Origin of the sequence: Aestuariivirga sp., from assembly GCF_041738905.1 — a bacterium.
Classification (GTDB): Bacteria; Pseudomonadota; Alphaproteobacteria; order Rhizobiales; family Aestuariivirgaceae; genus Aestuariivirga.
Window position 1 is genome coordinate 1 of the sequence record NZ_JBGSOZ010000079.1, and the last position, 51,476, is coordinate 51,476.

Annotated in this window: 46 protein-coding genes and 2 pseudogenes; 17 read left to right on the top strand and 31 right to left on the bottom strand. The window is 63.1% G+C overall.

Translation table 11 applies throughout. The features are described from left to right. Both ACEW8Q_RS06550 and ACEW8Q_RS06555 read right to left on the bottom strand, forming a co-directional pair. Nucleotides 1-275 (bottom strand): hypothetical protein (locus tag ACEW8Q_RS06550; RefSeq protein WP_373503249.1); only part of this gene is annotated, 275 nt, incomplete at its 3' end. A gap of 6 nt (nucleotides 276-281) precedes the next feature. Then, nucleotides 282-1,493 (bottom strand): glycosyltransferase family 2 protein, encoded by a 1,212-nt coding sequence (locus tag ACEW8Q_RS06555; protein WP_373503250.1) that lies wholly within the window; start codon nucleotides 1,491-1,493, stop codon nucleotides 282-284. Between the two features lie 265 nt (nucleotides 1,494-1,758). Here ACEW8Q_RS06555 and ACEW8Q_RS06560 point away from each other — a divergent pair, with 265 nt between their 5' ends. Next, nucleotides 1,759-3,144 carry a nucleotide sugar dehydrogenase gene (locus ACEW8Q_RS06560; RefSeq protein WP_373503251.1) on the top strand — a complete coding sequence of 462 codons (1,386 nt, stop codon included), beginning with the start codon at nucleotides 1,759-1,761 and terminating at the stop codon, nucleotides 3,142-3,144. A gap of 1 nt (nucleotide 3,145) precedes the next feature. Here the strand turns inward: ACEW8Q_RS06560 and ACEW8Q_RS06565 are convergent, their stop codons facing one another. From ACEW8Q_RS06565 to ACEW8Q_RS06590, 6 genes are all read right to left on the bottom strand, one after another. Further along, nucleotides 3,146-4,870, bottom strand: coding sequence for a SulP family inorganic anion transporter (locus tag ACEW8Q_RS06565; RefSeq protein ID WP_373503252.1), 1,725 nt, complete (start codon nucleotides 4,868-4,870; stop codon nucleotides 3,146-3,148). A 17-nt stretch (nucleotides 4,871-4,887) separates the two neighbouring features. Further along, nucleotides 4,888-5,154 (bottom strand): helix-turn-helix domain-containing protein, encoded by a 267-nt coding sequence (locus tag ACEW8Q_RS06570; protein WP_373503253.1) that lies wholly within the window; start codon nucleotides 5,152-5,154, stop codon nucleotides 4,888-4,890. A gap of 93 nt (nucleotides 5,155-5,247) precedes the next feature. Continuing rightward, entirely contained in the window at nucleotides 5,248-6,084 is an 837-nt protein-coding gene (locus ACEW8Q_RS06575) for a bifunctional allantoicase/(S)-ureidoglycine aminohydrolase (protein WP_373503254.1), read from the bottom strand. 106 nt (nucleotides 6,085-6,190) lie between these two features. Next, nucleotides 6,191-7,477 (bottom strand): L,D-transpeptidase family protein, encoded by a 1,287-nt coding sequence (locus ACEW8Q_RS06580; RefSeq protein ID WP_373503255.1) that lies wholly within the window; start codon nucleotides 7,475-7,477, stop codon nucleotides 6,191-6,193. Between the two features lie 121 nt (nucleotides 7,478-7,598). Next, complete coding sequence (locus tag ACEW8Q_RS06585; protein WP_373503256.1) at nucleotides 7,599-10,106, bottom strand: calcium-binding protein; 2,508 nt, start codon at nucleotides 10,104-10,106, stop codon at nucleotides 7,599-7,601. A gap of 106 nt (nucleotides 10,107-10,212) precedes the next feature. Further along, the gene (locus ACEW8Q_RS06590; RefSeq protein ID WP_373503293.1) at nucleotides 10,213-12,264 is read right to left on the bottom strand and encodes an NAD(P)-binding protein; all 2,052 of its coding nucleotides are present in this window, start codon (nucleotides 12,262-12,264) and stop codon (nucleotides 10,213-10,215) included. 91 nt (nucleotides 12,265-12,355) lie between these two features. Between ACEW8Q_RS06590 and ACEW8Q_RS06595 the strand changes: the two genes are divergently transcribed. Both ACEW8Q_RS06595 and ACEW8Q_RS06600 read left to right on the top strand, forming a co-directional pair. Then, complete coding sequence (locus ACEW8Q_RS06595) at nucleotides 12,356-13,333, top strand: threonine/serine dehydratase (RefSeq protein WP_373503257.1); 978 nt, start codon at nucleotides 12,356-12,358, stop codon at nucleotides 13,331-13,333. Nucleotides 13,334-13,363: 30 nt separating this feature from the next. Further along, the gene (locus tag ACEW8Q_RS06600) at nucleotides 13,364-13,756 is read left to right on the top strand and encodes a DoxX family protein (protein ID WP_373503258.1); all 393 of its coding nucleotides are present in this window, start codon (nucleotides 13,364-13,366) and stop codon (nucleotides 13,754-13,756) included. A 21-nt stretch (nucleotides 13,757-13,777) separates the two neighbouring features. Here the strand turns inward: ACEW8Q_RS06600 and ACEW8Q_RS06605 are convergent, their stop codons facing one another. Further along, nucleotides 13,778-14,431: a hypothetical protein gene (locus ACEW8Q_RS06605; RefSeq protein WP_373503259.1), complete on the bottom strand. Its 654-nt coding sequence runs from the start codon at nucleotides 14,429-14,431 to the stop codon at nucleotides 13,778-13,780. Nucleotides 14,432-14,560: 129 nt separating this feature from the next. On the opposite strand from ACEW8Q_RS06605, the gene ACEW8Q_RS06610 reads away from it, so the two are divergent. Next, a complete protein-coding gene (locus tag ACEW8Q_RS06610; protein WP_373503260.1) occupies nucleotides 14,561-15,718 on the top strand; it encodes an MFS transporter in 1,158 nt (385 codons plus the stop codon). Here ACEW8Q_RS06610 and dgcA read toward each other — a convergent pair. The 3 genes from dgcA to ACEW8Q_RS06625 are packed head-to-tail and all read right to left on the bottom strand — an operon-like array spanning nucleotide 15,702 to nucleotide 24,341. Further along, nucleotides 15,702-16,682 carry an N-acetyl-D-Glu racemase DgcA gene (dgcA, locus tag ACEW8Q_RS06615; RefSeq protein ID WP_373503261.1) on the bottom strand — a complete coding sequence of 327 codons (981 nt, stop codon included), beginning with the start codon at nucleotides 16,680-16,682 and terminating at the stop codon, nucleotides 15,702-15,704. The genes ACEW8Q_RS06610 and dgcA overlap by 17 nt on opposite strands. Before the next feature lies 1 nt (nucleotide 16,683). Then, the gene (dgcN, locus tag ACEW8Q_RS06620; RefSeq protein ID WP_373503262.1) at nucleotides 16,684-17,694 is read right to left on the bottom strand and encodes an N-acetyltransferase DgcN; all 1,011 of its coding nucleotides are present in this window, start codon (nucleotides 17,692-17,694) and stop codon (nucleotides 16,684-16,686) included. Between the two features lie 11 nt (nucleotides 17,695-17,705). Beyond that, nucleotides 17,706-24,341, bottom strand: coding sequence for a hypothetical protein (locus ACEW8Q_RS06625; protein WP_373503263.1), 6,636 nt, complete (start codon nucleotides 24,339-24,341; stop codon nucleotides 17,706-17,708). Nucleotides 24,342-24,670: 329 nt separating this feature from the next. Between ACEW8Q_RS06625 and ACEW8Q_RS06630 the strand changes: the two genes are divergently transcribed. The 4 genes from ACEW8Q_RS06630 to ACEW8Q_RS06645 all read left to right on the top strand — a co-directional run bounded on the left by ACEW8Q_RS06630 (nucleotide 24,671) and on the right by ACEW8Q_RS06645 (nucleotide 27,009). Further along, nucleotides 24,671-25,048, top strand: coding sequence for an Hpt domain-containing protein (locus ACEW8Q_RS06630; protein ID WP_373503264.1), 378 nt, complete (start codon nucleotides 24,671-24,673; stop codon nucleotides 25,046-25,048). Nucleotides 25,049-25,149: 101 nt separating this feature from the next. After that, the gene (locus tag ACEW8Q_RS06635; RefSeq protein WP_373503265.1) at nucleotides 25,150-25,470 is read left to right on the top strand and encodes a 2Fe-2S iron-sulfur cluster-binding protein; all 321 of its coding nucleotides are present in this window, start codon (nucleotides 25,150-25,152) and stop codon (nucleotides 25,468-25,470) included. 16 nt (nucleotides 25,471-25,486) lie between these two features. Further along, entirely contained in the window at nucleotides 25,487-26,515 is a 1,029-nt protein-coding gene (locus ACEW8Q_RS06640) for an NAD(P)/FAD-dependent oxidoreductase (RefSeq protein WP_373503266.1), read from the top strand. A gap of 5 nt (nucleotides 26,516-26,520) precedes the next feature. Continuing rightward, nucleotides 26,521-27,009, top strand: coding sequence for a GNAT family N-acetyltransferase (locus ACEW8Q_RS06645; protein ID WP_373503267.1), 489 nt, complete (start codon nucleotides 26,521-26,523; stop codon nucleotides 27,007-27,009). Here the strand turns inward: ACEW8Q_RS06645 and ACEW8Q_RS06650 are convergent. Together ACEW8Q_RS06650 and ACEW8Q_RS06655 are read right to left on the bottom strand one after the other, a co-directional pair. After that, nucleotides 27,002-28,795 (bottom strand): cation:proton antiporter, encoded by a 1,794-nt coding sequence (locus ACEW8Q_RS06650; RefSeq protein WP_373503268.1) that lies wholly within the window; start codon nucleotides 28,793-28,795, stop codon nucleotides 27,002-27,004. The genes ACEW8Q_RS06645 and ACEW8Q_RS06650 overlap by 8 nt on opposite strands. A 91-nt stretch (nucleotides 28,796-28,886) precedes the next feature. Further along, a complete protein-coding gene (locus tag ACEW8Q_RS06655) occupies nucleotides 28,887-29,996 on the bottom strand; it encodes a calcium:proton antiporter (RefSeq protein WP_373503269.1) in 1,110 nt (369 codons plus the stop codon). A 91-nt stretch (nucleotides 29,997-30,087) separates the two neighbouring features. Here ACEW8Q_RS06655 and ACEW8Q_RS06660 point away from each other — a divergent pair, with 91 nt between their 5' ends. From ACEW8Q_RS06660 to ACEW8Q_RS06670, 3 genes are all read left to right on the top strand, one after another. Continuing rightward, entirely contained in the window at nucleotides 30,088-31,176 is a 1,089-nt protein-coding gene (locus tag ACEW8Q_RS06660; protein WP_373503270.1) for a P1 family peptidase, read from the top strand. Further along, entirely contained in the window at nucleotides 31,176-31,811 is a 636-nt protein-coding gene (locus ACEW8Q_RS06665) for a Crp/Fnr family transcriptional regulator (protein ID WP_373503271.1), read from the top strand. The genes ACEW8Q_RS06660 and ACEW8Q_RS06665 overlap by 1 nt, the downstream gene beginning before the upstream one ends. Nucleotides 31,812-31,883: 72 nt before the next feature. After that, nucleotides 31,884-32,087 (top strand): DUF2892 domain-containing protein, encoded by a 204-nt coding sequence (locus ACEW8Q_RS06670; RefSeq protein WP_373503272.1) that lies wholly within the window; start codon nucleotides 31,884-31,886, stop codon nucleotides 32,085-32,087. Here ACEW8Q_RS06670 and ACEW8Q_RS06675 read toward each other — a convergent pair. The 11 genes from ACEW8Q_RS06675 to ACEW8Q_RS06725 form a co-directional block, all read right to left on the bottom strand. Further along, entirely contained in the window at nucleotides 32,084-32,530 is a 447-nt protein-coding gene (locus ACEW8Q_RS06675; RefSeq protein ID WP_373503273.1) for a DUF6691 family protein, read from the bottom strand. The genes ACEW8Q_RS06670 and ACEW8Q_RS06675 overlap by 4 nt on opposite strands. Nucleotides 32,531-32,533: 3 nt before the next feature. Further along, complete coding sequence (locus tag ACEW8Q_RS06680; protein WP_373503274.1) at nucleotides 32,534-32,965, bottom strand: YeeE/YedE family protein; 432 nt, start codon at nucleotides 32,963-32,965, stop codon at nucleotides 32,534-32,536. A 3-nt stretch (nucleotides 32,966-32,968) separates the two neighbouring features. Continuing rightward, nucleotides 32,969-35,023, bottom strand: a complete 2,055-nt coding sequence (locus tag ACEW8Q_RS06685) for an FAD-dependent oxidoreductase (RefSeq protein ID WP_373503275.1) — start codon at nucleotides 35,021-35,023, stop codon at nucleotides 32,969-32,971. Between the two features lie 92 nt (nucleotides 35,024-35,115). Next, nucleotides 35,116-36,345 carry a GNAT family N-acetyltransferase gene (locus tag ACEW8Q_RS06690; RefSeq protein WP_373503276.1) on the bottom strand — a complete coding sequence of 410 codons (1,230 nt, stop codon included), beginning with the start codon at nucleotides 36,343-36,345 and terminating at the stop codon, nucleotides 35,116-35,118. A 52-nt stretch (nucleotides 36,346-36,397) separates the two neighbouring features. Next, nucleotides 36,398-36,994, bottom strand: coding sequence for a hypothetical protein (locus ACEW8Q_RS06695; protein ID WP_373503277.1), 597 nt, complete (start codon nucleotides 36,992-36,994; stop codon nucleotides 36,398-36,400). Between the two features lie 71 nt (nucleotides 36,995-37,065). Continuing rightward, nucleotides 37,066-37,656: an EF-hand domain-containing protein gene (locus ACEW8Q_RS06700; protein WP_373503278.1), complete on the bottom strand. Its 591-nt coding sequence runs from the start codon at nucleotides 37,654-37,656 to the stop codon at nucleotides 37,066-37,068. 85 nt (nucleotides 37,657-37,741) lie between these two features. Next, nucleotides 37,742-38,917 (bottom strand): VWA domain-containing protein, encoded by a 1,176-nt coding sequence (locus ACEW8Q_RS06705; RefSeq protein WP_373503279.1) that lies wholly within the window; start codon nucleotides 38,915-38,917, stop codon nucleotides 37,742-37,744. Further along, the gene (locus ACEW8Q_RS06710; protein WP_373503280.1) at nucleotides 38,917-39,264 is read right to left on the bottom strand and encodes a hypothetical protein; all 348 of its coding nucleotides are present in this window, start codon (nucleotides 39,262-39,264) and stop codon (nucleotides 38,917-38,919) included. Before ACEW8Q_RS06710 ends, ACEW8Q_RS06705 begins: the two co-directional genes overlap by 1 nt. After that, nucleotides 39,261-40,292, bottom strand: a complete 1,032-nt coding sequence (locus ACEW8Q_RS06715) for a YcjF family protein (RefSeq protein ID WP_373503281.1) — start codon at nucleotides 40,290-40,292, stop codon at nucleotides 39,261-39,263. The genes ACEW8Q_RS06710 and ACEW8Q_RS06715 overlap by 4 nt, the downstream gene beginning before the upstream one ends. Beyond that, a complete protein-coding gene (locus tag ACEW8Q_RS06720; protein WP_373503294.1) occupies nucleotides 40,289-41,749 on the bottom strand; it encodes a YcjX family protein in 1,461 nt (486 codons plus the stop codon). Before ACEW8Q_RS06720 ends, ACEW8Q_RS06715 begins: the two co-directional genes overlap by 4 nt. 37 nt (nucleotides 41,750-41,786) lie before the next feature. Then, nucleotides 41,787-42,365: a histidine phosphatase family protein gene (locus tag ACEW8Q_RS06725; protein WP_373503282.1), complete on the bottom strand. Its 579-nt coding sequence runs from the start codon at nucleotides 42,363-42,365 to the stop codon at nucleotides 41,787-41,789. Between the two features lie 97 nt (nucleotides 42,366-42,462). Between ACEW8Q_RS06725 and ACEW8Q_RS06730 the strand changes: the two genes are divergently transcribed. After that, nucleotides 42,463-43,701 (top strand): pilus assembly protein TadG-related protein, encoded by a 1,239-nt coding sequence (locus ACEW8Q_RS06730; protein WP_373503283.1) that lies wholly within the window; start codon nucleotides 42,463-42,465, stop codon nucleotides 43,699-43,701. Here the strand turns inward: ACEW8Q_RS06730 and metA are convergent, their stop codons facing one another. Together metA and ACEW8Q_RS06740 are read right to left on the bottom strand one after the other, a co-directional pair. After that, on the bottom strand, nucleotides 43,702-44,619 hold the full coding sequence (gene metA / locus ACEW8Q_RS06735; RefSeq protein WP_373503284.1) for a homoserine O-succinyltransferase: 918 nt from the start codon (nucleotides 44,617-44,619) through the stop codon (nucleotides 43,702-43,704). A 5-nt stretch (nucleotides 44,620-44,624) separates the two neighbouring features. After that, nucleotides 44,625-45,488 carry an ATPase gene (locus ACEW8Q_RS06740; RefSeq protein ID WP_373503285.1) on the bottom strand — a complete coding sequence of 288 codons (864 nt, stop codon included), beginning with the start codon at nucleotides 45,486-45,488 and terminating at the stop codon, nucleotides 44,625-44,627. Nucleotides 45,489-45,587: 99 nt separating this feature from the next. Here ACEW8Q_RS06740 and ACEW8Q_RS06745 point away from each other — a divergent pair, with 99 nt between their 5' ends. Together ACEW8Q_RS06745 and ACEW8Q_RS06750 are read left to right on the top strand one after the other, a co-directional pair. Next, nucleotides 45,588-46,874, top strand: coding sequence for an NAD(P)/FAD-dependent oxidoreductase (locus tag ACEW8Q_RS06745; protein ID WP_373503286.1), 1,287 nt, complete (start codon nucleotides 45,588-45,590; stop codon nucleotides 46,872-46,874). A gap of 1 nt (nucleotide 46,875) precedes the next feature. Further along, nucleotides 46,876-48,171, top strand: a complete 1,296-nt coding sequence (locus ACEW8Q_RS06750; RefSeq protein WP_373503287.1) for an NAD(P)/FAD-dependent oxidoreductase — start codon at nucleotides 46,876-46,878, stop codon at nucleotides 48,169-48,171. A 130-nt stretch (nucleotides 48,172-48,301) separates the two neighbouring features. Here the strand turns inward: ACEW8Q_RS06750 and ACEW8Q_RS06755 are convergent, their stop codons facing one another. The 3 genes from ACEW8Q_RS06755 to ACEW8Q_RS06765 all read right to left on the bottom strand — a co-directional run bounded on the left by ACEW8Q_RS06755 (nucleotide 48,302) and on the right by ACEW8Q_RS06765 (nucleotide 49,995). After that, nucleotides 48,302-48,895, bottom strand: coding sequence for an ankyrin repeat domain-containing protein (locus ACEW8Q_RS06755; protein WP_373503288.1), 594 nt, complete (start codon nucleotides 48,893-48,895; stop codon nucleotides 48,302-48,304). A gap of 88 nt (nucleotides 48,896-48,983) precedes the next feature. Further along, nucleotides 48,984-49,136 carry a hypothetical protein gene (locus ACEW8Q_RS06760; RefSeq protein WP_373503289.1) on the bottom strand — a complete coding sequence of 51 codons (153 nt, stop codon included), beginning with the start codon at nucleotides 49,134-49,136 and terminating at the stop codon, nucleotides 48,984-48,986. 10 nt (nucleotides 49,137-49,146) lie between these two features. Then, a complete protein-coding gene (locus ACEW8Q_RS06765) occupies nucleotides 49,147-49,995 on the bottom strand; it encodes an AAA family ATPase (protein ID WP_373503290.1) in 849 nt (282 codons plus the stop codon). A gap of 208 nt (nucleotides 49,996-50,203) precedes the next feature. On the opposite strand from ACEW8Q_RS06765, the gene dksA reads away from it, so the two are divergent. Together dksA and ACEW8Q_RS06775 are read left to right on the top strand one after the other, a co-directional pair. Further along, entirely contained in the window at nucleotides 50,204-50,620 is a 417-nt protein-coding gene (gene dksA, locus ACEW8Q_RS06770; protein WP_373503291.1) for an RNA polymerase-binding protein DksA, read from the top strand. A 70-nt stretch (nucleotides 50,621-50,690) separates the two neighbouring features. Next, nucleotides 50,691-50,960: a hypothetical protein gene (locus ACEW8Q_RS06775; protein WP_373503292.1), complete on the top strand. Its 270-nt coding sequence runs from the start codon at nucleotides 50,691-50,693 to the stop codon at nucleotides 50,958-50,960. 12 nt (nucleotides 50,961-50,972) lie between these two features. Here the strand turns inward: ACEW8Q_RS06775 and ACEW8Q_RS06780 are convergent. After that, nucleotides 50,973-51,098: pseudogene (locus ACEW8Q_RS06780) on the bottom strand (adenine deaminase C-terminal domain-containing protein); the annotation flags it as partial. Nucleotides 51,099-51,164: 66 nt separating this feature from the next. On the opposite strand from ACEW8Q_RS06780, the pseudogene ACEW8Q_RS06785 reads away from it, so the two are divergent. Next, nucleotides 51,165-51,466 (top strand): annotated as a pseudogene (locus ACEW8Q_RS06785) (transposase); the annotation flags it as partial. Nucleotides 51,467-51,476: the final 10 nt, after the last annotated feature.

The following is a 51,476-nucleotide window of genomic DNA, read 5'->3' on the forward strand; positions in this document are numbered from 1 at the left end:
ATGATGCGCGGCGGATGTTTCGCGCCAGCCAGTGCCGCGACCAGCAGCGAGCGGGCCTCGTCGGGTTTCGTCAGGTCGATGATGACGCAATGCGCCTTGTGCTGTGCGGCCGCCATGAGGGCGCCTGCGACCTTGGGTTCCGCGCTCAGCGAAATGGCGGTGCCGAGAGGGGCGAGAGCCGCTGCGATCAGGGGCAACTCGTCGCCGACATAGATCACCGTTCGCGGCGCAGGAGCCGCGGACGAAGTGCCCGTGTTGGCGACGTGGGTGTTCATGCCGGATCAGCCCGCCTTGGCCGCGGGCTTGGCGCCCCGCGTTTCCCAGGAGGTGGTACCGAGCGTCGCGATCGCGAGGGGCGTCAGCGTGATGTACATGACCGGGAACACGAAGGCCATGGAGAGAAACCATATGCCGGAGGTCCGCGCGAATTCAGGCAGCTTGTGCTTGTTGAGTTCATAGGGAAGCGCGAAGGCGGTGACGAGGAGGGCATGTTCCAGCATCGGGACGACAAAGCCCAGCCGTACGATCTGGCTCACCAGGAAGAGCGGGTAGAAGAACAGCAGGAAGGCGATCGAGATGTAATGAACGAGAACAACCGGGTTGAACCGGTTCATGTGCGGGATCGCGGTGATGAAGTCGATGGTATTCGACCTGCGCCATCGCAATTGCTGGCTGAGGTAGTTGCGGATCGTCGCCGGCGCCTTGGTGAAGCAGCGCGATGTGAAGCACAGCCGTGTGCGGTAGCCACGCTCCACGAGCTTTCTCGTGAGGAAGCGGTCCTCGCCGTACTTGACCTCGTCGCCCAGAAACGTGCGCTGCTCGAGATCGGCATCGACGGAGAGCAGTGCGGCGCGCTTGTAAAGGGTGAGGCAGCCCGACAAGCACATGACGTGATCGAAGGCGTTTTCGAGATTCTTCAGGAACTGGTAGCCGATCCAGTACTTCACCGCCTGCATGCGGGTGAGCCAGTTCTCGTCGGCGTTCGAGACGAAGACGCAGCCGCCGACGGCGTCGGCGCCCGAGGCATACATGTGCCGCACGAGATTCTTGAGGGAGCTGTCTTCGACGATGACATCGGAATCGACCGAAAGTACCAGCTCGCTGTCGATCCTCAACACCGCATTCTTGATGCCCAGGCGCTTGCCCATGTTGCGCGGGTTCTTCTGCACATCCATCCACGGGAAGTCGGCCTGCGCGGCCTTCAGGTGATCGTAGGTGCCATCCGTCGAGCAGTCGTCGACAAAGACGACGCGGAGACGGTCACGCGGATAGTCGAGGGCGGCAAACGACGCGGCGGTCTTGCGCACGCTCGGGCCTTCGTTGAAGACCGGCACCACGATGGCAACGCGCGGCCAGACCATGGGGTCCTTGCCGAAGCCGGGCGTGGTCCGGCCGTCGGACAGCCTCAGCAGCGAGCCGAATATATAACGATTGGTGAACACGATCAGCACGAGGATCGCGAACAGCCACTCGATGACCACTAACGAAAGCATACACACTCACTCACAGGGCATTACGCACCCTTGGAGAGCCAATTACATCAGCTCCCTGAATCGACAGTAAGTGCCAAAGCATTGAGTTGCAGTTAATGCTGGGTAATTCAACAGTTAGACGTTGAGTTGAAGTAGCCGGAAAAAGTTCAGGCTACACGAACCACGTTCAATCCTTCAGTAAGGTTGAGGCCCGTTAACCAGGTTGGTTTACTCGCGTTACACGAGAGTGGAGTTGTCTGTGTCCAACAAACGGGGACGCAGAAACATGCTTGTGAATACTCTTCTGGTTGCGGATCGTGGGGATGAACCGCACCTCAAGGACCATCTTCGCCTCATCACCGAGCCGCCGCCGCCGCTGCCGGACGCAGCGACGTGCCGCGTAGCCGTGATCGGGCTGGGCTATGTCGGGTTGCCCTTGGTACTTGGGTTCGCCAAGGCCTCGCGCGCCATCGGGCTCGACATTTCGAAGTCCAAGATCGAGGAATTGCGCCGCGGCATCGACTTCACTGGAGAAGTGAACGGCGAGGAGCTGCGTGTCGCCGATGCAGATTTCACCACGGACACCTATGCCCTGCGCGAGGCCGACGTCGTCATCGTCTGCGTGCCGACCCCCGTGAACAGCCACAACCGGCCGGATTACGGACCGCTCCTCGCGGCATCGCGCACCATCGGCCAGCATTTGAAGCGCGGATGTGTCGTTGTGTTCGAAAGCACCGTCGATCCGGGCACCACGGAAGAGCGCTGCCTCCCCGTGATCGAGCAGGTCTCGGGCCTCAAGGAAGGCGTCGACTTCTATCTCGGCTATTCGCCGGAGCGCATCAATCCGGGCGACCCGACCCGCAAGCTCGCCGACATCAAGAAGATCGTGGCAGGCTCGACGCCTGCGGTCACGGACTTCCTCGAAGGGCTCTACTCGCGCGTGGTGAATGCAGGCCTGTTCAAGGCAACCTCGATCCGCGTGGCAGAGGCAGCCAAGATTCTCGAGAACACGCAGCGCGACGTGAACATCGCGCTGATGAACCAGATGATGGCGCTGTTCGACAAGATGGGCATCCGCTCCACCGACGTGATCGCGGCGGCGGGCTCCAAGTGGAACTTCCACCACTATCGTCCTGGCCTCGTCGGTGGCCACTGCATCGCGGTCGATCCGTATTTCCTCGTCGATGCCGGGCGCCGTCATGGCCTCGCCATGGAACTCGTGGCCGCTGCGCGCGCGGTGAACGAGCAGACGCCGCATTACCTCGTCGAAAAGCTCGAGGAGCAGTTCGGCGCGCGGCGAAATGGCCTGCAGGGCGCGCGCATTCTCGTGCTCGGACGGAGCTTCAAGGAAGACTGTCCCGACACCCGCAATTCCAAATGCTTTCCCATGATGGATGCGATGTGGAACCGGGGCGCGGAAGTGTTCAACTTCGATCCCGTGGCCTTCGACGATCATTTCGAGGGCGGGCGTGGCACCAAGATCATCGACGATCCCTTCGCGCATGGTCCCTATGACGCCGTGATCGTCACTCTCACGCACACGGTGTTCCGCCATCAGTTCGATGCGGCAACGCTCGTCTCGCTCGCGGGCAAGCATGCGCCGCTGATCGACATGCGCGGCAGTTTCGATTCACCGGAAGTGCGCGACTGGTTCCGCTACTGGCGGCCCTGATCTATCCTGCGGTGCCCGCCGTCTCGCGATAGAGGCTGAGGGCATCATCGACATTCGCAGCGAAATCGACGGCGGGCGGCTTCACCCCATGGGTGAGGAGCGCCCGCCGGATATCGATGTTGGCACCCGCCACGAAGAGCCGGACATTGCGCCGGTGCGCCTTGTGGGAGAGACCCTCCATCACGTTTGCCCCGGTCGAGTCGAGAAACGGCACGCCCGAGAAATCGACGATGAGTGCCCTGTGCGTATCCTGGATGCGGTCCAGCACAGACGCGATCGAGGCTGCGGCACCAAAGAAGAATGCGCCCGTGATGCGGTAGATCACGATTTCCGGATTGGCCGCGCGTGCCTCGTCATAACCGCCGCGCGGTTGCTCGCTGTCGGCCATGTCTTCGCCCACGAAGGGCGTGTGGGTCTCGACTTCCGTAGCCTTCGACATGCGATGGATGAACAGGACTGAGCCTAGGGCAAAGCCCACGACGATGGCTTCGGTAAGGTCGCGGAAGATCGTCAGGAAAAACGTCGCACCCAGTACCGCGGCATCGCCCCAGCCGGACCGTACCAGGACCGCGATCGCGGGCTTCTCGATCATGTTCCAGGACACGATGGCGAGAACGCCTGCGAGGGCAGCCAGCGGGATATAAGCTGCTAGCGGTGCCGCGATGATCATGAAGGCGAGGATGAACACGGCATGGAGCATGCCGGAGACTGGCCCATGCGCGCCCGCACGCACGTTGGTGGCGGTGCGCGCGATGGTGCCGGTCACGCAGAAGCCGCCGAAGAGGGCAGAGCCGATGTTGGCCGCGCCTTGCGCCACGAGTTCGCAATTGGAGCGGTGGCGGCGGCCCGTCATGCCATCGGCCACGACCGCCGAGAGGAGCGATTCGATTGCGCCCAGAAGTGTGAAGGACAAGGCGGCGGGAAGAACCTCGATGATCTTCTGCACGGAGAGAACCGGAAGAGCCGGGGCGGGCAGCATCTTGGGGATGCCACCGAACTGTGAACCGATGGTGGCGACGGGCAGGTGAAGCCCCGCTGTGACGGCGGCGGCCACCGCGACCGCGACGAGCATGCCCGGCCAATGCGGACGGAACGTCTTGAGGCCGAGGATGATCGCAATGGTTGCCACTGACAGCGCTACGGCGGCAGGCGTCAATGTGGGCAGGGACTGCCAGAGCACGGGCAGCTTCTCCAGCAATGGGCCGGGTTCGCTTGCGACAGTGAGCCCCAGCAGTTCCTTGATCTGGCTTGCAAAGATGATGACGGCGATCCCTGCCGTGAAGCCCACCGTGACCGGGAAGGGAATGAACTTGATGAAGGTGCCGAGCCTCAGGAAACCGATGGCCGCCAGCATGATGCCAGAGAGGAATGTCGCGAGGATCAAGCCATCCATGCCGTGCTGCGCCACTGTCGCGGCAACCAGCACGATGAAGGCGCCCGCTGGCCCGCCGATCTGGAAACGCGATCCGCCGAGCATGGAAACGATGAATCCGCCCACTGCGGCCGTGTAAAGCCCCTGTGCTGGTGATGCGCCGGACGCGATGGCGATGGCCATGGAGAGGGGAAGCGCCACGATGGCCACGGTGAGGCCTGCGATAGCGTCGGTCCGGAGGTTCGAGAAGCTGTAGCCCTCGCGCAGCACCGTCACCAGCTTGGGCGTGAACAGTTCGGCGAAGCTTGCGCTGCGTGGCGCGGGTCTTGATGAGGATGCGGTATCGACGGACATCGGGGGACTACCCTTGCTCAGGAGTTCGGCGGCACCTTTCCCGTCCGGAAGCGGACGCCCCGGCCGCCGCCGGAGCTTACGGCACCCTCGCCGAGCAGTTCAATGCCAGCGCCTTCGAGCGCCTCGACGACCTTCACGAGACTATCGACCACGCCTCTTACCTGACCATCGCTCGCCTCCATGCGCTGGATGGTCGGAAGCGAAAGCCCAGCGCGTTCGGCCAGCGTCTTCTGGTCCATGCCGAGGAGGGCACGGGCAGCGCGGATCTGGCTCGATGTGATCATGGCTTGACCAAGGGATGCTTTGGGAACATCTGGAATGTAATAATCCAGCTTCCAGGTGTCAATGTTGATGTTTTAAACATCAATTATGATGCTTCATCGCAAGAGCGGATTTCTCAACCTCATGTGCCGGTTAACGTCCTTGTAGAGCAGGTAGCGGAAACGGCCGGGGCCGCCGGCATAACAGGCCTGCGGGCAGAAGGATCGGAGCCACATGAAGTCGCCTGCCTCGACCTCCACCCAGTCATTGTTGAGGCGATAGACGGCCTTGCCTTCCAGCACATAGAGGCCGTGTTCCATCACATGCGTCTCGGCGAAGGGAATGATGGCGCCGGGCTCGAAGGTGACGATGTTCACGTGCATGTCATGACGAATGTCAGACGGGTCTGCGAAGCGCGTGGTCGCCCACTTGCCGTCCGTGCCGGGCATGGCGACAGGCTTGACGGCATCATCGCTGGTGACGAAGGCCTCGGGCATGCCGATCCCCTCGACCTTTTCGAATGCCTTGCGGACCCAGTGGAATTTCACGGGCTCCGAGGTCTCGTTGGTCAGCGTCCAATTGGTGCCGGGCGGTATGAAGGCATAGCCGCCAGTCTTCATCTCATGGCGCTGTCCTGATAGCGTCAGGGTCATGGCGCCATCCACCACGAAGAGCACGCCCTCGGCCTCCGGGTCTGGTTCCGGCCTGTCGCTGCCGCCGCCGGGAGCGACCTCCATGATGTATTGCGAGAAGGTCTCGGCGAAGCCCGAGAGCGGGCGTGCGATGACCCAGGCGTGGGTCTTGTCCCAGAAAGGCAGCAGGCTGGTGACGATGTCGCGCATCACGCCCTTGGGGATCACCGCATAGGCTTCGGTGAAGACCGCGCGGCCCGTCAGGAGATCGGTCTGCGGAGGGTGCCCGCCAAGGGCGGCGTAGTAGCTGCGGTTCGTCATGTGTCGGCCTGGCTCGTCCTGCTGGTTGCAGAGACGAGGGATAGAACCGCGGCACGAAAGCCGCAAGCGCGCTCGTCAGCAGGCCGCGCTAGTAAGTCTTGTCGCGTCAGAAGGTCTTGGGCTGGGGCTGGCCGTAGATGAAGCCGGTGCCGTCGAGGCCGTAGACATCGGGGCGGAAGTTCACGCGTCCGTCCTCGGTTGCCCAGGCGGTGAGATAGATCCAGCGCACGTCAGGGCCGTTCTCGATCTTGAGATCGAAATTCTCACGGCTCGACACAACCATCTCGTATTGCACTTCATCCATCTGCGCCATGGTGCGGTCCATGATCCATCGCACCACGGTCGCTACCTGGTCGATCCGCACGCAGCCCGAGCTTTCGAAGCGCACATTGCGGCCGAACAGCTCGCGATGCGGCGTGTCGTGCATGTAGACCATGTGGTCATTGGGGAAATTGATCTTCACTGAGCCCAGCGAATTGTGATCGCCCGGTTCCTGCCGGAAGAAGTAGCGCTCGGGCGGCGTGGTCGTCCAGTCGATGAACGCGGGATCGATCTCGGGGCCACCGACGCCGTCGAAGATGCGGATCTGGTTGTCGACGAGGTAATTGGGGTCGGCCATGTATTTCGGCACGATGTCGCGATCGACGATCGAGGCCGGGATCTTCCAGTAGGGATTGAAGTTGATGTCGCTCACCTTGCTGGCGAGCGTGGGCGAGGGCCGTTCGAGCTTGCCCACCACGATGTTATGGCGCGAATAGACCCGGCCGAATTCCACCGTTTCAAGTTGAGCTGCGGGAATATTGACGAGGATCGAGCGGTCGGTGAGATCCTGCGCATAGGCTTCGACACGCGGCAGGTTCTCGCGCAGCATGCCGAGGCGGGTTTCGGCGGGCACGTTCAGCTGCGCCAGTGTCTTCTCGGCCACGATGCCAGAGGGCAGCACGCCATGATTGATCTGGAAGGCGCGCACGGCTTCCATCAGTTCATCATCATAGACCGCAGCGTTGTCGCCGCCCAGACTGTCGAAGGGAATGTAGTTTTCGGCAACCAGCCGCTGGCGGAGCGCAATGACGGCTTCACCTTTCGAGCCCTTCTTGAGGGTCTTGGAGCCCAGCTGCTGCCAGCCGCCGCCGGCCACGAATTCCTCGTACATGTAGATGGCGCCCGTCAAGGCGTCATAGGAGCCAGGTGACAGCATCGGCACTTGGTCGAGGCCAGCGACGATCTCGGTCTGGGTTGCGAGCTTGCCGTTCTTCGGAGCGGTTTTCGCGGGCACGCTCGCAATCGAGCTGGTGAAGATGGGCTCCTCGGCGAGAACGGGCACGGTTGAACCCATGGCCAGCAGGCTGCCCATGGCGAAAAGGTTCCGGTTGAATACGCGACGCGACAGCACGGCTTTCCCCTGACTTGCTCGATCTCACACTGGTCGAGTTTGGTAAATGGTGTCTTAAGTGTGAGAAATCTAGCGCCTGCCTGCGTCAGGAATGAGGCGGGCCGAGGCCCGCCTCCCCATGTCAGATGATCACAAAGTCGTCAACGGACAGGCCGGTCAGGTTGCCGTCGATCCGCGCCACGAGCTGACCCGGGTCGCTGTCGTCCCACATCTGCTCGTAAAAGCGGAGCTTGCCGTCTTCCGTCACCACAAAGCCAGGGCCAAGCGCTTCCGGCCGCTCGCCGAAGGAAATGAGGTTTCCGACCTCCGTCCCTTCCGGAATGCCGAAAGCCGCGGCCGATATTGCAAGAATGTCCTCGCCCAAGGTGAAGTCGGTGACATTGTCGATGCCATCGCGCGAGCCGAACACGAAGGTGTCCGCCCCGCGGCCACCTGTCAACCAGTCGCGGCCCGCACCACCATCGATGATGTCGTCGCCCTGCCCGCCCTCGATCCGGTCGGCGCCGCCATTGCCGTAGAGGATGTCGTTGCCGCCGTTGCCGAATATCTGGTCGTTCTCGTCCGTGCCGGAGATCAGGCCGCCTGCATCACCGCCGATCATGCCGTTGGCGAGCACGAAGGACTGATCGTCGATCTCCACGAACTCGATGCGGCCGGCATTGGTGAAGTGATCCTTGATGAGGATCGAGCCGCCGCCGGAGAGCGTGATGCGGAGATCGGCTCCTGCGCGGACAGAAGCGGTGACATCTGTCAGTTCGGCGAGCTGAAGAACGTCGCTGGCGCCGCCGGAGTCGGAAATGCGGTCGGCTGCGCCATCGTTGTCGAAGACCTCGTACTCATCGTTGCCGTCACCGCCGAACATCTTGTCGTCGCCTTCGCCGCCATCGAGTTCGTCGTTTCCGGCTCCGCCGTCGAGCACGTCGTTGCCTCTGCCGCCATCGAGTATGTCGTTGCCGGTTCCGCCGTCGATCGTGTCCCTGCCATCACTGCCAGTCAGCAAGTCGTTTCCGTTGTTTCCAGAGAGCCTGTCATTGCCGTTGTCACCGGTGGCGACATCATCGCCGCCGCCGCCTGTCAGCACGTCATTGCCGTCGTCACCGATCAAGAGGTTGGTCTCGGAATCGCCTGTCAGCCTGTCATTGAACGCGCTTCCGATGATCCGTTCGATACTGACAAAGCTGTCGCCCTCGGCGTCGGCACCCGTTCCCACGCCAGTCGCCAGGTTGGCCGTGACGCCGGCTGATGAGCCAGAGTAGGAGACAAGGTCGATGCCGCCGCCTCCATCGTAGGCATCCGCGCCGGCTCCGCCTTCAAAATCGTTGAAGTTGCCGTCGCCAATGAGGAAGTCTGCAAATGCGCTGCCGGCAACGACTTCAATGCCGCTGAGCGTGTCACCATCCGCATCGCCGCCGGAGCCCAGTCCGGTCGCGAGGTTCACGGTGACACCAGCCAGCGATGAACTGTAGTCGGCCGTATCGCCGCCTCCATCGCCGCCAACGATTTCGTCCGCTCCGGCTCCACCCGCAATCCTGTCGGCGAATGCGCCGCCAAACAGATGATCGTTGCCGTCGCCGCCCGTGATGAGGTCCCTACCTTCTCCGCCCTGGATCGTGTCGATACCCTTGCCGCCGTCGAGGGCGTCGTCGCCGTCACCTCCATCAAGCCTGTCGTTGCCATCGCCACCGAGCACGGTGTCATCGCCCGCCAGCGCGTTGATGATGTCGTTGCCACCGCGGCCTTCGAGGCGATTGTCTATAGTGTTCCCGGTGATGGTGTCGCCAGCGGCCGTCCCGCGCACGCCCTCGATGCTGACCAGGGTGTCGGTCTCGAAGAGGCCGCGCTTCGCGGTGCCCGTGAGGAGATTGACCGTCACGGACTTGCCAGCAGGCCCGGAGATTTCGTCCACCGCATCCCATGAGGCGATGTCGAAGCCATTGCCGCCGTTCAGCAGGTCGTCGTTGTGGCCGCCGGCCAGAATGTCTTCGCCGTCGCCGCCGAAAAGGTCGTCATTGCCGGTGAAGTCCTCGAAGGGCTCGGCGCGGGCGCCGACCAGCACATCATTGCCGGCGCCGCCGTAGAGGACGTCATCATTGACGCCGCCGATGAGCTTGTCGTTGCCGGCATCGCCGAACAGCGTGTCGTTGTTGAGCTCGCCGATGAGGAGATCGTCGCCGTTGCCGCCGTGTATCTCGTCGTCGAAGCTGTCGCCGCGCACCTCGTCGTTGCCATCACCGCCGAAGATGATGTCGCGCCCGGCGCCGCCGTTGAGGTTGTCGTCGCCCGCCCCGCCGTCGAGCCTGTCGGAACCTTCCTCGCCGAACAGCGTGTCGTCGCCATCGTTGCCGTTGATGATATCGTCGCCGAAGCCGCCGCGCGCGGCGTCAGCTCCGCCGCCTGCATTCAGGATGTCGTTGCCAGCTTCGCCGAACAGATTGTCGTGCTCATCGCCGCCCGAGAGATTGTCATCGCCGAGGCCGCCGAAAAGGTCATCCTCTCCATCGCCGCCGATGAGAACGTCGGCGCCTCCATTTCCGATCAGACGGTCATCGCCGTCGAGACCTGAGATCGTGTCTCCCCGTATTCCGCCTTCAAGTAAGTCGTTTCCCGAACCGCCGATGATGGTCGCCATGATGTTCCTCCTGAGTGTTGCGTTTCGACACCCTCGAGGGAGAAGCATAAGCTCGGCCTGAGCCGTGGCGATGTTACGCAGGTTACACTTTGGGGTTTTCCTGGAGTCAGTCCGACAGGGCCGTGACCTCGCGGCGGAAGGGAATTTCGAGGTGGTCGAGTGCGGGTGTGCCGAAGGTTTCGGCAAAGTTACGGCCCGAGTGAACCGCCGCCGCGATGGTTCCGGGTCCGAAACAGTCGCCCGCGCGGGTAGAGGCAATGCCCTTGGCCGGCAATTGGCGCCACAGTTCATCGACGGGTGTCCGGGCGGTGACCAGAACTGCCGCGCCCGCCGGCAGTTCCGAGGCTTCGCCTGTGAACACGCAGTCCAGTGTGACATGGTCGGCGGCAATGGCAGAGACGGCCTTGTTGGCGATAATCTTCACGCCCAGCGTGATGAGGCGCGCCTGGATGACTTTCTGTTCAAGTGACGCCTTGGTGAAGGACGAGGCCACGGCAGCGGGCGTTACCAGGGTCACCTCGTGGTCTTCCTTGCGGAGAAGCTCGGCAAGAACGCCGCCCATGTAGTAGTGATCGTCGTCAAAGATCGTGACGGTCTTCGCGCGTGGCCGCCTGCCCGCCATGAGATCGTCCGGGGTCAGCACATCGGCATCCGGGGCAATCCCGATGGGCGCGGTGAAGTGACGGCCTCTTCCATTACGCAGCCATGTGGCTCCGGTCGCCAGCAGAACGTGATCGGCTCCGAGTTCGGCAATCGTCTCGGGCGACATTTCGCTTTCAAGGTAGAGCGAGACGTTTGGCATCTTGCCGATCTGCAAGAGACGCCAGTCGCGTACGCGGCCCCAGGCGGAAAGGCCGGGGAGACGGCATTCCCTCGCGACGCGGCCACCGGCTTCGGACGCCTTGTCGGCCACAGTGACCTGATAGCCGCGCTGGCCCAGTGCGCGCGCCGCTTCCAGCCCAGATGGTCCTGCGCCGATGACGAGGATGTGCCTGTCCTCGTGCTTGGTACGAATCTCTTCGGGGTGCCATCCGCGCCGCCATTCCTCGCCCATCGAGGGGTTCTGCGTGCAGCGGAGCGGCGACATCGTGAAGTCGTGGGTGACGCAGATGTTGCAGCCGATGCATTCGCGGATGTCGTCGAGGCGCCCGTCCCTGATCTTGTTCGGCAGGAACGGGTCCGCAATCGACGGACGCGCCGCGCCGATCATGTCCATGATGCCTTGCTTGATGACGCGCACCATGGCATCGGGCGAGGTATAACGCCCTACGCCGACGACGGGTTTCGTCGTGAGCTTCTTGACGCCCTTGATGTAGGGCTCCTGAAATCCCTCCTCCGAAAACCGCGAGGTCTGCGAGTCCTTCGACCAGTCGGAGAGCGAGAGGTCCCAGAGGTCCGGCAATTCCGCCATCATGGCGATGGCGTCTTCGACCTCGGCGGTTTCCAGTCCCGCCGAACCCTGGAACTCGTGCATGGCAATGCGCACGGGAACCGCGCAGGTGTCGCCCACGGCATCCTTGGTGTCCTCGATCACCTCGCGCAGAAGCCGGGCGCGGTTTTCGAGCGAGCCGCCATATTCATCGGTGCGGAAGTTTGTGGCACGCGACAGGAAGTGCTGGAAGATGCCGAGCCCGTGGCCCGCATAGACATAGACGAGATCGAAGCCCGCTTCCTTCGAGCGGAGTGCTGCTTTTCGGTGCGCGCGCCTGAGGTTTCGGATGTCTTCCTTGTCCATGCCGCGCGCCTCGACAGGGTCGTTGAAATAAGAGCCTGTCGGCATCGGGCTCGCGGCGATCGGCACCTCGCGTGACCAGAGATTGCTGGCGGTGTAGCCCGAGTGGCAGAGCTCGATTCCGGCGAGCGAGGAATGCTCGTGAATCTTCTCCGCGATGCGCGCCAGCATGGGGATGTCGTGATCGCTCCACAGCCTCAGCTCCACGTAGGGCGACACATCCGCCGTGTGGTGGATTTCCACCATCTCGGTGCAGACCACGGCCCAACCGCCTTCCGCCTTCATGCCGCGCATGGCGGCCAAGGCCGAGGCATCGCGATGTCCCATGCCGTTGCAATGCGGCACCTGAAAGAAGCGGTTGCGCGCCACATGGGGGCCTATGCGGACAGGTTCGAAGAGAATGTCGTAGCGCGGATCACGTGTCATCATGGGCTCCCGGGGTTGCTGCCTTCTTCTGTAGCAAATCGCGGGTGGGCTCGGCTATGCTTACTCGCGACAGGGTCAAGCAGGGGACGTCATGCTTCCGACATTCAGCGACATCGAGAAGGCCGCGGAGCGGATCAAGGGTTATGCGGTCAGGACTCCGGTGATCGAGTCGCCGAAGCTCAACGCGTTGACGGGCGGGCGCATTCTCATCAAGGTGGAGTGCCTGCAGCGCACAGGCTCGTTCAAGTTCAGGGGCGCGTGGAACTGTATCTCGCAGCTCGATGTGAAGACCACGCCGGGCGGCGTCGTCGCCTATTCCTCCGGCAACCATGCGCAAGGCGTTGCGGCGGCGGCACAGATCAAGGGGTTGCCTGCGCTGATCGTGATGCCGGCCGATACGCCGCAGATCAAGCAGGACAATACGCGGAGCTATGGCGCCGAGGTCGTCACCTATGACCGCGCCACCGAGATCCGCGAGGAGATTGCCGCGCGCTACATGAAGGAGCGGGGTGCCGTGATGGTGCCGCCCTTCGAGCATGAAGACATCATCTCGGGGCAGGGCACGGCCGGACTCGAACTGGCGGAGGAGGCAGCGCTTCGCGGCATTCTGCTTGACGATGTCCTGGTGTGCTGTTCCGGCGGCGGGTTCACGGCGGGCGTGGCGCTCGCCATGGAAGCCAAGTCACCGGGAACGAAGGTTCATTCCGTGGAGCCCGCCGGTTTCGATGACTATGCGCGGAGCCTCAAGAGCGGCAAGATCGAGAAGAACCCCAAGGCGTCAGGCTCGATCTGCGATGCGCTGATGTCGGTGTCGCCGGGCGAGATGACCTTCGCCATCAACAGCAGGCTGCTGGGCGAGGGGCTGACGGTGACCGACGCCGAAGCGGCCGAGGCGGTGCGATTTGCCTTCGAAGTATTGAAGATCGTGGTGGAGCCGGGCGGTGCGGCGGCACTGGCGGCCGTGCTTTCGGCCAAGATCGAAACGCAGGGCCGCGCCATCGGCCTGATGGCTTCAGGCGGCAATTGCGATGCCGAAATGTATGCCCGCATCCTGCGGCGCGAACTGTAACACCGTCAGACCTGAACAGGAGGAGTTTCGATGAACCGGCTCTTCGATCTTGCTGAACTCGCAGGCAGACTGCTTCTGGCCGCGCTCTTCCTTTTCGACGGGTGGGTCGTCGTCAACGACTACAGCGGCACGGCGGAATTCCTCACAGCGAATGGCGTGCCGGCCGTCATGCTGCCGGCGGCGTTGCTGACGCAGGTGGGCGGCGGCATTCTTGTGGCGCTGGGTTTTATGACGCGGCTGGCGGCACTGGCACTCGGCGGCTTCTGCCTGATGACGGCGTTGTTGTTTCACGCGTCATCGGACCCGAACGAACAGATTCAGTTCTTCAAGGACCTGGCCATCGCTGGCGGGTTCTTCGTCCTCATGGCGCATGGTGCCGGCCGCTATTCGATTGATGAGCGGTGGCGCCGCCGCCGGACCTGATGAGCCGACGGTTGGAGGCGATCAGGATGCCTCGGCCATCTCGTTCTGCAGCGGCACGTCGATCTCCTCGCCGGGCTTGTGGCGGATGATGACGATGCGGCGTTTCGGCGGCGCCTCGGCCTGAGGCGCAGGCGTTACTGTTTCAGGCGCGGCCTGCGGCACGGGAGGCGGAGCTGCCTCGGTCACCGGTGCCGTCGACGCAACGGGTGCTGCCGGTGCGATCTCCACATCGAGGCTGGCCTGCTCGGTGCGGCGGATCACGACGCGGGCGCCTTTGGGCGTATCAAGCTTGGGTTCGGGCTTGGGCGCATCCGGCACTGCGGCGATCTTCGCCTGCGGGGCGGGTTCGAAAATCTCCTCGTCCTGCCTGAAGAACTTCATGTGCTTGGGGGCGAGATCGGATTGTGGCACCACCGGTGCTGTGGAAGGGGCCGTGCCCGGTTCGCGCGCAATTGCCTGTGCGAGGCGCGACATGAGCGCATCGTGGTTGGCGCTGACGGCGCTTTCGATCCGCCGCATGCTGTCGAGCAGGCCCGACGTCTCGGATGATCTCAGGCGGCTCGCATATTCGGTGAGGAACCAGCGTCCGCGCGGCGTTTCCATCACAGCGTCGCGGATCGATTCAAAGTCCTTGGGCGACAGGCTGTCAGCCCCGCCCTTGCCACTCGACGTCATACTCAACTCCACACACAAAGAGATGACCGGACCCCTGCAAACATCGCAGGGCACCTCTTCGGCCCATTATTGTGGCGAGTGGTGAATCTTTGGTTTAGAGCCCGTCTCCGTTCATTTCATTTCTTCATCATGTCATCGCGCATTTTCACCCTGAGGCTCTCCGCCTTCAACGCATTCCTGTTTCTGGGGAGCGGCATCCAGTTGCCGTTCCTGCCGCTGTGGCTGAAGGACAAGGCACTGACTGATGCCCAGATCGCGCTGGTGATGGCGCTGATGATGGCCATCCGCATCCTCGCGATGCCGCTTGGAGCTTATCTCGCGGACCGTTCGGGCAACCGCAAACTCGTCATTAGCTGTGCCGCCTTCGGCGCCTTTGCCTGCTATGTGGCGCTGAATTTCATGAGCGGCTTCGTGCCGATCCTGCTCACCGCCATCCTTGCGGCGGCCGTGCTGGCGCCCGTCGTGCCGCTCTCCGAGGTTCTGGCATTGGAGGGCAGCGCCCACTACGGCATCGACTATGGCCGCATCCGCATGTGGGCGTCCCTGAGTTTCCTGTCGGGGAGCCTCATTGCCGGAGCGCTGCTGGAAGTGATCCCGGTGAGTGCGGTGGTGCTGCTGATCTGCGGCGCGCAAGGCTTGGGCGCGCTGATGACGCTGGTGCTGCCGCATGACAGGGTGATCCGGAAGCCCGCGAGCGGAACCATCAGCATGAAGGCGGTCGTCGCCGTGGTGACGGGCGCAACGTTCTTCATCTTCCTTGCGGCGTCGAGTATCGCGCAGTCGAGCCACGGTCTGCTTTACGCCTTCGGTTCAGTCCATTTCGACGCGCTCGGCTATTCCAAGTTCTCGATCGGCAAGCTGTGGGCGGTGAGCGTCATCACCGAGATCCTGATGTTTGCGTTCTCGAACGTCTTCTACAAGCGGCTGGGCGCGGTCAATCTCATCGTCATCGGCACGGCTTGCGCGGTGGCGCGCTGGTCTGTCATCGGCATGGGCCCGCCCATCGTCATCATGTATCTGGTGCAGATGCTGCACGCGGGCACCTTCGGCTTTACCCATCTCGGCACCATGCACTACATCCGCGAGAAGGTGCCGGACAGCATGCGGAATACCGCGCAGGGCCTCTATTCGGCGCTGTCGAGCGGCGTCCTCATGTCGGCGACCATGTGGTCGTCGGGACCGCTCTACGAAGCCTATGGCGGGTCGGCATTCTTCGTGATGGCGGCTGTGGCACTCATCGCCTTCGGCCTCGCGCTGATCCTGAGGCGCGTCAGCCCCAGAGGCTAGCGGGCGGCGGATACATCAGGCTCCCATCGAAATGGATGCCGGGCTCGCGATCCTGTTTTAGCAGCAGGGGCCCGTCGAGGTCGATGAATTCGGCCATCGGCGAGAGCAGGAATGCGGGTGCCATGCCCAGCGACGTGGCCAGCATGCAGCCCACCATGATCTTCAGCCCCCGGGCCTTCGACGCTTCTGCGAGCGCAATTGCAGGCGTCAGGCCGCCGGTCTTGTCGAGCTTGATGTTGATGGCATCGTACTTGCCGATCATGGCGTCGAGACTGTCGAGGCCATGGGCGGATTCATCCGCGCAGACGGTGACAGCGCGCTTGATGTGGCGCAAGGCCTCGTCATGTCCGGCGGGCAGCGGCTGTTCCACCAGTTCGACACCCACATCGGCGCAGGCGACGAGCATGGCGGGGAGGTTCTCGGGCGTCCAGCCTTCGTTGGCATCGACGATAAGGCGGCTGTTTGGCGCATTCCTTCGAATAAGCCTCAAGCGATCGGTATCGCCCTCGCGGCCGAGCTTGAGTTTGAGCAAGGGACGGCCGGATGCTTTCGCTGCGGCCGCGCCCATGGCCTCGGGTGTGTCGAGGCTGAGTGTGTATGCGGTGACGGCGGGCTGCGGTTTGGGAAGGCCCGCAAGGGTCCACACTGGTTTTCCAAGGCGCTTGGCTTCAAGATCCCATAGGGCACAGTCGAGCGCGTTTTGCGCGGCGTGGGGGGCGACAAGAGCTGGCACGTCTCTATGGCTGAAGCCTTCCTCGATCTTGTCTCGTGCGGCTTCGAGTGCTGCCATCACCTGCGGAACGGTTTCCTCGTAGCGCGGGTATGGGACGCATTCCCCATGTCCGGTGTGCGTGCCGTCGCTCAACGTGACGGTTACGACATGCGCCTCGGTCTTGCTGCCGCGTGAAATCGTGAAGCTGCCGGCAATGGGCCAGCGTTCTTCGTCAATCGTCAGCTTCAGCATGTTAGCGACCGTAGCGGCGGATCAATTCGTCGATGATCGGTTCGACACCGGTTCGAATCGGGTCGACACAGGGCAGGCCATGCCCCTCGCCGGTTTCCTTGAGATAGGTGCGGGCCACCTCATCGGACAAGTGCTCGGTATTGATGGCGATGCCGATGCAGGCGATGGCCGGGTTGGTAAGCTGGCCTTCGATGATTGTGCGGTCGATGACCTGCTGGATCGTAGGTAGCGGATGCTTGACGCCGCGCATGGTGGCGCGGGTCGGCTCGTGGCAGACGACGAAGGCATCGGGCTGGCTGCCGTGCAGCAGGCCCAGCGTCACCCCGGCGAAGGAGGGGTGGAACAGCGAACCCTGGCCTTCGACGATGTCCCAGTGATTGGGCTCGTTGTCAGGGCAGATCCATTCAGCGGCACCGGAGATGAAGTCCGCCACCACGGCATCGAGTGCTATGCCCCGGCCTGAGATCAGTACACCCGTCTGCCCAGTGGCGCGGAAGTCGGATGAGAGGCCGCGCTTGTGCATCTCGCGGTCGATGGCGAGGGCCGTATATTTCTTGCCGACGGAGCAATCGGTGCCAACCGTGAGCAGGCGCATGCCGGGGCGCTTGGTTCCCTTGCCGGTCGTAAAGTTGATATCGGAGAAGCGCACGTCGTGAAGTTTGCGGCCATGCCTTGCAGCCGCAGCGGCGATTGCCGGAATGGAGGACAGGCGCTTGTGAAGGCCGGTCGCCACGTCGAGCCCGGCTTCGAGAGCAGCCACGATCTCGGTGACCCAATGATCGGGCAGGACGCCGCCGGCATTGACGACGCCCACCACCATGGTCTTGGCGCCCTTGGCCGCGGCCTCGGTAATCGACAGGTCAGGGAGGCCCGTATCGGCCTTGCAGCCGGGAAGCCGCATCTGTCCTACGCACCACTCGGGCCGCCAGTCGACCACGCCCATGGCGGTCTTGGCGGCGAGCTGGTCGTGGACGTCGCCAAGGAAGAGGAGATAGGGCTTGGCGATGTCCATGTAAGTGTCCTTCAGCTCTGGGGTGGAATGCGTCCTGCCGTTTCGGCCAGCATCACATAGATGCGTCCGGATTCCGACGCAAGGCAGGCTTCCACCAGAGCATCGCCATCGGGGGCCGCGTTCATCGTGTCGAGCAGCCGCTCAAACAGCCGTATGAAGCTATCGACACGCGAGCGCATGAGGCGGTCACTTCCGTACCGGTCCGCGATGGTCCGCTCCAGGCGCTTGCCACGGCCCTCGAAGACACGGCGTGTGTAGATGTCGCCCTCACCGCCCGCGTATTTCTTCTCAAGATCGCGGGGCAGGCTGCCGTCCACCGCTTCAACCACGTCGCGGGCCGCAGCGTTCAGCTTCTGGACGAGCGTTTCCATCTCCTTTGACAACTCGGGCAGGGCTTTCGCCGCCTTGGCAGTCCACGGCGCAGGTGCTGGCTCCGCTGCAGGAGCGGATAGGCGTTCCCTGACGGCGAGGCTTTCAACAGCACGTTCGCTCCGCTCGGCGATCTTTCCCAGGGCGCTCATGGTTCCTTGCGAAGCGGAAACCATGGCGCCCTCAGCTTTTCCCGGCGAGGGATCCCTGTAACTTCGCGACAGCGAGACGCCCGGTCCAGAGATGTCGACCGTGCCGGTCTGGCGCTTGACGACATCTGCCAGCGCGTTGAGCGCGTTGATCTGGTCTGCCACCACGCGGCGCATGGCATCTGCGTTGGTGCGGGTTTCTTCCGGCAGATCGAGGATGGCGCGCTTCAGTTCGTTCCGCGCGACATCGATGTCCTTCACCACCTGCTGTGCGGTGATGCGCATGTCTTGCGCGGTCTGCTGGAAATCGGTGGCCGTGGCCGAAAGCATCTCGTTCATGGCCGACATTGCGCGCTCGTGCTGGTCTTTCAGCACGCGGGCCGCCTGGCTGATCTGCCCGCCGGAGGCTGTCTCCAGCTTCTCGATCTCGTGTTCCAGGTTGCGGTTTGCGAGCGTCGCCTGCTCGGCGATGATGCGGCTGATCTCCTTGGCCTTGGACTCCGAGGTCGAGAGCGAGTCCTCGATGAGGTTCATGTAGCTGGTCATTACCGCGTCGATCTCGGTCGCCCGCTTCGATGCGTCGGTGATGAGGCTGTCGAGCGCCTGCTTCCGGTTGGACAGCACACGTTCCATCTCGCCGTTGAACTTGTCGAGCGAACGCTCGACCAGCAGCGTGACGTCGTCCAGTCGTTCCGACACGCGCGAGCTCGTCGTCTCGAGCTTGCCGGTGAGCTGCATCGAGACGGTTTCGATCCGCTCGTCCATCACGCTTGCCGCCGTCGACAATTGGTCGGCAAGGAAGGCGTTTGCCGTCTCGACGTGCTTGGCGAACTTGCGGTTGGCGTCTTCCAGCTTGGTGGCCGTCGTGACCGAGGCCTGTTCGAGATCGCGTGCCGCGCGCTCGACACGGTCGACAAGAAGGCCTGAGTCCTGTTCCAGCCGCCCGGTGATCTGCAGCGTCGTCTGCCCGAGGCCCTGGCTGAAGGCATCGGACGCCTTGCCAAGATCATTGAGGATGTTGCTTGAGGCCGAGTCGAGGATTTCGGCGAACCGTTCGCTGGTGCCCTGCAGCTTTCCGCTGAGGTCGCCGGTGACGCGCTCGAGAAGGTGGGTCGCGACGTCGAAGCGCTGGCCCAGGTCCTTTGCCGTCTGGTCGATGCGGCTCAGCATCGTGCTGCCGGCCTTGTCGAGGCTCGTGGTGGCCTCGAGAGAGGTCCGCTCGAGCCGCTGCGCCATCACCTGGTTCACCTCGCTCACCTGGCGGGTGACCCGCACGGCGGTCTCGGCGAAGCTGTTGGTCATCTCGGAAGCGGTCTGGTCGATCTGCTCCGTCATCATTCTGGTGTTGGCATTGAAGAGGGCGGAGACCTCGGCCGAAGTGCGGCCCAGCTGCTCGGTGAGCGTCTGGGTCTTGGCCGTGAACAGGCCAGTAAGGCTGTTCCAGGTCTGGTCAAGCGTCTCCGAGAGCCGCTCGGAATTGATCAAGAAGAGATCCGACAGGCGGTCCGAGGTCTGTGCAAGCTGGCCCGTGAGCCGGCCGGTGCTGTCGCTGAAGAGGCCCGAAAGCCTTGCCGACGTTTCTTCGAGCCGTCCGTTCAGATTGCCGGTGTTGGTGGTGAACAGGTCGGAGAGCTTCGCCGATGTTTCTTCCATCTGACCGTTCAGGAGTTCGGTGTTGGTGGTGAAGAGGTCGGTCAGCTGCGAGGATGTATCTACCAGGCGCCTGGTCAGGAGTTCCGTCGAGTTTCCGAACAGCGCCGTCAGTTCGGACGTCGCCTGCTCGATCTGCCCGCCGAGGCGGTCCGACGTCTGGTCCATCACCTCGCCCAGCTGCTTCGACGACTGGTCGAGCTGCAGGGTGAGGCGGTCGGTGACCGTCGCCACCTTGGTGACGGCGTCGCCGGTCGAGGTGCCGATGTAGTCGCTGATGCGCTGGGCGGTCTGTTCCAGTTCGCCGCCGACATGCGCCGAGACCTGGTCGAGGCGCGTGTAGACCTTGGACGCGGTCTGCTCCAGCTGACCGGCCATCGAGGCTGTCGTGCCATCGAGCTTGCTGTAGAGCTGCATCGTCGTTTCCTCGAGACGCCTGGTGACGTCGTCGGAGGAAGACTTGAGAACCTCGATCAGGTCCTCACGGGACTTGCCGAGATTGTGGACGAAGTTGTCGGAGACCCCGATCAGCTTCTCGGTGACGAGGCCTCCCGAGGTTTCGATGCGCTCGGCCAGCGCGATGCCGGAGTCGGTCATCTCGCGGTTGACGATCTCGGCAGTTTCCTTGAGGTGGGCAACGATGGTGCCGCTCGTGGTGACGATGAGGTCGTTCACGGAACTCGACACGGACTGCATCTCGCCGGTGATGCCGGCGGAGGTCTGGCTCAGGCGGCCAGCGACAGACGAGGTGACCTCGTCGATCTTGCCGGCAACAGCATTCACCGTCGCGTTCATGTGGCCGTAGAGACGCTCGGCTGCGCCATCGACCTTGGTCTCGAGTTCCTCTGCAGCGCCCGTGACAAGCGTCTGGAAGGTGGCGGTCGCCGCATCGAAGCGGGTGACGGCGGCGCTTGTCGTTGTCTCGATTGCGCCAGTGATCTGGCGGGACGAGGTGTCGAGCTTGCTGACCAGTTCGCCCGCCGTGCCGCCGATCAGAGACTGGAACGTCCTCGTTGCGGTGTCGAGCGAACCGGCCACCGAGGTGACGGTCGCGCTCATGTTGCCATAGAGGCGCTCCGCCGCGCCATCGACCTTGGTCTCCAGTTCTTCCGCTGCACCCGTGACGAGCGCTTGGAATGTGGAGGTTGCGGTGTCGAAACGGCTGATCGCGCTGTCGGCGGTGGTCTCGATCGCGCCCGAGATGTCGCGTGAGGAATTGTCAAGCTTGCTGACCAGTGCGCCCGCCGTGTCGCCGATCAGGGACTGGAATGTCCTCGTGGCATTGTCGATCGAACCGGCAACAGAGGAGACGGTCGACTCCATCTGCCCGTAGAGGCGGACGGCCGCACCGTCGACCTTGGTTTCGAGTTCTTCGGCCGCACCCGTGACGAGCACCTGGAACGCGGAGGTGGCCGTGTCGAAGCGGGTGATGGCCGTCTCGGCTGTGGCTTCGATGGCGCCCGAGATGTCGCGCGAGGTGCTGTCGAGCTTGCTGACCAGTTCGCCCGCCGTGCCGCCGATCAGCGACTGGAAGGTCCTGGTGGCATTGTCGATCGAACCGGCAACGGAGGAGACGGTCGACTCCATCTGCCCGTAGAGGCGGACGGCCGCACCGTCGACCTTGGTCTCCAGTTCCTCCGCCGCCCCGGCGACAAGGGTCTGGAAGGTGGTGGTGGCGGTATCGAAGCGCCCCATGGCGTCGGTGACGCTCGATTCGACGGCCTCGGTAAGCTGACGCGAGTTGGCATCGATCGAGCCCGCCAGCTGGCGCGAGGTGGTGTCGAGACGGCTGGTCAGCTCGCCCGCCGTGCCGCTGATAAGGGTCTGGAACGTCTTGGTCGCGGTGTCGAGCGAGCCGGTGGCGGTGGTGAGCGTCGTCTGCATGTGGCCGAAGAGGCGCTCGGCCGCTCCGTCGATGCGGGTCTCGATCGTCGAGGTCGCGGTGCCCAGCATGTCCTGCAGGCCCGCCGAAGCCGCGGTGATGCGGGTTTCGAGAGTGCCGGCCGAACCGCCGACAATGGTGTCGAAGGAGCGCGTGGCCGCATCGAGCGCGCCCGTCACCTGCGACATCGTGGTGTTCATCTGGCCATGGAGGCGCTCCGCCGCGCCGTCGATCCGGGTTTCGAGCTCGTCGGAGGCGCCGCCGATCATCTGCTGGAACAGGCGGGAGGTCTCGTCGAGGCGGCCTGTCGCGGCACCGATGGCAGTGGTCACCTGCTGCTGGAGCAGGGTGGTCGAGGAGTCCATGCGGCCTTCGACGCCGCTGGTCGCCTGTTCGACCAGGGTCTGGAAGATGTTGGAGGCCTCTTCCAGGCGGTTGGTCGCCGTGTTGACGGCCGCCGTCATGATCGAGTTGAGACTGTCGGTCGAGCCGCCGATGCGGTCTTCCAGACTGTCGGTGGTCTGGCTGATGGCGCTCTGGAACAGACGGGTCGTCTCGGTGAGGCGGCTGTTGGCGGAGCCCAGCGCCTGCTCAAGCTGCGACAGGACTTCGCTCGAACGGCTGTCGAGCTGCGACAGCACGTCGGAGCTCGTGTCGCCCATGAGGCCGCTGAGTTCGGCGGAAGTCCGCTCGAAGCGCGAGAGCGCGGTGGCGACCGCGCCTTCGACATGGGTGATGATGTCGTGCGAGGACCCGTCGAGGCGGCTGGTGATGGTCTCGGTTGCATCCGAGATGGCCATCTGCACGCGCGCCGCAGAGTCGGTTATGCGCTGGGCCGAGTCGAGGTTCTGCTGGTCGATGGCGGCCAGCACCTGGGCCGCTGTCTCGCCCACCTTCGTGGTGGCGTTGGTTGTACGGTCCTCGATCGAGAAGAGGATGCGGTTGGCCGTGTCCTCGACACGCGAGGTGACAAGCCCGGCCTGCTCGTCGAGGCGGGCGAAAACCCCGCCGGCGGAATCGTCGAGCCGCGTGATGATGTCTTCTGCCCGTCCGCCGATTTCGCTGATCAGGCGGCCCGTGGTCTCCTCGATGCGGCCGGAGACGCCCGTGCTCATTGATCTCAGTTCGGTGAGGAGCGAGCCGGCTGTCTGGTCGATGCCGGAGAGGAACTGGGTTCCCGCGGCGTTGAGGCGGCCCGCGACATTGTCGGTAGCTTCATCGATCGTGGCCGAGATGCCCATGGCGGACTGGTCGAGATATGTGACGAGCTCCGAGCGCGACTGGGCCACGCGGTCGATGTATTCGGTGGCGACGCTCTGCAGGCCTTGCGTGACGAGGCTGCGGCTCTGCTCGATCATCTGCGAGGTGTCGAGGCCCGCGCGTTCGAGGCTGGCGGTCACGTCGTCGGCAGCGGTCTTGAGGTGGTAGGTGAGATTGCCGCTGGTGGTCTGGACAACGTCCGCGAGGTCGGTGACCTGCTGCCTGATCTGGTCTGCCGAGGTGACGGATGCGCGCTCGATGGTGCGTGCGATGTCCTGGTTGATGGCGGCAAGCTGGTCGATGGAATTGCGCACCGTCTGCGCCATGCCGGATTCCATGTCCTGCACGGAGCGGCCGAAATCGACGGAATCGGTGTTGAGCGTGGCAGAGGCCTGCGAGAGCTGATCGATCTGTCCCGACAGCTGACGCGAGAAATCGCGAAGCTGCGAAATCATCTGCACCGAGACATCCTGCATGTGCGAGGTCTGGACGCCGATTTCTGCACCGGCCGAATTCGCCCGTTCGGCCATGTCGTCCATGGTGCGGACAAGCCCGCCCGACATGTCGCGGAGGCCGGCCTCGAGACGGCCCAGCGTTTCGTGCGCGGCGACCATGATGCCATCGAGATTCTTGGTGTTCGTCTCCAGCCGGGTCAACAGCGGATTGGTGTCGTTGCTGATGACGAGGGTCGCCTGATGCAGCGCCGAGCGCTGGTTCTCGATGCCGGAGACGAGGCTGCGAATACGCTCCTCGTTGCCGCCGAAGGCGCGTTCGATGGCCGCGATTTCCTTGTGGACGATTTCTTCCAGCACGGAGGCGCGCTGCACGGCATGCTCGACGCCGCCGACCAGAAGATCGACCTCGGAACGAACGGCCTGGGCAATGGTGGTAAGGCCCTCGGTGGCGATATCCTGCGGGCGCACCAGGCGCATGGCGGACTGGAAGAGCGCCTCCGAGACCTGGCGGAGATCGGCCGCGCGCCACAGGAAATAGGCCGTGGCCCAGATGATGCTGATGGGAACCAGCAGCAAGGCAATGGCCTGCAGCGTCCCGGCCAGCACGGTCCCCGAGGCAGCGGCACCAAACGTGTTGGCATGGGCAAAGAACCACCCGCCGGCCCAGAGGGCGGTGAGGATGATGGCAACGGTGCCATAAGGCATGAAGGCCGGGCGGCGGCGGAGCCGTGCCAGCATCATGGCCGTGCCGGGATCGTTCTCGTTCGCGGGGCGGCCCCTGACGGGAGCGGGGTCGACGGACAGGCGGGGCGTGTCACGCCGCTGGGCCTCGGCATCTGCCGGGCGGCGGTCAGGACGGCGCGTCTCGGTGGTATTTGCCATGTTATCTTCCCCGCACTCTCACTCACATTTCAGCAGCAGGACTTAGCCCAGCCGCCGAACCCCGCCCGATGGTACCCGGTCCCGGCTTTTTTATGTCCGGGCACGGATCGGCCTCCCCCAGGCACGGGTCCGCACATTTCACCATAACCCAACTGAGGCCCCCGTTGAACCCGCCATTCCGGACCATCCTCCAGTAATTTAAGTTTTGGTTAAAATTATGGATCGATTTGAAATGACTCGGGAAATATCGCCTTTACCGCAAAGCTTTACCAAACGCTGACAGCCGCCGGTCTAGTCTGCGGCACGGGCGGTGGTCAGGAGCGCATGCAATGATGGGTCAGGCAGAAAAGGTTCCGGCAGGTGCTGCCTGCGACCCCGACATCTTCGACCGGGACCACCTCAACCACTATACGATGAGCATTCCCGGTCTTGACGCGGAGGTTGTGGGGCTGTTTCTGGCGCAGCTGCCGGAAACGATCTCGATGATCGAGTGTGCCCGGTCCGCAGCCGACTGGAAGCTGGCCACTCATACCCTGAAGGGCTCCGCGTCCTCCGTGGGCGCACGCCGGATCAACCAGATTGCCGCATCACTTGAAGAACTCAGGGTTGATGGCGAGGAAAAGGTGAAGGCGCTCCGCATCCAGTTGCTCAAGGCGGCCGCCGCGGAGTTCCGCGAGACGGCGGGACTCCACTTTCGAACCCCCTGAGACACGCGGTCATGGCCAAGGTGCAGAGAGGGGCAGTTGTGTTTCGCCGCCCGATCACCTAGAACGCCGTTCGAAAAAACGAACGGGTTCAGCAGGGTCTCATGGCAAAGATCACATTCATCCAGCATAACGGTACGGAACAGACGGTCGATGGCCTTCCCGGCATGACGGTCATGGAAACGGCGGTCAAGAACATGGTGCCGGGGATCGACGCCGATTGCGGCGGCGCCTGCGCCTGCGCCACGTGCCATGTCTATGTCGAGCCGGAATGGGTCGAGAAGACGGGTGCGCGCAACCCGATGGAAGAAGACATGCTGGACTTCGCCTTCGATGTCCGCGACAACAGCCGCCTGTCATGCCAGATCAAGGTGTCGGACGCGCTCGACGGCTTGCGCGTGAAGGTTCCTGAAAAGCAGTTCTAACCATCCGGAGACTGTCATGTCCGACGTGATCACCACTGACGCGGTCATCATCGGCGCGGGCCCTTGCGGGCTGTTCGCCGTGTTCGAGCTCGGCCTGCTCGACATCCGCTGCCATGTCATCGACATTCTCGACAGGCCGGGCGGGCAATGCGCCGAACTCTATCCGGAAAAGCCGATCTATGACATTCCCGCACTTCCCGTTGTGACCGGCGCGGAACTCACCTCGCGGCTGATGGAGCAGATCAAGCCCTTCAACCCCACGTTCCACTTCAACCACATGGTGACGGGCGTGAAGAAGCTCGGCCAGGCCGAGTTCGAGGTTGAAACCGACGGCGGCACGGTGTTCCGCTCGAAGGTTGTGGTGATCGCCGCGGGTGGCGGGTCGTTCCAGCCCAAGAAACCGCCGATCCCGGGCATCGAGGCCTTCGAGGGCGCGTCAGTCTTCTATTCCGTGAAGAAGATGGAGGCCCTGCGCGGCAAGGACATCCTGATCGTCGGCGGCGGCGATTCCGCCCTCGACTGGACGCTGAACCTGCAACCCCTCGCAAAGAGCCTCACACTGTTGCACCGGCGCGATGATTTCCGCGCGGCACCCGACAGCGTGAAGAAGATGCGGGAACTCGCAGCCGAAGGAAAGATCCAGTTCAAGCTCGGGCAGGTGACAGGCCTCAAGGGGGCCGATGGCGTTCTCTCAGCCGCAACCGTCAAGGGCAATGACGGGCAGAGCTTCGACATCGCCTGCAATGCCATGCTGCCCTTCTTCGGCCTCACCATGAAGCTTGGGCCGGTTGCCGAATGGGGACTTAACCTGCATGAAAATCTTGTGCCCGTCGACACCGAGAAGTTCGAGACCTCGACGCCGGGCATCTTTGCCATCGGCGACATCAATACCTATCCGGGCAAGCTGAAGCTGATCCTGTCGGGCTTCCACGAGGCGGCGCTGATGGCGCAGCAGGTGTTCAGGTACAAGAACCCCGGTGAACGGCTGATGTTCCAGTACACGACGTCGAGTTCGAGCCTGCAGAAGAAGCTGGGCGTCAACTGACGGCCATGACGGCCCTCGTCGATCCGCCGTTCGATCCGCCGCTCATGGCGGAGCTGCTGGCACTGAACAACGCACATGCCGAAGAACTCTCCTACAAGACCCCGGAGGCGTTCGATCAGCTGATCCGTGCCGCTTCACATGTGCGCGCCGAGCCATATGGGCTGGCGCTAATCGTCGCCTTTGACGAAAACTGCGTTTACGACAACCCGAACTTCGCCTGGCTGAAGGCGCGGTTCGCGCGATTCTATTATATCGACCGCGTGGTGGTGGCAGGCGCCGCGCGCGGGCGTGGGCTGGCGCGCGCCATCTATGCCGAACTTGAAGACCGGGCGCGGTACGAAGGGCGCGAGCGGCTGGTTTGCGAGATCAACAGCGTGCCGCCCAATCCGCAATCGGATGCCTTTCACGAGGCGCTCGGCTTCAAGTCCGTGGGATCGCAGGAGTTGGCGGGAACCGGAAAGACTGTGCGCTACTGGGCCAGGGAATTCAGCTGACCGACTTTTCGCGCCGCAAGCGCCGCTTTGCCAATTCCAGCTGTTCCTTGCGATTGGGCCGCCCGAGGAGCTTGCGGAATCCGTCCCGCCGCTCGTGGACGGAGGCGATCGCCAGGCCCATGGGAACACCCGTCTCGACCAGCAGTGCCTCTCCCAGTTGCAGGCTCGACTCGATTGTCTCAGGCACCGCCTCGGTGACGCCTGCCGCGTAGAGCTTCTGGGCGTGGCGCTCATCACGCGCACGGGCGATGATCTTGAGGTCTTCCCTCAGGGCGCGCGCCGCCTTTGCGACATCGTCCACCCGCACCTGGTTGTCCATGGTGATGGCCAGCCCCCTGGCCTCGGCCAGTCCGCAGCGCTTGAGGAACTCGCGGTTTGCCGCATCGCCGTAATAGACGGGCCTGCCGCTTTTGCGTTCGCGCGCGACGAGATCGGCGTCGTTGTCGATGGCGATATAGGCGATCTTGTGCTCGTCGAGCATCGAGCCGACGAGCTGCCCGACGCGGCCGAAGCCCGCCACGATGACGCGCGCCGTGCTGTCGTCCGGCAGCGGCGTTTCGACCGCCGCCGCGGCTGTTTTCTGGCGCATGGACGTTGTGAGCTGTTGTCCTGCTCGCGCGACGAAGGGAATGGCGATCATGGTGAGGGTCACGATCAGCAGCACATTCCGGCTTACGTCATCGGTGATGATGCCATAGCTGAGTGCGCTGGCGATGATGACGAAGCCGAACTCGCCGCAGGGGCCGAGCAGCAGGGCGGTTTCCAGTGCGGCACCCCGGCTGACGCGGAAGGCGCGGGCCAGCGCGGCGATGATCACTCCCTTGAGGACTACGAGACCCAGAGCGGCACTCAGGACGATGACCGGCGAATGCAGCAGGCTGTCGAGATCGAGCCTCAGGCCGACCACGAGGAAGAAGGTGCCGAGCAGCAAGCCCTTGAAGGGTTCGATGATCGCCTCGATGGCGCGGCGGTATTCGGTCTCGGCCAGCATGAGGCCGGCGATGAATGCGCCCAGCGCCATGGAGAGACCGGCCAGGTTGGCGACGACTCCCGTTCCAACTGCAATCAGGAGTGTGGCGGCCATGAAGAGATCGGAACTGTTGGTACCCGCCACCATGCGCAGCAACGGCCTCAGCAAGTAGCGTCCGACGCCGATGATGATGACGATGGCGATCGCGGCCTGGACCAGCGCCAGGCCGATGCTGACGATAAGGCTGCCTTCGGTACGCTGTCCGAGTATGGACACGAGCAGGAGAAGGGGGATGACGGCAAGATCCTGGAGCAGCAGGATAGCGAAGCTCGTGCGGCCGGTTTGCGAGCCCAGCCGCCGCGAGTCGGAAAGCAACTGCACGACAATGGCTGTTGATGACAGCGACAAGGCGGCACCGGCGACGAGCGCGGCACGCGTGTCCATGCCCATCAGGATGGCAGCGCCTGCGATCACGAGGAGGCTGACGGTGACCTGCGAACCGCCAAGGCCGAAGACCAGCCGGCGCATGGTCTTGAGGCGCTCGAAGGAAAGCTCAAGGCCGATCAGGAACAGGAGGAAGACGACACCCAGTTCAGCAATGGCTGAGAGATTATCCGTTTCGGTAATGACGAGATGCTTGAGGATTGGCCAATTGTAGGCGAATTGCCCGAGAACTTCCGGGCCAAGCAGGATGCCAACGACGAGGAAAGCCACGATCGAATTGACGCCGACGCGCAGGAACAGCGGCACGACGAGCCCCGCCACGCCGAGAATGATCAGAAATTCCCTGTAGTGAAATGCCTGTTCGGCGGCCATGCCAATTCCTTCCGCCGCCATCTTCCGGCATGAGGCATGGAAATGAAAGCCGGAACTGCAGCAATCCCGTCATGCCCGGCAGAACGTCAGGTCAAGGCACGGCGGCCACAACGATGAAGATGACGAAGATGCCAAGGTGGACGATGCCCTGCAGCACCGTCGTCCGTCCCGGCAGCAGCGTGATCACGCTCACGAACATGGCGAGGACGAGCAGTACCGTCTTTGCTGGCGAGACGCCCAGCTGGAGCGGCGTGTGAGAAAAGGCCGTGAAGAGCGTGATGACGGGAATGGTCAGGGCGATCGAGGCCAGGGCTGAGCCAAGTGCCAGATTGATGCTGGTCTGGGGGCGGTTGGCAAGCGAGGCGCGGACAGCGGCAATGCTCTCGGGGGCCAGCACCAGTCCGGCAATGATGACGCCGGTGAAGTCATTGGGAAGCTTCGCGGCGATGATGAACTCGTTCAGCTTGGGCGAGAACAGCTTTGCCAGAAGCACGACGCCAGTGAGCGAGACGAGCAGGAGCGCGGTGCTGGACCATGTTCGCGCGTTGGTCGGGACCGCGTGTTCCTCGTTGACGGCGTCTTCGCTGTCATCGGGGGCGGAGAGGAAATAGTCGCGGTGGCGGACTGTCTGGACGAAGAGGAAGGCGATGTAGAGCGCAAGCGAGACCAGCGCCACGGCGGCAAGCTGGGTCTGGTTGTAGGACGGGCCCGACGCCGAGACCGTGTAGTTGGGGAGGATGAGTGCGATTGTGGCGAGCGTGCCGAGCACCGCGAGATAGGAGGACGTGCCCTGCACGCGGAGCTTCTGCTCGAAGTGCTTGCGGCCGCCCATGACGAGGCAGAGGCCGATCAACCCGGTGAGCACGATCATCACGGCGGAATAGACGGTGTCGCGGGCAATCGTCGGGCCGCCGTCGGGGGCTGCGAGCATGAGGGCCACGATGAGCCCGACCTCGATCACCGTGACGGCGGCGGCGAGAATGATCGAGCCAAAGGGCTCCCCCACCCTTGCCGCGACGACCTCGGCATGATGGACCGAGGCGAACACGGCGCCACAGAGAAGAAAGGCGACGGCGGAATAGAAGATGTTGTTGCCCGACGGCGTGATGCCAAGAAAATAGGCTGCCAGAAGAATCACCGTGACGACGGGGAAAACAATGGTCCACCATGGATTTCCCGCTGCGTGACTGGTCGAGGCCAAAGAACTTCTCCTGTGTTGCGCGGCAGTTTAAATGCAATGAGGATGGTTGCCGCAAGGTGTTTCGTCGGCTTTGTGCGGAGAGAGGACAAGTATGATGATGGACAAAAGAAGGGGACGAGTGCTGGGGCTTCCCTTTCCGGGCGTTGCGGGAGCGCACAATGCGATCACTGACGTCGCAGGCGTCGAAGTCGGGACGGTCACGCTGATCTCTGGCGAAGGACCGCTGGTGGTGGGCAAGGGGCCTGTCCGTACCGGCGTCACCGCCATCCTGCCGCGTGGCAAGGCGAATGCCGATGTACCCTGCGCGGCGGGCTACTATGCGCTCAATGGGAATGGCGAGATGACGGGTGTCGTGTGGATCGAGGAGGCGGGCGAGCTGCAGACGCCGATCACCATCACCAACACGCATTCCTGTGGCGTCACGCGCGACGCGACCATCCGCTGGCTTGTCTCGCACGGCGTCGGCACGGGGCAGGACTGGGGATTGCCGGTGGCGGCTGAAACCTATGACGGCGACCTGAACGACATCAACGGTTTCCATGTGACGGCCGAGCATACGATCGCGGCTCTTGATGGCGCTTCCAGTGGACCTGTTGAAATGGGAAGCGTGGGCGGCGGCACCGGCATGCTCACCTATGACTTCAAGGCGGGCAACGGTTCGGCATCCCGCATCGTCGAGATCGGTGGCAGGAGCTACACGGTCGGCGTCTTCGTCCAGTCCAATTTCGGGCGGCGTGAGGATTTCATGGTGCTGGGCGTTCCGGTCGGCCGCCACATCGGGCAGGGCAAGCTCCGCGGCAAGGACCAGGGTTCGGTCATCGCGATTGTCGCCACCGATGCGCCGTTGCTCGCGCACCAGTGCAAGCGGCTGGCGCGGCGCGTGCCCATCGGGCTGGCGCGTACCGGAACTGTGGGCAACAATTCCTCCGGCGACATCTTCCTCGCCTTCTCGACCGCCAACGAAGCGTCCTTCGCGCAGCGGAGTGGCATCGTGAGCATGGAAGCCCTGCCCAATGGCGATCTCGACAAGCTTTTCATGGCGACTGTGGAAGCGACCGAGGAGGCGGTGATCGACGCGATGCTCTGCGCGGAGACGATGACGGGCCGCGACGGCAACACTGCGATTGCGCTGCCGCATGACCAGTTGCTGACGGTCATGCGCCAGTTTGGCCGGTTGTGATGGATACGGAGCGGCTGTTTCCCGGCCTTGATGCCGACGCGCGCGGCCGGATTGCCGCAGGTGCCCGCGGCGTTCACCTGAAGCTGGGCCACAAGGTCTTCGCTGCAGGACAGGCCTGCACCGGGTTCATGGTGGTTACGGCGGGTTCGGTGAAAGTCTCGACGGTGACCGAGAACGGGCGTGAGCTTCTGCTCTACCGCGTGGGACCGCGCGAAACCTGCGTGCTGACCACGGCCTGCCTTCTCTCGGCCTCTGACTACGATGCTGAAGGGGTCACCGAGGCCGACACCGATGCGGTGGTGATCCCGAAGCTGCTGTTCGAGGACCTTCTGGCGAGTTCCGCGGCCTTCCGGCATTTCGTGTTCTCTTCCTATGGCGACCGGCTGCGCGACCTCATTGCGCTGGTCCAGGAGGTATCGCAGCGCCATGTGGACCGCCGGCTGGCGCGGTTTCTTGCCGAGCGGTCAGATAGGCCGATTGCCATGACGCATCAGGACATCGCCACCGAACTGGGCACGGCCCGGGAGGTCGTGAGCCGGCTCCTGAAGCATTTCGAGGCTGAGGGCCTCGTGAAGCTGGAGCGGCGGCAGATCATGGTGGCTGATGCCGGGCGGCTGGCGGTTTTCCCGGGCTGAGTGTGATCAAGTCACAGACGGCAGGATCTCCAGGGCCTAAGTGTAGTTCATCGAAAGCAAGGGAGACTTCACATGACCACCAATGTTGGAAGCATAGATCGCGTTGTCCGGATCGTCATCGGTCTTGCGCTGTTGTGGTACGCGCTCTTCGCCGCGCCCACAGGCTATAACTGGATCGGCTGGATCGGCGTCGTTCCGCTGATCACCGCGCTGGTTGGAAACTGCCCGCTCTATTCCATCCTGGGCGTCAGCACTTGCCCGGTGAAGCGGGCTTAACCCTCCTCGAAAGCGGCTCCTGGCGGTTCGTCCTTTCGGCGCGTGAAAAAGCGTGCCGCAAGGATACCAAGGCCCATGGCAACGACAAAGATCATCGAAGGCCAGTAGCCGAAGACGAGCGAGGCAATGGCGGGGCCCGGGCAGAACCCGGTGAGGCCCCAGCCCGCGCCAAACAGTACCGCGCCGCCGACAAGTCTGGAATCTAGCCCGCTGGCGGTGGGCAGGTGGAAGGACGGGTCGAACATCGGGCGCGACCAGCCGAAGACGATCCGGAAGCCAATGAAGGTGACGATCAGTCCGGCGCCCATGACGAAGATCAGGGTTGGGTCCCATGTGCCGAAGAGGTCCATGAAGTTCTGGACCTTCATCGGGTTGACCATGCCTGAGAGTGTCACGCCCGCGCCGAAGAGCAGGCCTGCGAGAAGGGCCGCGATGCGGTTCATGCCTCAGCCTCCCATCGCATGGCGGACGACGAACACGGTCAGCACCGCGACGGCCATGAAGACCACGGTCGAGACGATGGACCGGACCGACAGCCGCGAGATGCCGCAGATTCCGTGGCCCGAGGTGCAGCCCGCGCCAAGCGCCGTACCGAAGCCGACGAGGAGCCCGCCGAGGGCGGTCGTCAGCGGTGTGCCGGGAAACGTGATGGCTTCCGGATCGATGCCGCCCAACAATGCCACGACAACTGCGCCGCCAAGCGTTCCGGCGAGAAACAGGGCGCGCCAGCTCTGTTCCGCCGTCCAGGTTGTGGTGAAGATGCCGCCGAGAATTCCGGACAATCCGGCAATGCGGCCGATGCCGCCCATGAGGAGAACGGCGCTCAGCCCGATCAAAATGCCGCCCATGGTTCCCGCGAGGGGCGTGAAGTCGGTCATGTCTCAGATGTCCTTCAGAAGCCTCAGCGCATCATAAATCGCTGCATGAATATTGCGAGAGGCGACCGCATCGCCGATGCGGAAAAGTTGGAAGGTCCCTTGCGGGTTGGTGCGGATGGCCTGCGGACGCCCGTCGATGAGGTCGTGGTGGTCGACCTCGCCGCGATTGAGCGATTGCTCCTTCAATTCGAAGTAGAGGTCGGCCAGAGGACTGGTGCCATTCTCGACCACGACCTGATCGACGATGCGGGTGCCGCAGTCGGCCATGGTATAGGGGCTCCACAGCGTGGCCTTGATGCGGTTGCCCTCGCGGGACAGCGCACGGACCCTCGTCATTGTGGTGATCGTCACGCCCTTCTGCGTGAATGACTTCATGTAGGGCACCAGGTTCAGGCCGCCCATCTCGGGCGCGAAGAAGCGCTCGGGGCTGACGATCTCCATCGAGGACCCGGCATCGATGATGAACTCGGCCGCGGTGAGGCCCGAATGCGCGCCATTGTCGTCGAAGAGCATGACGTCGCCCGCGGGCTTCACGTCACCCGACAGGATATCCCAGCTCGATACGGCAAGATCGGCACCGTCTTCGATGGCGAGATTCTGCGCGAGGCCGCCGGTGGCGACGATCACCACATCCGGCTCAAGCACCAGAATGTCGGAGGCGTCCGCGTAGGCGTTGAAGCGCATGTCCACGCCGAGGCGCTCGCACTGGGCCACGCGCCAGTCGACGATGCCGATCAGTTCCTTGCGGCGCTTGATGCGGGTGGCGAGCCTGATCTGGCCCCCGGCTTCCGGTGCGGCTTCGAAGACCGTGACCTTGTGGCCGCGTTCGGCGGCGACGCGCGCCGCCTCGAGGCCCGAGGGTCCGGCGCCGACCACGACGACGTTCCTGACGAACGATGCCTTGCCGATCACATGCGGCATGGTGGCCTCGCGGCCCGTCGCCGGGTTGTGGATGCACAGCGCCTCGTGACCTTCGTAGATGCGGTCGAGGCAATAGGTGGCGCCGACGCAGGGGCGGATGTCCTGCTCGCGGCCTTCCGAAATCTTCTTCACGATATGCGGGTCCGCGATGTGGGCGCGGGTCATGCCCACCATGTCGAGCTTGCCTTCGGCAATCGCGTGACGCGCCGTGGCGACGTCGTTGATGCGCGCCGCGTGGAAGACCGGGAATTTCGTGAGCGCGCGCACCTCGCCTGCGAAATCGAGGGAGGGCGAGGCCTTCATTCCCGAAATCGGAATCACCCCGGAGAGCGGCGCGTCGTGGTCGATGTGGCCCTTGATGATGTTGAGGAAGTCGATGAGGCCTGAATCGCAGAAGCGGCGGCAGATCTCGATCCCTTCCTCGCGGGAGAGACCCTTGTCCCAGTCCTCGTCCGCAGCGATGCGGAGGCCGACCAGCATGTTCTCGCCCACGCGGTCGCGGATGGCCTTCAGCACGCGGAGACCGAAGCGCATGCGGTTGTCGAGCGAGCCGCCGTAGTCATCCGTGCGAGTGGTAGTGGCAGGCGACCAGAAGCCATCCATCAGGTGGCCGTAGCATTCGATCTCGAAGCCATCGAGGCCGGCCGCCTGCATGCGCTCTGCTGCATCGGCGAAGTCATTGATGACGCGGTCGATGTCCCAGTCTTCCATTTCCTTCGGGAAGGCGCGATGGGCGGGTTCGCGGATGCCGGAGGGGGCGATGACCGGAAGCCAGTCCGCCTTGTTCCAAACCGTGCGGCGACCAAGATGCGTCAGCTGGATCATCACCGCGGTGCCATGTTCGTGGCACTCGTCGGTGAGTTTCTTCAGCCACGGCACGATCTCGTCCTTGTAGGCCAGCAGATTGCCGAAGACGGGGGCGGAGTCGCGCGAGACGATGGCCGAGCCCGCCGTCATGGTGAGCGCAATGCCGCCCTTCGCCTTCTCGACATGATAGAGCCGGTAGCGGTCGGTCGGCATGCCGTCTTCCGCATAGTTCGGCTCGTGCGAGGTCGACATGATGCGGTTCTTGAGGGTGAGGTGCTTCAGCGTATAGGGCTGGAGCAGCGGGTCGTTGGAGCGGAGCAGCGTGGTCATGGCCCGTCATGGAATCTGGTGGCGATGACCGCAGCTATAGCAGGTCTGGATTCCGGGTCAGGTGCAAAGTCTCATGCAGCCTGTGCAGGGGCTCAATGTCGGACGATGGGCTTCAGCAGGCGGAGCACGGCTGGCGGCATACGGTAATAGGCATGGCGCAGCACGGGGCGCACTTGTTCGAGATAGCCTGCGCCATAGGCCCAGCCAAGCGCACCGAGCGGCAGGTGGTAGTCGGACGTTGCAACACGGCCCGAGGACCAGGAGTCCTTGTAGGGATCGTTTGGCAGCAACAGGTCGAAGACCTTCATCCCATCGCGGATCGCCTGGCGCTGCGACAGGTCCATGTGGAGGCGGGCAGGCGAAAGGTCGGTGAATGCGTTCACATGCGAGGTGATGAAGGCATGGTGCACGCCGCCGGAGCGGATGCCGATTTCCCACGAGACCGGCCGGCCACCGGCGCTGAGAGATGTCACAACAAGTTCTGCCGACGTGCCGCCGCGCGCCAGTCCCATCAGGAACGTGGCCATGCGCGGGCAGCCGAGGATCCGGTTCTGGCGGCCGCGCTCGTCGATCCATTGCGATTTCTCCGCAATGGCCAGCCCGATTGCCTCGTCGGTGGCCTGGCCGGGCTTCAGCACGGTGAAGCCCACAGGGCCGAAATTGTCTTCCAGCGCCTTGCGGATCTTCTTGCGGCGCTTGCGCTGGGCGGATGAATAGCGCGCGTCATAGGCCGCTTCGTCGGGAAAGGCGGTGAGGTCGAGACAGGGCGCCGCTTCGGCAAATCGCGCATCGCGGAAGTGCTGCGTGAGGAAGGGCGCGGAGGCGGCATCTTCACGGACATGGCGCAGTCTGATCCCGTCGATGCCGCGCCGTGCTGAAATCTCGCGGAGCGCGTCGGCCATCCAGGCTTTCGGGCATTCGCCGCGCGCCACCAGCACATCGCCATATTGCGCGTAGGGATCGGACATCCAGCGGAGCAGCGTCACGGGGCCCGATCTCGCAAGCATCATCGGCCAGGCGAAGACCAGCCGACCATCGGCATGGCCCAGCGCCACGCAGAGCGGATCTTCCCCCAGGCCATCGCCATATACGGTGATCCAGTTCTTCAGCCAGTCAAATCTCTGGAATGCGTTACGGTGCGGGTAGGCATCGGCCTCAAGCTGACGCCACTGGGTTTCGAGGTTGAGGAAGGAACGGGTGTCCCGCAAGATGGACAGATGTCCGGCACGCGGCACGGCAAGACAGGCTGGCGCCTGTGCCGGACGGTCCTCGATTGCCCTGCGCAGGACACTTTCTTCGACGTTGGACTGTGGCTTCGCCATGCACGTTATCCCTAGACGCGCGCACCATCGCAGGCATTCCCTGCCAATCCATTTATCGCTCTTGCGATGATGAATGCGCAGTTAAGGGCGGCAGGACATTTCGAGGGATGGCAGGAGGCACAAAGTGGCGTGGCCGGTTCTTCCTGATCCAGGCGATGGCGAGCGGTACAAGAAATGCCAGCAGGGCGAGCTTCACCGCGATCAGCCCGGTGAGCGGCAACCCGATGGAGAGGAGCACCATGCCAAGGAAAATCAAACCAAGCGTCATTGCGGCTAAGCTGGCCAGCCAGCGAAAGGAGGTGGCACCCGCCTCGAAACGGCAGCCGGGATTTTCTTGCGACACGCGCCGCACGAGTTCGCGGATGAAGGGAACATAGGCGTCCGCCTGATCGGGGAAGTTCATCGGCCCCGCATAAGTGGTGGAGACGATTGCTTCCGTCCCGCCTCCGGATGCGGCGACATGGCACGCAAAACGGAACCGGTCGGCGCGGGTGGCCGCCCATTCGAGGCGAAGGGACGCAATCTCGCCGAAACCGATGTGCCCGGACGCATCTGCCGATTTCCATGCAAGCCCCGAAGGTTCGATGGACCAGGTGCGTTCCGGCTCGAAGGCATTTCGACGAACTGTGTAGCGGGGAACGGCGAGCATGAGCGTCAGACTAACCCCGTGCTCCCCAAAGGCAAGAGGCCCGGGATATATCCCGGGCCACTCATGTCAGATCAGGGGTTGGCGGGTGCCGCCGGAGCGCTGTCATCCGAGCCGGACGCGCCGCCGTCATCGTTCATCATGCCCTGGCCCATTCCTTGGCCCATGCCCTTGCCGTGGCCCATGCGATCGCCACGCTTGTGGCCGCGGCCTTCACCTCGCCTGGAGCGGTCTTCCTTGCTGAGGGCGCCATCGCCGTTGCGGTCGCGGTTGGCCACCATGTCCGAGAGCGGCAGGAGGTATTCGTCAACCGTGACTTGCGCATTGCCGTCGCGGTCGAAGAACTGGAACTCGCGCACCATTTCTGCGTTGCGGGCCTTCAGCCAGAGGTTCCTGAACTCGTCGAGCGAGAGCGTGCCGTTCTTGTCGGCATCGAACTCGGCCTGCCATTGCGTGCGGTTCTGGTTGATCTCGTCCTGGGTCAGCTTGCCGTCCTTGTTGGCGTCATAGCGTTCCATCATTCCGGCCATCTGGCCGCCATGGCCCATGCCGCCGTGTCCCATTCCGTGTCCGCCCTTCATGCCGGCATTGGCGAGGCCAGCGACAGCGCCGACAGCGAGGATGGCCGCGCCGCCTGCAATCCACATCTTGGTTTTCTTCTGCATGATCGTCTCCATTGCTTGTTCGATAGCCATAAGACGCTGCAACCATGGCATTCCGTCTGCCGGAAAGATGAATTCGCCGTAATGATCAGCGCGTGAGGTCACGCATGGCGCGATCGAGGCCTTCTAGCGTCAACGGAAACATGCGTCCGTCGAAGGTGCGGCTGACGAGGCCGATCGAGGGCGAGTAGCTCCAATACTTCTCGGACGATGGGTTGACCCAGATGGATTTCGGATACGTTGCCGCGATGCGCTGCAGCCAGGTGAGGCCAGGTTCCTCGTTCCAGTGTTCGACGGAACCGCCGGTAGCCGTGAGTTCGAAGGGGCTCATGGAGGCGTCGCCCACGAAGATGACCTTGTAGTCGTGCGGATAGGTGTGGAGCAGCTTCCAGGTGTCGATGCGCTCGGCAGTGCGGCGCCGGTTGTTCTTCCACACGCTCTCGTAGATGCAATTGTGGAAGTAGAAGTATTCCATGTGCTTGAACTCGGCGCGTGCCGCCGAGAACAGTTCCTCGCAGACCTTGATGTGCGGGTCCATGGAACCGCCGACATCGAAGAAGATGAGAACCTTCACCGTGTTGCGTCGCTCCGGCACCAGCTTCACATCGAGCCAGCCCTGCCGCGCGGTGGAGCGGATGGTATCGTCGAGATCCAGTTCCTCAGCCGCACCTTCGCGGGCAAATTTCCGCAGGCGGCGGAGTGCCAGCTTGATGTTGCGGGTGCCGAGTTCGACCGTATCGTCGAGATCCTTGAAGTCGCGGCGGTCCCATACTTTTAACGCGGAATTGTTGCGGTTCTTGTCCTGGCCGATGCGGACGCCCGCCGGATTGTAGCCATGGGCGCCGAAGGGCGAGGTGCCGGCGGTGCCCACCCACTTGCTGCCACCCTGATGGCGGCCCTTCTGTTCTTCCAGCCGCTTCCTCAACTCTTCAAGAATCTTTTCGAGGCCGCCCAGCGCCTGCACCTGCTTCTTTTCTTCCTCGGTGAGATGCTTCTCCGCGAGCTTCCGCAGCCATTCCTCGGGGATTTCGGCGATCAGCGCATCGCCCGTATTGGCGATACCCTTGAAGACGGAGCCGAAGACGCGGTCGAAGCGGTCGAGGTTGCGTTCGTCCTTCACCAGCGCGGTGCGCGAGAGGTAGTAGAATTCTTCCGTCGAATAGGCGGCAAGGCCCTCCTTCAGGGCCTCGATGAGGGTCAGGTATTCCTTGAGCGAAACCGGAACGCCGGCACCGCGCAATTCCGAAAAGAAGGTCAGGAACATCAGGGATCACCCGACAGGATCACAGGATAGCCGGTGCGCGCAGCTTCCTTTGGCGCCTTCTCGCAGAAGGCGTCGCGGCCCTGCTTCACCTCGTGCAGGAAGTCCTCGTAGAAGGCGTTGAGCGGACGCGACAGCATGGAGGCGAGTCCCGCGATGTCGTATTCGTGGAAGTGGAGCAAGAGGGTTTCCTTCACGCCCGCGTCCACCCTGAACCGGCCCTCGCAGTAATCCTCTGTCACGTCGAGCAGGGCGACGGCCATGGCGATCCGGGTTCCGCGGTTTTCGATGGCGCCCGCGGGCAGTGCAAGCATCGCGAGAGCCAGGATGGCGAGGGCGGTTGGCTTCATTCCGGCTTCTGCCCCTCGGCTGACGACACGAGTTCCTTCATCAGGCTTCCGAGCGTTTCTTTCGCAGAGGTTTCCTGCGGGATGGGGCGGCAGACGTCGCGGGCCGCGAGGCCGACGCGGGCTGTGAGGATGCCGTTGACGGCACCCTCGCCGAAGCGCGCGGAGAGCCTGCCGAGCAACCCCTTGCCGACGACATGCTGGATCAGGTTGTCGGAGAGCGCGATGCCGCCCGTGACGGCAAGGTGGCTGATGACCATGCGCGCAAGGCGGATGGTGGCGAGGGTCGAGGGACGGCCACCATAGAGCGTCGCGAGTTCGCGCATCATGCGGAGATTCTGGGCGGCGACGAAGAGGATGTCGAGCGCGGGCGTGGGCGCCACCGTCGTCAGGAAGGTGATGCGGCGCGCGGCATGGGCAATGATGCGATGCGCCTCGCCGTCTCGCCACTCGACAAGATGGCGCTCCGCCAGCCGCATGCGGTCGCGGCCATCCATGATGTCGGCGTCATATTGCTTCAGCTCCTTCAGGCCCAATGCCGCGTCGGCACGGCCGGCATAGAGCGATTGAAGCTGCGAGACGGCGCGCTTGGCGGCGGCGGCGTCGTCGGTGTTGATGGCGTGGGCGGCATCGGTCTGGATATGCTCGATGCGGCGGAGCCTCGCCAGCGCCCAGACCTCGCGCAGGATAATCGCCAATGCCGCGAGGCCCGCAATGGTGGCGACGCCCAGCGCGATCCAGCCCAAGGCTGGCGCGCGGGCGAAGTAATCCTCGATCAACTGGGTGATGGCGAGGCCAGCCCAGAGGGTGACCAACGTGAAGAGGGCGCCGATGAGGATCGATCCCCAGCGAATGCTGCGGGGCGACGGCAGCGGTGTGGGCGGCATCACGATCAGTTCGCCCTCGTCTATCTCGGGCTCGAAGGTGATGCCGGTGATGGCACGTGGCTTGCGCTTTGGTTCGTCCGACTTGGTCTTCTCCTCAGGCTCGTCGATGACGAAGGCCTTCGGCGGTCTCTGGCCTTCACTCATGCGAAACGGTCTCCCAGCAGGAATTCCATGGCCCGGTCAAGCCGGATGTGGGGATAGGCGCCATCCTTCGGCAGGGGCGGGCGGAAGCGCACGAACCTGAGGCTTCCTTCCAGCGAGCCATCGAGCGCCTTGGCGGCATCACCCGGAAGATCGCCCGGGAATATCGCGGCCTCGGTATTGCCGTCGAAGCGTGTTGTGCCCAAGGCCTCACCGGCAAGCGGCGTGCCGACGATGCACTCGAGCGTCTCGCCCTTCTGCCTCACGCTGGCCTCGCGCGTGGCGCGGATCGCGGCAAGTGCTGCGACGTCGATCCCGGCACCCGTATACTCCGCGCGGGTCATCGCATCTTCCACGATGAGCTTCAAAAGGTTCTCCAGCCGGTCGTGACTGGTGTGGTGAAGCAGGTCGGCCTTGGTGGCGGCAAACAGGATGCGGTCGATGCGGCGGCCCAGCATGGCGGAGAAGATCGAGTTCGAGCCTTGCCGGAAGCAGGTGAGGATTTGCGTGAGCGCGGTCTGCAGGTCCATGACCGCGCTGGCGCCGGCATTGAGTGCTGTGAGTGCATCGACCAGCACGATCTGCCGGTCCAGTCTTGCGAAGTGGCCGAAGAAGAAGGGCTTCACGATGGTCGAGACATAGGACTGGTAGCGCCGCTCCATGAGCGCGCCCAGCGAACCGCGTGGAAGGTTCGTGTCCGGAGCAATGTCGAGCGGTGCGAAAGCCAGCAGCGGCGAGCCCTTGTAATCACCCGGCATGAGGAAGCGGCCAGGCGGCAAGGTCGAAAGCGAGACGTCATCCTGGCGGCAGCGCGCGAGGTAAGCGGTGAAGACTTCAGAGGAGGCGATTGCGTCATGCTCGTCAGCAGGCTTCAGCGGATCGAGCGAAGCCAATAGCCGGTGCCACTCTCCGGCATGTGCAAGCCGCGGCGGCACGCGGCTTGCGGCCACGGTCGCGGCAGACCATTCAGCATAGCTCATGCGCATCAGCGGCAGGTCGAGCAGCCATTCGCCGGGATAATCCACAATGTCGATGTGAAGCTTGCCGCTGCCGAGATTGCGGGCGATGAGACCGCGGGGCGAATACTCCGCCGTGATGCGAAGCTGGCTGATACGGCTGGTGCTCTCTGGCCAATGGCGGTCTTCGCCCGAAAGCGCCTTGAGGTGCTGTTCGTAGGAAAAGCGCGGCAGGCTGTCGTCGGGCTGGGGCTCGAGATAGCAGCGCGTGATGCGGCCCTGTGCCAAGGCCTCGAAAGCAGGAAACCGCCCGCCTTTCAGAAGTGCGTGGACAAGGGCGGTGATGAACACGGTCTTTCCCGCCCGAGACAGGCCCGTGACGCCCAGCCTGATGGTGGGGCTGACGATACCGGTGGCGAAATCCGCAAGTCCCCCGGCGGCTATGCGCGTTCCGTCGAGTATGTCTGAAAACTTCACGATTTGAGCGATCCCATAGCGCCCCATAAGTGGTGGCAATCGGCGTCCATGGCAAGCGGAACCGTCACTTTTTCAGGACGTCCCTGGGCCGGATGAAACGGGCAATCCCGCCTTTGCCGTCCGCGAGTTCGGCCCAGTCCTCAAGCTCGAAGTCAAGAATGGCCAGGGCCGTCGTGGGAAATTTCCGTGCGATCGCCTGCCGCTGCGCCGGGTCGCCGGGTCCCCCGAGACGCAAAGCCAGTTGCTGCAGGGCAGGGTTGTGGCCGACGAGCATGAGGCGGTGCGATTTGCCGCCATGCCGCTGGATGATCTCAAGCAGCGCGCTGCCGTCGCCGAAGTCATAAAGACCTTCGATGGTTTCCGGGGAGATATCCTGGGGGAAGCTTGCCGCCACAAGACGCAGCGTGTCACTCGCGCGGCGGGCGGGGGAACACAGTATGCGATCCGGGACAAGCCCTGACCTGGCCATCTCACCGCCCATTGCAGTTGCCGCCGCGATCCCCCGCAAGGCCAGCGGACGGTCGATGTCGGCAAGCGCGGAATTATCCCAGCTCGATTTGCCGTGACGGAGGAGAAGGAGGCTGCGCTGTTGCCTTGATGATTTCATGACCAAGAACTCCATAACCCTTGCCGGCGTCTTCATGGAAACGCGGAACCCTTCAAACTTTACATGTTTCAGCAAGGGTTCGGCGATGTTTTAGGTTCAAGTTGAACAAAATTTTGGTCAGGGAATCCGTACCATGATGAAAACGCTGAAGTCTCTGTTCCGGAGTGAGAGCGGGCAGCTTTCGGTCATGTTTGCGCTGTCGGCCGTTCCGCTTCTCATCGCCATCGGCTCGGCCGTCGACTATGTCCGGATCTATGACACGCGCACAAAGCTTCAGGCTGCGGTGGACGGCGCCGCACTCGCTGCCGCCATGGCGGAAGATCGCAACGACGGCCAGCGCTGGGTGATGGCGAAGAACTACTTCAAGTCCAATTTCAGTGCTGCCCATGACAGCGAAATCACTATCGATGTCAAGGTCACGACGAAGCGCGTTGCCGTAACCGTGAACTATGAACAGCCGACGTCGCTGCTCGCACTTGCAGGTATCAAGTCCACGGAAATCAGTGTGACAGGTGAAGTGCTGCGCGCCGGCGAAAGCTGGGCCGAGGTCGTCATGGTCCTCGACTACTCGGGCTCCATGAAGGACAACGACAAGTACAAGCGCATGGCGGAGGCCGCCACCACCATGGTCGATTCGCTCAGCAGTTCGATCGAAGAAGGGCATCTCAAGATCGGTCTCGTGCCATTCTCGGCCATGGTCCATACTTCGATGCCGTCGTCATATGTCACACAATGGTCCGCGGACTCGACGTGGACCGGCTGCACGCAGGATCGCAAGTACCCCTACAACACGACGGTGGACACGCCGGTGAGCGGCAACTCCGACACCAAGTGGGGTTACTATGACAATACATCTGAGAATTCGGGTAGCTACGCCTGCTCGGCCTACCAGAGCAAGAATCTGAAAATCCTGCCGTTGACAAATGACATGGAGGCGGTGAAGGCGAAGCTCGACGGCATGCGCCCGTTGGGCAACACAAACATTCCGCTTGGCGCCGCGTTCGGCTGGAACCTGCTCGATCCCGCAGCCCCTTACACCGAAGCTGTGCCCTACACTGACAAGAAGACCCACAAGTATCTCATCCTCCTGACGGACGGCGTGCAGACCTCCAAGCAGTGGGGTTCCGGAAATTCGCGCAGTGTGCAGAAGGGCAACGAGAACCTCGTGAAGATCTGCGCCGGCATGGCCAATGCCGGAATCACCGTCTTCACGGTTGCCTACGACATCACCGATCCGAAGGTGACGACCTTGCTGAAGAATTGCGGCGGCGAGCGCTACTATGAACCGGACGTGAGCAGTTCCGGCATCACTGAAGTGTTCGCCGCCATCACCGAAGAAATCAACAAGCAGATCATCCGCCTGGCGCGCTGATCAGGTTCCAATCTTCGACATGTCGAAGGGCGTCGTCTGGTAGAGTTCGTTGATCCAGTTGCCGAAGAGCAGGTGCGCGTGGCTGCGCCAGCGGTTTTCCGGCGGCCTCGCCGGATCGTTTCCGGGGAAGTATTTGGCCGGAAGCTCGATCGGCTTTCCCGCCGACGTGTCGCGGAAGTACTCGTCGCCCAGCGAATTGGTGTCGTACTCGATGTGGTTGAACATGTAGAGCGAGCGCCGGCGTGGATCGTTGATGAGGCATAGTCCCGCCTCATCCGATTCCATCAGGACTTCGAGGCCCTTGTCCGCGGGCAGATCGGCGCGATGGTTCTCTGTCCAGCGCGACACGGGGATCGAGAAATCATCCGAGAAACCCCGAAGGAAAGGCGAGGCCGGCTTCAGATTCTTGTGATTGTAGACGCCGAAGGCCTTTTTCGGCAGCGTGTGCTTGGGCACCTTGTGGAAGTGATAGAGAGCGGCCTGCGCGCCCCAGCAGATGTTCATCGTCGACTGCACATGGGTCTGCGTCCAGTCATAGATGCGCGACAGTTCGGGCCAGTAGGTCACGTCCTCGAAGTCGAGCAGTTCTACGGGAGCGCCGGTGACGATGAAGCCATCGAACTTCTGGCCCTTCACGTCTTCCCAGTCCTCGTAGAAGGCGAGCATGTGTTCGGCGGAGGTATTCTTCGGCCTGTGGCTGGTGATCTTGACGAGCGTCAACTCGACTTGCAGTGGCGTTGCACCGATGAGGCGCGCGAATTGCGTCTCGGTCTTGATCTTGTTGGGCATGAGATTGAGAAGGCCGATCCTCAGGGGGCGGATGTCCTGCCGGGCGGCGGAGGCTTCCGTCATCACCATCACGCCCTCGGTTTCGAGCGTATGGCGGGCGGGGAGATCGTTCGGAATGCGGATGGGCATATGTCTTACTGCTTCTGGTCGATTGCGTCTGCGACAAGCGCGGTGAAGTCCTCGACGGACTGGACAGCGGGGATGTCACGCATTCGGACCGTGTAGCCGAAGTTGTCGGCAATCGCCTTGTAGAGCGGGATGCGGTGATGGAGGATCTGCTCGAAGCCCCAGACGGCGAAACCGTCGGGGTCGACCTGGTCGTCCCTGGTGATGTCATGCAGCGCCTTGTATTCGGCCCACTTCTTCTCGAGAAAATGCGGCTCGTAATACATCGGTTTCGGGTGCTTGCGGAAGCGCTCCACCAGCATGCGCGTATGTTCGGGCGTGCCTTCTATGTAGAGGAGCAGCGTGTTCTCCGCGAGACACGACAGGACCGGGTCGAGCGGGTTCGACGGATTGACCACCTCGCACAGGCTGCCACCGGAATCGCAGACGAAATTGCCATACTGGTAGATGTCGCGGGACTTGCCGATGAAGGTTGGCACGTCGAGCAATGCTGCGATCTCCGCTTCGCGATGCTGGCGCTGCCGCGTGCGGTACTCGCTGAATGAAATGCCGCCCTTGTCCGAGTTGCCGGGCTTTCCCAGATAGGTCGACAATGGCTTCAGGTGATCGAAAGTGATGTTCGACTGGATGTGGATCGAATCCGACAGCAGCAGGTCGCGCAGGAAAGGCACCCGCATCGCCTCGCGCTTGAAGTTGTCGACGATGTGCTCACCCATGTAGCGGGTGCCGATGCGGTAATCGACGGAATAGTGATACCAGTCCGAATCCTGCAGCAGATTGGCGAGCGTTGTCTTGCCCACGCCGGACATGCCGAATATGGTGACGGCCTTCTGGGGCCAGTTCGTAAAGTCTTTGCCTGAAGTAAAGCGCATGGGCGCTCCATAGCGGAAGGGATGGGCCTTGAGCAATGGGGCCTTGAGCGATGGGGGGAGCAACATGGACGGGGCGGCTGGCCGGTTTCGGGATAGGACATGATTGACGCGAATTACTCTGAGCAGACCTGGTATGAAGCCACCGCCGACCGGGGTGCACCCCGGCCATCCGTTTCGGGGAAAATCGAGGCCCAGGTCTGCGTGGTGGGCGGCGGGCTCGCGGGCCTCACGACGGCGCTTGAACTGGCGCGGCGTGGCGTGTCTGTCGTGCTGCTCGAGGCCAAGCGCATCGCCTGGGGGGCCTCTGGCCGCAACGGCGGATTTGTCTCCAACGGCTTTGCCGAGGGCATGGATAATGTCGCCGCCAGGGTTGGGCTCGACGCCGCGAAGGCGCTGTACCAGCTCACCCGCCACGGCACCGAATATGTGCGCCGGGAAATCGCCGAGGGCGACCCCACGATCAAGATGGGCGAGGGCTGGCAAGGCTGCATCCGCTATTCGAATGCGGATGTGAAGAAGGCGGCCATCGCCGAAATGGCCCGCAACTATGGGCAGGAGATGCAGTTTCTCGATGTGGCCGAGACGCGGGCGCGGGTGAATACGGAGCGCTATTTCCAGTCCTCCTACGATCCCTCCGCCTTCCACATGCATCCGCTTCGCTATGCCTTGATGATCGCGGCGAAGGCAGAACAAGCCGGTGCCCGGCTGTTCGAGACTTCCCCGGCACTTGCGGTCGAAAGGCAGGGCAGCGGATGGAGCCTGCGCACGAAGGGGGGCGAAGTGCGGGCAGCGCAGGTGGTATACTGCGTTTCGTCGCTCGACCGCTCGATCCATCGCGCCACGGGCCGCGCCATCCTGCCTGTCGCGACCTATGTGGCGGTGACGGAGTCGCTGGTCCAGGATGTGATCCGTACACGGAGCGCCATTTCGGATTCGCGGCGGGCCGGCAATTACTACCGGCTGGTGGAGGAGCGGCTGCTGTGGGGCGGCGCCATCACCACCCGCGTCTCCGAGCCATCGCGCCTTGCCGAGCGGATGAAGGCCGACATGCTCTCGGTGTTCCCGTCGCTGGGTAACCCGAAGATCGATTACGCCTGGGCGGGCCTGATGGGCTACGCGCGCCACTTCATGCCGCTGATCGGTACTGACGGGCAGGGGCAATGGTGGGCCACGGCCTTCGGCGGCCATGGCATGAACACGACCGCGATGGGCGGCATCCTGATGGCGCGGGCGATTGCGGCGAAGGATGACGAGTACCGCCGTTTCACACCGTTTGGACCGCAATGGGCGGGCGGACCCTTCGGGCGCGTGGGTGTTCAGGCCGGTTATTGGTACATGCAATTGAAGGACAGGCTCGACGAGCGCCGGTCCGGAAAGGCGGCCTGACATGGCCTTCGGCAGCAACGTGCTGAGTTCCAACGCATCATTCGACCCCTATTGGTGGCGGGCGGCACCGCATGAGCAGAAGCAGCCGGTGGCGGCGCCGTCGCGGACCGATGTCGCCATCGTGGGCTCAGGCATCACGGGGCTCGTCGCCGCCATTCACCTGGCGCGCGGCGGGCGTCAGGTGACGGTGTTCGAGGCGAAGGAGCCTGGCCATGGCGCATCCACCCGCAACGCGGGCTATGTGGGCCGCACGCTGAAGCACGGTTTCGGCGAGATCATGGAGAAGGAAGGTCTCGACAAGGCGAAGGCCGTCTATGGCGAGTTGATGGATGCCTTCGTCGCGGTGAAGGACACCGTCGAACAGGAAGATATCCAGTGCCACTACAAGCAGCAGGGCCGCCTGCTGCTGGCCACCTCGACTACCATGTACGATGCGATGGCGCGGGAATTCGCGCTCCGTGAAAAGCACCTGGGCGAAAGCTTCGCCACGGTGGATCGCGCGGGCCAGCACGACGAGATTTCGACGGATCACTATTTCGGCGGCGTGAAGATCGAGGACCATGCCGGTCTTCACCCCGGTCTCTACCATCAGGGCCTGCTCGATGCGGCGCGTGATGCGGGCGTCGTCATTTGCGCCTTCACGCCGGTTCTGGGGTTCCGCAAGGAGGCAGAAGGTTTCACCGTCTTCGTGAAGGGCGCGAAGGTCCAGGCCCGCGATGTGATCGTCGCCACCAATGGCTATGGCGGGCGCGAGTGGCCGTGGCTGCAGCGGCGCATCATGCCGTTCCACGCCTATCAGACGGTATCAGCGCCGCTTGGCGAGAACCGGGTGAAGTCGCTGCTGCCCGGCGGCCGGACCTACATCGACTGGAACTTCAACGTCGACTGGATGCGGGAAGCACCGGGCGATCCGACCCGCATCATCTTCGGCGGGCTCACGGGCGAGATCGACGCCGACCTGCGCGTCATGGCCGAGCGCCTGCACCTGCGGCTGCTTCGCGTGTTTCCGGATCTGGCGGACCTGCAGTTCGACCATATGTGGACGGGAAAATGCGCCGGTACCTTCGACATCAACCCGAAGATCGGCTGCCACGACGGCATTCATTACGCGGGCGGCTATTGCTTCGCGGGCGTTCCGATGGGGACGCTGTTCGGGCAGAAGCTGGCGAAGCGCATTCTGGGGCAGTCGGGTGGGGAGAGCGTGTTCGACTCCGAGCCGCCGACGAAGTTCTTCTATCGCGGCAACGCCTGGTTCGTGCCCCATGCCATCAAGTGGTTGAGCCGGGGGGACAGATAGGATTTCCTTCTCCCCTTGCGGGAGAAGGTGCTGAGCGCAGCGAAGCGGATGAGGGGTTGCTCCAAAGGCCCCTCATCCGTCTCGCGCCGTGGGCGCGATCCACCTTCTCCCGCAAGGGGAGAAGGGAAAGTTACTTTGCCCCGGCTTTCTCAAGCATTGTCACCATCTCCGCATAGCCGCGCTGCTTGGCGTGGGTGAGTGGGCTCACGCCCTCGCCGTCCGCGAGGTTCACGTTGGCACCGGCGGCGATCAGTTGCTGCAGGATGTCCTGATGCGTGGGGCCGCCGTCTGAGAGGATGATGGTTTCGAGGAGCGCGGTCCAGCCGAGGCGGTTGACGTGGTCGATGGCGATCTTCGTCTTCAGCAATTCGCGCACGGTTTCGGGGTGGCCATGGTGCGCCGCCGGGATGAGCGCATTGCCGCCGTAGCGGTTGGTGTCGCCAAGGTTGGCCTTTCCGGTGGCGAGGATGAGACGGAGGATGTCGAGGCGGCCTTCGGCTCCGGCATAGAGGAAGGGCGTGTCGGCGATATTGTCCTTGGCGTTGACATCGGCCCCAGCCTCGATCAGCGCCTGAGCGGCGGCGATGGCATTGGCCCGTGTCGCCAAAAGCAGCGGCGTGCGAAGCGATGAGTCTTTCGCGTCGATTTCCGCGCCACCGGCAATGAGCGATGTCACACGGGCCGCGTCATTGGTGGCCGCTGCGATGTGAAGTTCCGTTTCCATGTTGTCCTCTGCCTCAGCAAATCCGGTTGTCGCAGCCGCAAGATATCCCAATGCCAGACCCATGATGCTTCGCCGGGCATATCGCATGTCAGTCACCATCGCCCCCGCCATCGCATGAGAAATCCGACGTGCCGGAGTCCGGGCTGCTGGCGGAGTCCTTCTGGCGTTTCGACTGCAATATTGCAATTGCCCCGATGAGGAAGACCACGGCCAGCGCGGCGAGCAGGATGGTCAGATCCACCCCCACGCTTCTAGTTCCGTCCTTCGCGCCGTGCCATGAAGGCGAGGCGTTCGAAGAGCATCACGTCCTGCTCGTTCTTGAGCAATGCGCCGTGGAGCGGAGGGATCACCTTGCGTGGGTCGCGCTCGCGCAATGTGTCGGGGCCGATGTCCTCGTTCAGCAGAAGCTTCAGCCAGTCGAGAAGCTCGGACGTCGAGGGTTTCTTCTTGAGGCCCGGCACGTCACGGAGTTCAAAGAAGATGTTGAGGGCCTCGGAGACGAGTTGCTTCTTGATGCCGGGGAAGTGCACGTCGACAATCGACTGCATCGTCTCTGGCTCAGGGAACTTGATGTAGTGGAAGAAGCAGCGGCGCAGGAATGCGTCGGGGAGTTCCTTCTCGTTGTTCGAGGTGATGATGACGATGGGGCGGCGCTCGGCCTTGACCGTCGCGCCCGTCTCGTAGACGAAGAACTCCATGCGGTCCAACTCCTGCAGCAGGTCGTTGGGGAATTCGATGTCGGCCTTGTCGATCTCGTCGATCAGCAGCACGGGGCGCTGGGGCGCGGTGAAGGCCTCCCACAGCTTGCCGCGCCGGATGTAGTTGGCGATGTCATGCACGCGCGCGTCGCCCAGCTGCGAATCACGCAGGCGCGCCACGGCATCATACTCGTAAAGGCCCTGCTGGGCCTTGGTGGTGGACTTGACATGCCACTCGAGGATGGGTGCGCCGATGGCGCGCGCGATCTCGCGGGCGAGGACCGTCTTGCCGGTTCCGGGCTCGCCCTTCACCAGTAGGGGCCGTTCGAGAACGATGGCGGCATTGACCGCCATCTTCAGGTCATCGGTCGCCACATAGTCGGCGGTTCCTTCAAAACGCATGCGTGGGGGTCCTTCGCAAGTCCTTCGGATATTCACGACTGCGTTTGCCAGATTTTCACCGCTTTGTGGAAAAAGTCATGAAAATGTCGCGAAATCAGACTGATAGGGGGTTGTGGATGGCCGTAACGTCACCTGATCCAACCTATTGTAGAAGGTGCAGTGTGCCGCTATAAGCCCGCGCCACGAGAGGGTTAATAGAGAGTTCGAGATGGCTGTGGAAGTCGACGAAGACTACAAACCCAGTGACGACGAGCCGTTCATGAATGAACGGCAGAGGGATTATTTCCGTGCCAAGCTGATTGCCTGGAAGGAAGAAATCCTCAAGGAGAGCAAGGAAACCATCGCGCATCTGCAGGATGAGAACCACGTCCTGCCGGATCTGGCGGATCGGGCCTCCTCGGAGACCGACAGGTCGCTGGAACTGCGTACGCGCGACAGGCAGCGCAAGCTGATCTCCAAGATCGATGCGGCGCTGAAGCGAATCGAAGACGGGTCCTACGGGTATTGCGAGGAGACGGGCGAGCCCATCAGCCTTCGCCGTCTCGATGCAAGGCCCATCGCCACGCTGTCGATCGAGGCGCAGGAGCGCCACGAGCGGCGCGAGCGGGTCTACCGCGACGATTGAGGTTAAGGGGGCTGCCTTCGGGTGGCCCCTTGTGTTTCGTGAACTTGATCTTCAGCGAAGGGAAACCGGCATGCGAATCATGATGGTTGCACTGGTGCTTGCTCTCGGTGCCACGCCGGGCCTCGCGGGGCAGGCCGAGGCCAAATCCTGCGCTGGCGGGCTCGATGCCAATTCGCAACTCATCTTCAATGCTGTGCTGCCGCAGATCTCTGCCAGCACCGACTTGCGCGCCGCCGTGACGGATGCAACGAAGTCTCTGGTGATGAGCGGCAAGATCGCCCGCGCCAACGCCCGGCCCGCAGCCACGGCGGCGGGAGAGTGCCTCAAGCTGGCCAAATAGCCGGCGAAACTCTCAGACGAAGAGATCGACCTTCTCGAAAGTACGGACGTCGACGAGGCCCACATCTGAAATCCGGAGTTCGGGAATGACCACCAGCGCCAGCAGGGAATGCTGCATGTAGCCTTTGTTCAGGGGGCAATCCCCCCCCAAAGTAAGGGGCTGCGAAAGTAGAATTTTCTCGGCGAGATGCATGAGGAGATTCAGATGAAGATGACGAGATACAGTGAACCTCAGATCCTTGCGATCCTGCTCCAGGCCGAGGGCGGCATGCCTGTGGGCGAGCTTTGGCGTGAACATGGCATGAGCACGGCGTCGTTTTACAAATGGCGGGCGAAGTATGGCGGCATGCCCTCTCGGGCTTTTGCTTTGCAAAACCCTGCCGGGTGACAGATGCATCGATGATCGCGCAGACCAAGGCGCTTGAGGATGAGAACAGGCGGCTGAAGAAGATGTTTGCCGAGCTCAGCATGCAGAACGAATTGCTGAAGGAAGCCCTTGGAAAAAAGTAGCCGGGCC

What these genes read in the sequence shown, in the direction of transcription:
- ACEW8Q_RS06610 (WP_373503260.1), top strand. Translation starts at nt 14,561, where the DNA reads ATGTCATCGCGCATTTTCACCCTGAGGCTCTCCGCCTTCAACGCATTC.
- ACEW8Q_RS06705 (WP_373503279.1), bottom strand. Translation starts at nt 38,917, where the DNA reads ATGTTCCTGACCTTCTTTTCGGAATTGCGCGGTGCCGGCGTTCCGGTT.
- ACEW8Q_RS06625 (WP_373503263.1), bottom strand. Translation starts at nt 24,341, where the DNA reads ATGGCAAATACCACCGAGACGCGCCGTCCTGACCGCCGCCCGGCAGAT.
- ACEW8Q_RS06645 (WP_373503267.1), top strand. Translation starts at nt 26,521, where the DNA reads ATGACGGCCCTCGTCGATCCGCCGTTCGATCCGCCGCTCATGGCGGAG.
- ACEW8Q_RS06575 (WP_373503254.1), bottom strand. Translation starts at nt 6,084, where the DNA reads ATGACGAACCGCAGCTACTACGCCGCCCTTGGCGGGCACCCTCCGCAG.
- ACEW8Q_RS06630 (WP_373503264.1), top strand. Translation starts at nt 24,671, where the DNA reads ATGATGGGTCAGGCAGAAAAGGTTCCGGCAGGTGCTGCCTGCGACCCC.
- ACEW8Q_RS06555 (WP_373503250.1), bottom strand. Translation starts at nt 1,493, where the DNA reads ATGCTTTCGTTAGTGGTCATCGAGTGGCTGTTCGCGATCCTCGTGCTG.
- ACEW8Q_RS06665 (WP_373503271.1), top strand. Translation starts at nt 31,176, where the DNA reads ATGGATACGGAGCGGCTGTTTCCCGGCCTTGATGCCGACGCGCGCGGC.
- ACEW8Q_RS06755 (WP_373503288.1), bottom strand. Translation starts at nt 48,895, where the DNA reads ATGGAAACGGAACTTCACATCGCAGCGGCCACCAATGACGCGGCCCGT.
- ACEW8Q_RS06685 (WP_373503275.1), bottom strand. Translation starts at nt 35,023, where the DNA reads ATGACCACGCTGCTCCGCTCCAACGACCCGCTGCTCCAGCCCTATACG.
- ACEW8Q_RS06675 (WP_373503273.1), bottom strand. Translation starts at nt 32,530, where the DNA reads ATGAACCGCATCGCGGCCCTTCTCGCAGGCCTGCTCTTCGGCGCGGGC.
- ACEW8Q_RS06670 (WP_373503272.1), top strand. Translation starts at nt 31,884, where the DNA reads ATGACCACCAATGTTGGAAGCATAGATCGCGTTGTCCGGATCGTCATC.
- metA (WP_373503284.1), bottom strand. Translation starts at nt 44,619, where the DNA reads ATGCCCATCCGCATTCCGAACGATCTCCCCGCCCGCCATACGCTCGAA.
- ACEW8Q_RS06730 (WP_373503283.1), top strand. Translation starts at nt 42,463, where the DNA reads ATGATGAAAACGCTGAAGTCTCTGTTCCGGAGTGAGAGCGGGCAGCTT.
- ACEW8Q_RS06565 (WP_373503252.1), bottom strand. Translation starts at nt 4,870, where the DNA reads ATGTCCGTCGATACCGCATCCTCATCAAGACCCGCGCCACGCAGCGCA.
- ACEW8Q_RS06725 (WP_373503282.1), bottom strand. Translation starts at nt 42,365, where the DNA reads ATGAAGACGCCGGCAAGGGTTATGGAGTTCTTGGTCATGAAATCATCA.
- ACEW8Q_RS06560 (WP_373503251.1), top strand. Translation starts at nt 1,759, where the DNA reads ATGCTTGTGAATACTCTTCTGGTTGCGGATCGTGGGGATGAACCGCAC.
- ACEW8Q_RS06650 (WP_373503268.1), bottom strand. Translation starts at nt 28,795, where the DNA reads ATGGCCGCCGAACAGGCATTTCACTACAGGGAATTTCTGATCATTCTC.
- dksA (WP_373503291.1), top strand. Translation starts at nt 50,204, where the DNA reads ATGGCTGTGGAAGTCGACGAAGACTACAAACCCAGTGACGACGAGCCG.
- dgcN (WP_373503262.1), bottom strand. Translation starts at nt 17,694, where the DNA reads ATGGACATCGCCAAGCCCTATCTCCTCTTCCTTGGCGACGTCCACGAC.
- ACEW8Q_RS06600 (WP_373503258.1), top strand. Translation starts at nt 13,364, where the DNA reads ATGAACCGGCTCTTCGATCTTGCTGAACTCGCAGGCAGACTGCTTCTG.
- ACEW8Q_RS06745 (WP_373503286.1), top strand. Translation starts at nt 45,588, where the DNA reads ATGATTGACGCGAATTACTCTGAGCAGACCTGGTATGAAGCCACCGCC.
- ACEW8Q_RS06635 (WP_373503265.1), top strand. Translation starts at nt 25,150, where the DNA reads ATGGCAAAGATCACATTCATCCAGCATAACGGTACGGAACAGACGGTC.
- ACEW8Q_RS06710 (WP_373503280.1), bottom strand. Translation starts at nt 39,264, where the DNA reads ATGAAGCCAACCGCCCTCGCCATCCTGGCTCTCGCGATGCTTGCACTG.
- ACEW8Q_RS06740 (WP_373503285.1), bottom strand. Translation starts at nt 45,488, where the DNA reads ATGCGCTTTACTTCAGGCAAAGACTTTACGAACTGGCCCCAGAAGGCC.
- ACEW8Q_RS06695 (WP_373503277.1), bottom strand. Translation starts at nt 36,994, where the DNA reads ATGCTCGCCGTTCCCCGCTACACAGTTCGTCGAAATGCCTTCGAGCCG.
- ACEW8Q_RS06775 (WP_373503292.1), top strand. Translation starts at nt 50,691, where the DNA reads ATGCGAATCATGATGGTTGCACTGGTGCTTGCTCTCGGTGCCACGCCG.
- ACEW8Q_RS06595 (WP_373503257.1), top strand. Translation starts at nt 12,356, where the DNA reads ATGCTTCCGACATTCAGCGACATCGAGAAGGCCGCGGAGCGGATCAAG.
- ACEW8Q_RS06700 (WP_373503278.1), bottom strand. Translation starts at nt 37,656, where the DNA reads ATGCAGAAGAAAACCAAGATGTGGATTGCAGGCGGCGCGGCCATCCTC.
- ACEW8Q_RS06715 (WP_373503281.1), bottom strand. Translation starts at nt 40,292, where the DNA reads ATGAGTGAAGGCCAGAGACCGCCGAAGGCCTTCGTCATCGACGAGCCT.
- ACEW8Q_RS06570 (WP_373503253.1), bottom strand. Translation starts at nt 5,154, where the DNA reads ATGATCACATCGAGCCAGATCCGCGCTGCCCGTGCCCTCCTCGGCATG.
- ACEW8Q_RS06750 (WP_373503287.1), top strand. Translation starts at nt 46,876, where the DNA reads ATGGCCTTCGGCAGCAACGTGCTGAGTTCCAACGCATCATTCGACCCC.
- ACEW8Q_RS06640 (WP_373503266.1), top strand. Translation starts at nt 25,487, where the DNA reads ATGTCCGACGTGATCACCACTGACGCGGTCATCATCGGCGCGGGCCCT.
- ACEW8Q_RS06680 (WP_373503274.1), bottom strand. Translation starts at nt 32,965, where the DNA reads ATGACCGACTTCACGCCCCTCGCGGGAACCATGGGCGGCATTTTGATC.
- ACEW8Q_RS06660 (WP_373503270.1), top strand. Translation starts at nt 30,088, where the DNA reads ATGATGATGGACAAAAGAAGGGGACGAGTGCTGGGGCTTCCCTTTCCG.
- ACEW8Q_RS06765 (WP_373503290.1), bottom strand. Translation starts at nt 49,995, where the DNA reads ATGCGTTTTGAAGGAACCGCCGACTATGTGGCGACCGATGACCTGAAG.
- ACEW8Q_RS06605 (WP_373503259.1), bottom strand. Translation starts at nt 14,431, where the DNA reads ATGACGTCGAGTGGCAAGGGCGGGGCTGACAGCCTGTCGCCCAAGGAC.
- ACEW8Q_RS06585 (WP_373503256.1), bottom strand. Translation starts at nt 10,106, where the DNA reads ATGGCGACCATCATCGGCGGTTCGGGAAACGACTTACTTGAAGGCGGA.
- ACEW8Q_RS06590 (WP_373503293.1), bottom strand. Translation starts at nt 12,264, where the DNA reads ATGACACGTGATCCGCGCTACGACATTCTCTTCGAACCTGTCCGCATA.
- ACEW8Q_RS06720 (WP_373503294.1), bottom strand. Translation starts at nt 41,749, where the DNA reads ATGGGGCGCTATGGGATCGCTCAAATCGTGAAGTTTTCAGACATACTC.
- dgcA (WP_373503261.1), bottom strand. Translation starts at nt 16,682, where the DNA reads ATGCTGAAGCTGACGATTGACGAAGAACGCTGGCCCATTGCCGGCAGC.
- ACEW8Q_RS06690 (WP_373503276.1), bottom strand. Translation starts at nt 36,345, where the DNA reads ATGGCGAAGCCACAGTCCAACGTCGAAGAAAGTGTCCTGCGCAGGGCA.